Source organism: Pseudonocardia sp. OZ21, assembly GCF_059359135.1.
The window spans coordinates 57,672-115,342 of sequence record NZ_JCADBN010000014.1 but is presented as its reverse complement, the minus strand read 5'-3'; the positions used below and the strand labels follow the sequence as shown (position 1 = coordinate 115,342).

Annotated in this window: 49 protein-coding genes (2 of these 49 cut by a window edge); 26 read left to right on the top strand and 23 right to left on the bottom strand. The window is 71.8% G+C overall.

Going from position 1 to position 57,671, the window contains the following annotated elements:
- The 3 genes from AC5L35_RS27960 to AC5L35_RS27950 all read right to left on the bottom strand — a co-directional run.
- Positions 1 to 1,450 carry the 5' portion of an amidase gene (locus AC5L35_RS27960; protein ID WP_495062689.1) on the bottom strand. It extends 65 nt beyond the left edge of the window, so the window shows 1,450 of its 1,515 coding nt (coding positions 1-1,450); it begins with the start codon at positions 1,448 to 1,450; the stop codon falls past the left edge of the window.
- 127 nt (positions 1,451 to 1,577) lie between these two features.
- Positions 1,578 to 2,288, bottom strand: a complete 711-nt coding sequence (locus AC5L35_RS27955; protein ID WP_495062688.1) for a GntR family transcriptional regulator — start codon at positions 2,286 to 2,288, stop codon at positions 1,578 to 1,580.
- A 282-nt stretch (positions 2,289 to 2,570) separates the two neighbouring features.
- Entirely contained in the window at positions 2,571 to 3,071 is a 501-nt protein-coding gene (locus tag AC5L35_RS27950; RefSeq protein WP_495062687.1) for a sigma-70 family RNA polymerase sigma factor, read from the bottom strand.
- Positions 3,072 to 3,441: 370 nt separating this feature from the next.
- Between AC5L35_RS27950 and AC5L35_RS27945 the strand changes: the two genes are divergently transcribed.
- Positions 3,442 to 4,083, top strand: a complete 642-nt coding sequence (locus tag AC5L35_RS27945) for a TetR/AcrR family transcriptional regulator (protein ID WP_495062686.1) — start codon at positions 3,442 to 3,444, stop codon at positions 4,081 to 4,083.
- A gap of 12 nt (positions 4,084 to 4,095) precedes the next feature.
- Here AC5L35_RS27945 and AC5L35_RS27940 read toward each other — a convergent pair whose 3' ends face one another.
- From AC5L35_RS27940 to AC5L35_RS27925, 4 genes are all read right to left on the bottom strand, one after another.
- Positions 4,096 to 5,154, bottom strand: coding sequence for a glycoside hydrolase family 172 protein (locus AC5L35_RS27940; RefSeq protein WP_495062685.1), 1,059 nt, complete (start codon positions 5,152 to 5,154; stop codon positions 4,096 to 4,098).
- Between the two features lie 37 nt (positions 5,155 to 5,191).
- Positions 5,192 to 9,706 (bottom strand): NAD-glutamate dehydrogenase, encoded by a 4,515-nt coding sequence (locus AC5L35_RS27935; RefSeq protein ID WP_495062684.1) that lies wholly within the window; start codon positions 9,704 to 9,706, stop codon positions 5,192 to 5,194.
- A 107-nt stretch (positions 9,707 to 9,813) separates the two neighbouring features.
- Positions 9,814 to 10,278, bottom strand: coding sequence for a thioredoxin (trxA, locus tag AC5L35_RS27930; RefSeq protein ID WP_495062683.1), 465 nt, complete (start codon positions 10,276 to 10,278; stop codon positions 9,814 to 9,816).
- 329 nt (positions 10,279 to 10,607) lie between these two features.
- Positions 10,608 to 11,366, bottom strand: coding sequence for a class I SAM-dependent methyltransferase (locus AC5L35_RS27925; protein WP_495062682.1), 759 nt, complete (start codon positions 11,364 to 11,366; stop codon positions 10,608 to 10,610).
- Positions 11,367 to 11,911: 545 nt separating this feature from the next.
- Between AC5L35_RS27925 and AC5L35_RS27920 the strand changes: the two genes are divergently transcribed.
- The 4 genes from AC5L35_RS27920 to AC5L35_RS27905 all read left to right on the top strand — a co-directional run bounded on the left by AC5L35_RS27920 (position 11,912) and on the right by AC5L35_RS27905 (position 16,757).
- A complete protein-coding gene (locus tag AC5L35_RS27920) occupies positions 11,912 to 12,928 on the top strand; it encodes a P-loop NTPase family protein (protein ID WP_495062681.1) in 1,017 nt (338 codons plus the stop codon).
- Positions 12,925 to 14,019: a hypothetical protein gene (locus AC5L35_RS27915; RefSeq protein WP_495062680.1), complete on the top strand. Its 1,095-nt coding sequence runs from the start codon at positions 12,925 to 12,927 to the stop codon at positions 14,017 to 14,019. Before AC5L35_RS27920 ends, AC5L35_RS27915 begins: the two co-directional genes overlap by 4 nt.
- A complete protein-coding gene (locus tag AC5L35_RS27910; RefSeq protein WP_495062679.1) occupies positions 14,016 to 15,824 on the top strand; it encodes an ABC transporter ATP-binding protein in 1,809 nt (602 codons plus the stop codon). The genes AC5L35_RS27915 and AC5L35_RS27910 overlap by 4 nt, the downstream gene beginning before the upstream one ends.
- Before the next feature lie 63 nt (positions 15,825 to 15,887).
- On the top strand, positions 15,888 to 16,757 hold the full coding sequence (locus AC5L35_RS27905) for a class I SAM-dependent methyltransferase (RefSeq protein WP_495062678.1): 870 nt from the start codon (positions 15,888 to 15,890) through the stop codon (positions 16,755 to 16,757).
- A 21-nt stretch (positions 16,758 to 16,778) separates the two neighbouring features.
- On the opposite strand, the gene AC5L35_RS27900 is transcribed toward AC5L35_RS27905, so the two are convergent.
- Entirely contained in the window at positions 16,779 to 17,645 is an 867-nt protein-coding gene (locus tag AC5L35_RS27900; RefSeq protein ID WP_495062677.1) for an SDR family NAD(P)-dependent oxidoreductase, read from the bottom strand.
- A gap of 113 nt (positions 17,646 to 17,758) precedes the next feature.
- Between AC5L35_RS27900 and AC5L35_RS27895 the strand changes: the two genes are divergently transcribed.
- The 11 genes from AC5L35_RS27895 (at position 17,759) to AC5L35_RS27845 (ending at position 27,043) form a co-directional block, all read left to right on the top strand.
- Complete coding sequence (locus AC5L35_RS27895; protein WP_495062774.1) at positions 17,759 to 18,643, top strand: LysR family transcriptional regulator; 885 nt, start codon at positions 17,759 to 17,761, stop codon at positions 18,641 to 18,643.
- Between the two features lie 79 nt (positions 18,644 to 18,722).
- Positions 18,723 to 19,160, top strand: a complete 438-nt coding sequence (locus AC5L35_RS27890; protein WP_495062676.1) for a MarR family winged helix-turn-helix transcriptional regulator — start codon at positions 18,723 to 18,725, stop codon at positions 19,158 to 19,160.
- A 67-nt stretch (positions 19,161 to 19,227) separates the two neighbouring features.
- Positions 19,228 to 19,710 (top strand): MarR family winged helix-turn-helix transcriptional regulator, encoded by a 483-nt coding sequence (locus AC5L35_RS27885; RefSeq protein WP_495062675.1) that lies wholly within the window; start codon positions 19,228 to 19,230, stop codon positions 19,708 to 19,710.
- 62 nt (positions 19,711 to 19,772) lie between these two features.
- Positions 19,773 to 21,389 (top strand): MDR family MFS transporter, encoded by a 1,617-nt coding sequence (locus AC5L35_RS27880; RefSeq protein ID WP_495062674.1) that lies wholly within the window; start codon positions 19,773 to 19,775, stop codon positions 21,387 to 21,389.
- Positions 21,390 to 21,652: 263 nt separating this feature from the next.
- The gene (locus AC5L35_RS27875) at positions 21,653 to 22,723 is read left to right on the top strand and encodes a TerC family protein (protein WP_495062673.1); all 1,071 of its coding nucleotides are present in this window, start codon (positions 21,653 to 21,655) and stop codon (positions 22,721 to 22,723) included.
- A gap of 154 nt (positions 22,724 to 22,877) precedes the next feature.
- Positions 22,878 to 23,270 (top strand): hypothetical protein, encoded by a 393-nt coding sequence (locus AC5L35_RS27870; protein WP_495062672.1) that lies wholly within the window; start codon positions 22,878 to 22,880, stop codon positions 23,268 to 23,270.
- A 139-nt stretch (positions 23,271 to 23,409) separates the two neighbouring features.
- Positions 23,410 to 24,087 carry a DsbA family protein gene (locus AC5L35_RS27865; RefSeq protein WP_495062671.1) on the top strand — a complete coding sequence of 226 codons (678 nt, stop codon included), beginning with the start codon at positions 23,410 to 23,412 and terminating at the stop codon, positions 24,085 to 24,087.
- A 2-nt stretch (positions 24,088 to 24,089) separates the two neighbouring features.
- The gene (locus AC5L35_RS27860; protein ID WP_495062670.1) at positions 24,090 to 24,764 is read left to right on the top strand and encodes a vitamin K epoxide reductase family protein; all 675 of its coding nucleotides are present in this window, start codon (positions 24,090 to 24,092) and stop codon (positions 24,762 to 24,764) included.
- 42 nt (positions 24,765 to 24,806) lie between these two features.
- Positions 24,807 to 25,151, top strand: a complete 345-nt coding sequence (locus AC5L35_RS27855) for an ArsR/SmtB family transcription factor (protein WP_495062773.1) — start codon at positions 24,807 to 24,809, stop codon at positions 25,149 to 25,151.
- Positions 25,148 to 25,867: a cation diffusion facilitator family transporter gene (locus AC5L35_RS27850; RefSeq protein ID WP_495062669.1), complete on the top strand. Its 720-nt coding sequence runs from the start codon at positions 25,148 to 25,150 to the stop codon at positions 25,865 to 25,867. Before AC5L35_RS27855 ends, AC5L35_RS27850 begins: the two co-directional genes overlap by 4 nt.
- Before the next feature lie 180 nt (positions 25,868 to 26,047).
- A complete protein-coding gene (locus AC5L35_RS27845; protein ID WP_495062668.1) occupies positions 26,048 to 27,043 on the top strand; it encodes a DUF1996 domain-containing protein in 996 nt (331 codons plus the stop codon).
- A gap of 15 nt (positions 27,044 to 27,058) precedes the next feature.
- On the opposite strand, the gene AC5L35_RS27840 is transcribed toward AC5L35_RS27845, so the two are convergent.
- The 5 genes from AC5L35_RS27840 to AC5L35_RS27820 form a co-directional block, all read right to left on the bottom strand.
- Positions 27,059 to 28,414 carry an MFS transporter gene (locus AC5L35_RS27840; protein ID WP_495062667.1) on the bottom strand — a complete coding sequence of 452 codons (1,356 nt, stop codon included), beginning with the start codon at positions 28,412 to 28,414 and terminating at the stop codon, positions 27,059 to 27,061.
- 82 nt (positions 28,415 to 28,496) lie between these two features.
- On the bottom strand, positions 28,497 to 31,892 hold the full coding sequence (gene cydD, locus AC5L35_RS27835) for a thiol reductant ABC exporter subunit CydD (RefSeq protein ID WP_495062666.1): 3,396 nt from the start codon (positions 31,890 to 31,892) through the stop codon (positions 28,497 to 28,499).
- Between the two features lie 30 nt (positions 31,893 to 31,922).
- Entirely contained in the window at positions 31,923 to 33,281 is a 1,359-nt protein-coding gene (locus AC5L35_RS27830) for an NAD(P)/FAD-dependent oxidoreductase (RefSeq protein WP_495062665.1), read from the bottom strand.
- 28 nt (positions 33,282 to 33,309) lie between these two features.
- A complete protein-coding gene (zwf, locus tag AC5L35_RS27825) occupies positions 33,310 to 34,686 on the bottom strand; it encodes a glucose-6-phosphate dehydrogenase (protein WP_495062664.1) in 1,377 nt (458 codons plus the stop codon).
- Between the two features lie 29 nt (positions 34,687 to 34,715).
- Complete coding sequence (locus AC5L35_RS27820; RefSeq protein ID WP_495062663.1) at positions 34,716 to 36,296, bottom strand: GMC oxidoreductase; 1,581 nt, start codon at positions 36,294 to 36,296, stop codon at positions 34,716 to 34,718.
- 247 nt (positions 36,297 to 36,543) lie between these two features.
- On the opposite strand from AC5L35_RS27820, the gene AC5L35_RS27815 reads away from it, so the two are divergent.
- From AC5L35_RS27815 to cydB, 3 genes are read left to right on the top strand one after another with little or no spacing between them, the layout of a single operon-like run.
- Positions 36,544 to 38,385 (top strand): glycoside hydrolase family 15 protein, encoded by a 1,842-nt coding sequence (locus AC5L35_RS27815; RefSeq protein ID WP_495062662.1) that lies wholly within the window; start codon positions 36,544 to 36,546, stop codon positions 38,383 to 38,385.
- A gap of 1 nt (position 38,386) precedes the next feature.
- Complete coding sequence (locus AC5L35_RS27810) at positions 38,387 to 39,772, top strand: cytochrome ubiquinol oxidase subunit I (protein ID WP_495062661.1); 1,386 nt, start codon at positions 38,387 to 38,389, stop codon at positions 39,770 to 39,772.
- A gap of 12 nt (positions 39,773 to 39,784) precedes the next feature.
- Positions 39,785 to 40,996 (top strand): cytochrome d ubiquinol oxidase subunit II, encoded by a 1,212-nt coding sequence (gene cydB / locus AC5L35_RS27805; protein WP_495062660.1) that lies wholly within the window; start codon positions 39,785 to 39,787, stop codon positions 40,994 to 40,996.
- Between the two features lie 266 nt (positions 40,997 to 41,262).
- On the opposite strand, the gene AC5L35_RS27800 is transcribed toward cydB, so the two are convergent.
- Positions 41,263 to 43,065: an ABC transporter ATP-binding protein gene (locus tag AC5L35_RS27800; protein ID WP_495062659.1), complete on the bottom strand. Its 1,803-nt coding sequence runs from the start codon at positions 43,063 to 43,065 to the stop codon at positions 41,263 to 41,265.
- A gap of 79 nt (positions 43,066 to 43,144) precedes the next feature.
- Between AC5L35_RS27800 and AC5L35_RS27795 the strand changes: the two genes are divergently transcribed.
- Both AC5L35_RS27795 and AC5L35_RS27790 read left to right on the top strand, forming a co-directional pair.
- Positions 43,145 to 43,570, top strand: a complete 426-nt coding sequence (locus AC5L35_RS27795; RefSeq protein WP_495062658.1) for a MarR family winged helix-turn-helix transcriptional regulator — start codon at positions 43,145 to 43,147, stop codon at positions 43,568 to 43,570.
- A gap of 121 nt (positions 43,571 to 43,691) precedes the next feature.
- A complete protein-coding gene (locus tag AC5L35_RS27790) occupies positions 43,692 to 44,927 on the top strand; it encodes an MFS transporter (protein ID WP_495062657.1) in 1,236 nt (411 codons plus the stop codon).
- An 84-nt stretch (positions 44,928 to 45,011) separates the two neighbouring features.
- Here AC5L35_RS27790 and AC5L35_RS27785 read toward each other — a convergent pair whose 3' ends face one another.
- Positions 45,012 to 45,908, bottom strand: a complete 897-nt coding sequence (locus AC5L35_RS27785; protein WP_495062656.1) for a universal stress protein — start codon at positions 45,906 to 45,908, stop codon at positions 45,012 to 45,014.
- A gap of 181 nt (positions 45,909 to 46,089) precedes the next feature.
- Between AC5L35_RS27785 and AC5L35_RS27780 the strand changes: the two genes are divergently transcribed.
- On the top strand, positions 46,090 to 47,868 hold the full coding sequence (locus tag AC5L35_RS27780; protein ID WP_495062655.1) for a sensor histidine kinase: 1,779 nt from the start codon (positions 46,090 to 46,092) through the stop codon (positions 47,866 to 47,868).
- Here AC5L35_RS27780 and AC5L35_RS27775 read toward each other — a convergent pair.
- Positions 47,865 to 48,467: a cytochrome b gene (locus AC5L35_RS27775; RefSeq protein ID WP_495062654.1), complete on the bottom strand. Its 603-nt coding sequence runs from the start codon at positions 48,465 to 48,467 to the stop codon at positions 47,865 to 47,867. The two genes, AC5L35_RS27780 and AC5L35_RS27775, sit on opposite strands and share 4 nt — an antisense overlap.
- The gene (locus AC5L35_RS27770) at positions 48,457 to 49,623 is read right to left on the bottom strand and encodes a catalase family peroxidase (protein ID WP_495062653.1); all 1,167 of its coding nucleotides are present in this window, start codon (positions 49,621 to 49,623) and stop codon (positions 48,457 to 48,459) included. The genes AC5L35_RS27775 and AC5L35_RS27770 overlap by 11 nt, the downstream gene beginning before the upstream one ends.
- Before the next feature lie 247 nt (positions 49,624 to 49,870).
- Between AC5L35_RS27770 and AC5L35_RS27765 the strand changes: the two genes are divergently transcribed.
- Complete coding sequence (locus tag AC5L35_RS27765) at positions 49,871 to 50,635, top strand: alpha/beta fold hydrolase (protein ID WP_495062652.1); 765 nt, start codon at positions 49,871 to 49,873, stop codon at positions 50,633 to 50,635.
- A 46-nt stretch (positions 50,636 to 50,681) separates the two neighbouring features.
- On the opposite strand, the gene AC5L35_RS27760 is transcribed toward AC5L35_RS27765, so the two are convergent.
- From AC5L35_RS27760 to AC5L35_RS27740, 5 genes are all read right to left on the bottom strand, one after another.
- Positions 50,682 to 51,467 carry a sigma-70 family RNA polymerase sigma factor gene (locus AC5L35_RS27760; RefSeq protein WP_495062651.1) on the bottom strand — a complete coding sequence of 262 codons (786 nt, stop codon included), beginning with the start codon at positions 51,465 to 51,467 and terminating at the stop codon, positions 50,682 to 50,684.
- Between the two features lie 239 nt (positions 51,468 to 51,706).
- On the bottom strand, positions 51,707 to 52,657 hold the full coding sequence (locus tag AC5L35_RS27755; protein ID WP_495062650.1) for an alpha/beta hydrolase: 951 nt from the start codon (positions 52,655 to 52,657) through the stop codon (positions 51,707 to 51,709).
- A 211-nt stretch (positions 52,658 to 52,868) separates the two neighbouring features.
- Positions 52,869 to 53,600 (bottom strand): DUF6319 family protein, encoded by a 732-nt coding sequence (locus AC5L35_RS27750; protein WP_495062649.1) that lies wholly within the window; start codon positions 53,598 to 53,600, stop codon positions 52,869 to 52,871.
- Positions 53,601 to 53,735: 135 nt separating this feature from the next.
- On the bottom strand, positions 53,736 to 54,239 hold the full coding sequence (locus AC5L35_RS27745) for an ATP-binding protein (RefSeq protein ID WP_495062772.1): 504 nt from the start codon (positions 54,237 to 54,239) through the stop codon (positions 53,736 to 53,738).
- A 48-nt stretch (positions 54,240 to 54,287) separates the two neighbouring features.
- Positions 54,288 to 54,734 (bottom strand): STAS domain-containing protein, encoded by a 447-nt coding sequence (locus AC5L35_RS27740; protein ID WP_495062648.1) that lies wholly within the window; start codon positions 54,732 to 54,734, stop codon positions 54,288 to 54,290.
- Positions 54,735 to 54,815: 81 nt separating this feature from the next.
- Here AC5L35_RS27740 and AC5L35_RS27735 point away from each other — a divergent pair, with 81 nt between their 5' ends.
- Positions 54,816 to 55,532, top strand: a complete 717-nt coding sequence (locus AC5L35_RS27735) for an HAD family hydrolase (RefSeq protein WP_495062647.1) — start codon at positions 54,816 to 54,818, stop codon at positions 55,530 to 55,532.
- Between the two features lie 15 nt (positions 55,533 to 55,547).
- Here the strand turns inward: AC5L35_RS27735 and AC5L35_RS27730 are convergent, their stop codons facing one another.
- Positions 55,548 to 56,441 carry an AraC family transcriptional regulator gene (locus tag AC5L35_RS27730; RefSeq protein WP_495062771.1) on the bottom strand — a complete coding sequence of 298 codons (894 nt, stop codon included), beginning with the start codon at positions 56,439 to 56,441 and terminating at the stop codon, positions 55,548 to 55,550.
- A gap of 87 nt (positions 56,442 to 56,528) precedes the next feature.
- Between AC5L35_RS27730 and AC5L35_RS27725 the strand changes: the two genes are divergently transcribed.
- Together AC5L35_RS27725 and AC5L35_RS27720 are read left to right on the top strand one after the other, a co-directional pair.
- On the top strand, positions 56,529 to 57,149 hold the full coding sequence (locus tag AC5L35_RS27725) for an acyl-CoA dehydrogenase family protein (protein ID WP_495062646.1): 621 nt from the start codon (positions 56,529 to 56,531) through the stop codon (positions 57,147 to 57,149).
- Positions 57,150 to 57,245: 96 nt separating this feature from the next.
- A protein-coding gene (locus tag AC5L35_RS27720) for a flavin-containing monooxygenase (RefSeq protein ID WP_495062645.1) crosses the window boundary here: on the top strand, positions 57,246 to 57,671 show its start. It continues 1,395 nt past the right edge of the window; the window shows 426 of its 1,821 coding nt (coding positions 1-426); its start codon is at positions 57,246 to 57,248; the stop codon falls past the right edge of the window.

Genomic DNA, 57,671 nt, shown 5'->3' with positions numbered 1-57,671 from the left:
GCGGCTGCGCGTGCTCCTCCCAGGCCCTGGCGAACCTCAGCAGCTGTGCCTCCGCGAACGGGCGCCCGAGCACATCCATCCCCACCGGCAGGCCGGCAGCGGTCAGCCCGACAGGCACGGTCATCGCCGGCAAGCTGCTCTGCGACGCGATCACGGTGTTGGTCGGGAACGTCAGCGCCGTCCAGCGCAGATCGGCCAGCTCCTGGCGGGTCGGAGGCGGAACCTGCACCGTCGGGTAGACCAGCACGTCCACGCCCGCCCCGGCCATCAGGTGGAGCAGCACGCGCCGGAACTCCTCCTGGCGCAGCCGCATCCGGTGGTAGTCCGGCCCGTCGGCCGCCACCCCCGGTCCGCGCGCGATGTCCCCGATCAGGTCGGTCAGCTGGTGGAACACCCCGCTCGCGTAGATCTCGTCGAAGCTCCGCACCGGAGCCGTGGGACGCGCGGCGAGGAAGGCGGTGATGTCCTCCTTCGACTGCAGGGAGTACAGCGACGTACCCCTGACCCAGTCCTGCAGTCCGGGCAGCTCCAGCCCGTCGACGACCTCCGCGCCCGCGGCCCGCAGCTCGTGGACGGCGGCCCGCACGAGGTCGTTGACCGGCCGCGACTCCGGGTGGGCCCCGAACGCGTCGGCCAGAACGCCGACACGGACACCGGCGAGGGTGGCTCCCGCCAGCGCGGCGGCGTAGCCCCCCGGCTCGATCGCGCGGGGCGCCACCGCGGTGAACGGATCGGCGGGGTCGTAGCCGGCCATCACGTCGAGGAGGACGGCGACGTCGCCGACCGTGCGGCACAGGGGCCCCGGCGTGTCCTGGAAGTGCACGAGCGGCGAGAACCCGGTGCGGCTCACCAGGCCGGTGGTGGGGCGCAGCCCGAAGAGGTTGGCAAAGGCGCCGGGGACGCGGACCGAACCGCCCGTGTCCTCCGCGACCCCGAGCAGGCCCAGGTTCGCGGCCAGCCCTGCGGCGGTACCGGAGCTCGACCCACCGATCTCGTGGGCGAGGCCGTAGGGGTTCTTCGTGTGGTCGGTCCGCGAGGAGAACGAGAACCAGCCGGCGGCGAAGTCGCACATCGCCGTCTTCGCGAGCACCACCGCCCCCGCCGCTCGCAGCCGCGACACCACGGTGGCGTCCTGCTCCGGGACGTAGTCGGCGAACAGCGCCGAGCCGAACGACGTGCGGATCCCGGCCGTCTCGGCCTGGTCCTTCACGAGCACGGGCACCCCGTGCAGCGGGCCGCGGAACTTCCCCGTGGCTGCGAACTCGGCGTCGAGGGCCTCGGCGTCGGCGAGCGCGTTCAGGTTGACCGTGACGACGGCGCCGATGCGCGGGCCTGCGGCGTCGAGGTCGGCGATGCGCTGCAGGTACCAGCGCACGAGGTCGGCGCTGGTCGTGGTGCCGGCTCGCACTCGGTCGTGGAAGTCGGCGGTGGTGATCTCCTCGTAGGTCACCTCAGGTCTCCTCTCGTTCGGCGGGCGCGCCGGAGCGCCTCGGAGGCGGAACCTCCGGGGACACCCGCGACGCGCGGGTCGGTGGGGTTATGGGGGTTGTGGTGCTGTCCGGGGGGAGCCGCTCTCGTCAGGTGGCGCCGGACGTGGCGGTGTCGCCGGACCCGACCGGTGCCGGACGCTCGGCGCCGAGCGCCTCCGCCAGCGCCTCGGCGACGGTCCGGCTGGTGTGTTCGAGATGCCAGGCCGTCTCGTCGAGCAGGCCGGGCAGGTTGCGGCGCTCGATGAGGTCGAGCATCCGCAGGTGCTGGCGGTGGGCCTCGGCGAAGTCGTCGACCGTGGAGGCGTACACGGCCATCGAGGACTCGACGCGGTCCCAGACGTTGTGGATGAGCTCCAGCAGGTGAGGGCTGCCGGCGCACTCGTAGAACCGCTCGTGGAACCGGCGGTTGAGCCGCCGCCAGACCGTCGGGTGGATGTCGGGGTCGGTCATCTCGGCGAGGACGCCGCGCAGGCAGGCCACGTCGTCCTCGGTGAGGCGGGGCAACGCCCACTCGGCGGCCAGGTGCTCGAGCCGCAGCCGGATCTGGAACACCTGGACGACCTCGTCCGGGGTGAGCTGCACCACCGTGACGCTGCGGCGCTCGAACTCGACGAGACCCTGCGCCTGCAGCTTCCGCATGGCTTCCCGCACCGGCATCGTGCTGACGCCCAACGTGGCGGCCAGCGACCGCAGCGACACCTTCACCCCGGGCGCGAGATCTCCCGTCCGAATGGCGACGCGCAGGCGGTCGTACACCTCTTCATTGATCGTCGAGACACTGATCGTCTCGCGGTCCACGGCCACCTCCTCATGTGATCTGTGATCACAGACGTTACGGAGGTCTTATGTCCGGGCTGTGCCACGCCGTTTCGGCTGGGAAACCGGACGGCGCGGAGCGTGCATTTCCTCGCAAGACGTGACGTACCTCGCCGGCCAGGCACAACCCGGCACAAAAAGGGCAGCTCGCGTCGATACGGTTCAGGAGATCTCGGCGGCGACGAAATCGTGGAAGCTGCGAGGTGATCGGCCCGTGTGGCCCTTCAGCGCGGAGCAGTGACCGGTTCCGGAAGGAAGGACAGCTCAGCAGGCCACCGGCAGGGGGTCAGCGGAGCGGTCGGGCTCCCGGAGCAGCGCGTGCAGGGAGCGCAGCGCGTAGTAGGTACGCGACTTCACCGTGCCCGGCGAGATGCCGAGCTTCTCCGCCGTCTCCCGAACCGTGTTGCCGTGGATGTAGACGTCCTCGAGAACCGCCCGGTGCTCGGGCGACAGCGAGTCCAACGCCTGGAACACCAGCATCGAGTCCACCACCCGGTCGGCGTGGTCACGCTGGACGGGATGGGTCATCACCGTCTCGACCACCTCGATCGGCCGCACCTTACGGGCGCGGGCCCGGTCGATCACCAGGTTCCGGATCACCGTGAACAACCAGGCGCGCACGTCGCTCTGGCCCCCCACCGCCTTGTCGCGATGGCGCCAGGCCCGCACCAGCGTTTCCTGGACGATGTCCTCGGCGGCCGAGGGGTCGCCGGTGAGCCGGGTCGAGTAGGCGAGCATCGCCCTCCCGTGCTCATCGGTCAGCATCCGGATCCATCCCTCGCCCGGCACATCCACGCGCCGCCGAGTCCCCCAGCCGTCCACCAGACACAACCTTCCTCACAGTCATTCGCCATCGCGCCACGAGCCGCTCGGGACGGTGGCCTCCGCTGTGAACACAGCGCAGCCACGGTCCTGAGCGCACCCCCCGGGTGGCCACTCCGCCCCCCACGACACCGATGTCCCGGTCCGGAGCGCCGACGCGGGGCTCCACCGCCGCGGTCTTCCTCGATCGCGTATTGGAGCCGCCTATGTCGATCGAACGATCGACACGTACGCTAGGCGCGTTCACAGCGAGTCGTCAACCAGGTCGGACAGCGCGGAACTCACGAAGCGCACCAACCGGAAGGAGTCGGACATGGCGCGGAAGCGCAGCCTCGACGAAGGTCCCGTCCTACGCGGCAAGATCATGAGCTGCGCCAGCGTTCTCTTCTACCAGCGCGGCTACGCCGCCACCTCGATCCGCGACATCGCTGATGCCGTCGGCATCTCCTCCTCGACGATGTACCACCACTTCACCAACAAGCAGGACGTCCTCTACGCGATCGTCAAGAACTTCATGACCGACTTCGTGGCCGCCACCTGCGCCGTGCTGCGCGACCGGTCCCGCACCCCGACCGAGCGGATCCGCGAGACGGTCCGGCTGCACCTCACGATCAGCCAGGACCGCAGGCCCGAACTGCTCATCGGCAACCCCATCCGCTACGCCCTCACCCCGGGACAGCAGGGTGACGCCATCGGCCTGCAGATCGAGTACCACGACGCGGTGCAGGACGTGATCGAGGAGGGCTGCACCACCGGCGAGTTCGCGGTCGACGACGTGCGGCTCACCACGATGGCGCTGCTCGAGATGCTCAACGGCGTGCGTGAGTGGTTCCGGCCGAGCGGGCCGCTCAGCCTGGATCAGGTCGTCGACCGCTACACGGCGATCGCGCTGAAGGTGCTCTCCGCCTCGTCGTCGGTGAACGCGACCGTCGCCGCCGGCCGGGCCCACGCGTGACGCAGGCGTGGCTCAGAGCGTCTCGAGACGGTCGAGTGTCGGCGTCACGGGCGGCGTGCTGCTCGGCGCGTCGAGATAGAACAGCGCCGTCGACGCGATGTCGTCGTGCCGGGGCAGGTAGCGGTGGCCACTGCGCCAGCCGAGTGCCTGGATGTCGACCCGGATACCCGAGGCGAACCGGATCGGGTCCGGCACGTGCCAGCGGTACATCCCGAAGCGCTGCTGGCTCTCGTACAGCCCGTCGGGACGGATGATCTGGTGCAGTCCCAGGTACGGCGTCGTGTAGGTCGTGTACCCCTGCCCCGGAACGTCGAAGTTCCACGCCCCGCCGAAGTAGTCCTCGGTGCCCGTGCCGCAGATCGTGGGGAAGTTACGGTCGTCGTCGAGGTAGTACTTGATCTCCCCCTCGCCCCACCACCCTCGCGAGTTCACGCCCCACGCCAGGTACGTGCCCACGTACTGCCCGGCGCCGCACACACCCTCCAGCAGCGGATGGACGGCGCCGGCCGGCAGCGGGTGGGACCGCCGCCACTGCGCGTGCAGGTACCCGCTGCCGGCCTCGTCGGCGCCGACGTCGTAGGTGACCTGGTAGTAGAGGACGGCGGGTGTCTCGCCCAGGTTCTCCACGGTGATCAGCGCCGCCGACCGGAAGGGCATGGGCCAGTAGCTGTTGAGGCCCCCGTGCGGGTTCACGGCGATCATCGTGGAGCTGAGCTGCGCGAACCGACCCCAGCCCTGGCCGAAGAAGTCGCCGACCGGCACCTCGACGGCGGGGGTGTCCGCGCCGTCCCAGTAGGCGCGCAGCAACAGCGACCGCCAGTGGTCGGGATGGGTCGTCATCCACACGTGGGTGATCCGCCCGCATCCGTCGATCGCGGCCAGGTCGATCGTCTCGTGGGCGGCCACCACGACACTCGGGGAGATCTTCCAGCCCTGGCCGAGCTCGCGTCCCGGCTCCGCCCCGGTGCCGTCCGTGGCCCGGCCACCCCGCCCGGGTGCGCCCGTGGGGTTCTCCGGGCTGATGGACCGGGTGGTGATCGCACGCAGCCGGGCGATGTCGTGGTCGGACACGGAAGTCGGCCTCACAGTCCGTCGGGACTCCCCGCACTCATCGGCGGGCGGAGAGTGTGTAGTACAACCGCGCCACGTCGTCGAGGGGAAGCGGCGCGCCGTCTCCCGCCGACCGCGTGACCTCGACGACGTCGAGCAACCCGACACTGTGCGGCAACGCCGCGGTGCGCAGCGCCAGCGGGCCGGGCACGCCCCGCGCGGTGAGCGCCTCGGCGCGGGAGCCGGCCGCCGCGGCCTCGTGCTCGCTCAGCAGCGCCGGGAGGCGGGGCTGCAGCGCGCGGACCGGCGGACCGAAGCGCCCGGTCTCGGCGTCCACCGGAAGCGGACGGTCCCGCCGGGTGAGCAGCCAGTGCGCCGCCCGGGTGACCAGCCGGTGCGACTCGCGCACGACATCGTCGGCCACGGCCGCCGGAACGGTGCCCTGCAGACCGTCGAGCTGCGCCCACAGCCGGGGCAGATCGAACACGGCGACGGTGACCAGGTAGGCGGCCACGACGTCGGCCGTGGTCGCCGACGCCTCCTCCCGCAGGGACGACACGCAGGTCATCCCCCCGCGGTCGACCACCTCGTTCGCGAGCGAGGTGGCCACGATCTCCCGCCGCAGCGGGTGGGCGCGCACCGCATCGGGATGGTGCCGGGTCAGGGCGGGCGGGAAGTAGGCGACGAGCCGGTCCGCCACCGCAGGCAGGTCGGGGAGATCGCTCTGCAGGATGTCTGCCTTGAGGTCGAGCTTCACGTGGGCGAGCAGGGTGGCCAGCTGCGGCGAGCTGAGCCCGCGGCCCTCACCCACCAGCTCGGCGAACTCCTCGGGTTCCGGGAGGCCGTCGAGCGCGGGACGCAGACCGCGGCGCGCGAGGTCGGCGACGATCCGCGCGTGCTCGGCTGCCGTGTCCGCAGCCTGGGTGAGACCGATCCCGAGCACCGCGTTCTGCGCCCGGTTGTGGGCCAGCACGAGCTCGGCGACCTCGTCGGTCATGGCGGCGAGCAGCGTGTTGCGCTGCGCCCGCTCCAGCTCCCCGGCCGCCACCAGCCGGTCGAGCAGGATCTTGATGTTGACCTCGTGGTCCGAGCAGTCCACCCCCGCCGAGTTGTCGATCGCGTCGGTGTTGATCTTCCCGCCCGCCCGGGCGAACTCGATCCGGCCGTGCTGGGTCAGCCCGAGGTTCCCGCCCTCCCCCACCACTTTCACCCGCAGCTCGCGGCCGTTCACCCGCACCGCATCGTTCGTCTTGTCGCCGACATCGGCGTGCGACTCCCCGGTGGCCTTCACGTACGTGCCGATACCGCCGTTCCACAACAGGTCGGCGGGCGCCCGCAGCACCGCACGGATCAGCTCCGGTGGGCTGAGCCGCTCGACGCCATCGGCGATCCCCAGCGCGGCCCGCATCTCCGGGCCCACCGGCACCGCTTTGGCCGTCCGCGGCCACACCCCGCCTCCCGCGCTGATGGCGGCCCGGTCGTAGTCGTCCCACGACGAACGGGGCAACCCGAACAACCGCTCCCGCTCCGCGTGGCTGCGGGCCGGATCCGGATCCGGGTCGACGAACACGTGCCGGTGGTCGAAGGCGGCGAGCAGCCGGATGTGGCGCGACAGCAGCATCCCGTTGCCGAACACATCACCGGACATGTCCCCCACGCCCACCACGCTGAACGGCTCCCGCTGGGTGTCCACCGCCAACTCGCGGAAGTGCCGTCTCACGCTCTCCCAGGCACCCCGGGCCGTGATGCCCATCGCCTTGTGGTCGTAGCCGACCGAACCGCCCGAGGCGAACGCGTCGCCGAGCCAGAAGCCGTAGGAGGCGGCCACCTCGTTCGCCAGGTCCGAGAAGCGCGCCGTGCCCTTGTCCGCAGCCACCACGAGGTAGCTGTCGTCGCCGTCGTGACGCACCACGCCCTGCGGTGGCACCGTGGCCTCCCGGCCGCCGGTCATCGCGCGGTCGTCGGTCACGTCGAGCAACCCGGAGACGAAGGTCCGGTAGCACGCCGCCACCTCGTCGGGGCCGGCGTCCGACCTGCGCACCACGAAGCCACCCTTCGCCCCCACCGGGACGATCACCGCGTTCTTCACGGCCTGGGCCTTCACCAGGCCGAGGATCTCGGTCCGGTAGTCCTGCGGCCGGTCCGACCACCGCAGCCCGCCCCGCGCGACCGGGCCGAACCGCAGATGCACTCCCTCCACGCGCGGTGAGTACACGAAGATCTCGAACATCGGCCGGGGTACCGGCATGTCCGGCACGGCACCCGGGTCCAGCTTGAACGACAGGAACGGGCGCTGCCGGTAGTAGTTCGTGCGCAGCGTCGCCGTGATCACCGTGAGGTAGGCGCGCAGGATCCGGTCCGCGTCCAGCCCTGGCACCTCGTCGATGAGGGCGGACGCCTCCGCGAGTGCGGTGCCGTACGCCCGGTTCCGTTCGGCCGGCCCCGGCGCCGGGTCGAACCGGGCACGGAACAGGCGTACCAGCGCTGCGGTCGCCGCCGGGTGCGCGATCAGGGTGTCGACGACGTACTGCAGCCCGAACGGGCCGCCGAGCTGGGCGGTGTACCGGGCGTAGGCGCGCAGCAGCGCCGCCTCCCGCCAGGGCAGTCCGGCGCGGAGCACCAGAGCGTTGAACCCGTCGATCTCGGCGTCACCCCGCCACGCGGCGAGGAACGCGGCGCAGAACAACCGTTGCGTCTCCTCGGGATGCCGCCGGGCCACCGCCTCCCGGGTCGCGCCGTCGAGCCGCAGCCCGAAGTCGTAGATCCAGCACCGGCTGCCGTCGGGCCGGGTGAACTCGTGGGGCCGCTCGTCGAGCACCTCCACGCCGAGGCTCTGCAGCACCGGGAGCACGGCGGACAACGTGACACCCGCGCCGAGCAGGAAGAGGCGGAACCGCATCTCCCCCGCGCCCGGAGCCGCGTCGATCGTCAGCTGCAGCTCCGGATCCGCAACCAGGTCGCGCACGACCCTGAGGTCGGCGAGCGCCCGGACCGGGTCGACGTCGTCCTTGTAGCCCTCCGGGACCCCCGCCACGTAGTCCGCGATCTCGGCGTCGTCCGCCCCGGCGACGTCGAGCACCCACTCGTCCCACGTCATGATCGCGGCGGCGAGCTGACCCTGCAGCCGGGCCTGGTCCGGCGGTGCGGCCGCCGGGGCGCAGTGCACGGGGTCGCAGTGCACGGTGAAGTGGACGAGCGCCAGGTTCGACCGGCCGACCCGGGCCGTGTGCTCCACCCGCCACCCGTGCAGCTCGTGCACCAGCACGTTCTGCATGGCCAGCTGCGTCCGCGTCGAGTAGCGGTCGCGCGGCAGGTAGACCAGGCAGGAGAAGAACCGCCGGTAGGGTTCGCGGGCCAGGAACAGCCGCAGCCTGCGGGGCTGGGTGAGCGCAGGCACTCCGACGGCGATGTCGCGCAGGCTCTGCTCACCGGCCCAGAACAGCTCCTCGCGCGGGTACTCCGAGATCACCTCGAGCATCCGCTGCCCCGCGTAGGACTCCAGTGGCGCCCCCGCCGCACGGATCGCGGCCCGGACCCGGCGCTCGATTCCCGGGACGTCCAGCACGTTCTCGTGCAGAGCGGCCACCGTCAGCGCTCCGAGGAACCGGTGCTCCACCACCCGGCCCGTGCCGTCGACCAGCCGGAGCGCCAGCAACGACGGATGGACCGGGCGGTACACCCGGCTCGGCGCGCTCGCCCGCGTGAGCACCAGCGCCTGCCGGGCAGCGGGGCCGCCCGGATCGAGTGCCTCAGGGAAGACGCGGGCGGCGACATCGCTCCCGCGCAGCACCCCGAGCCCGGATGCGGGCACGGCCCGCGGCTCCGCCAAGCCGTCCCCGGCTGAGCCGCTCTCGTAACCGCCGCTCTCGTAACGGAGGTAGCCGAGGAACGCGAACCGGCCGTCGGCCAGCCACCGCAGCAGCCGGGCTGCGTCCTGCACCTCGGCACGGGGTGACGCCGGGGAGAGGTCGGGCAGACCGGCGGCCACCGACCGCGCCGTCTCGACGAGCCGGGACCGGTCCAGCGCCACGGCACGCACGTCCCGCAGCACCAGGCGCAGCTCCGCCGCCAGCTCGTCGGCCTCGTCGACGGGGAACGGCTCCAGCTCGACGCGGATCCATGCCTCGGCCGTGGTGCCCGGCGGCAGCTGGTCCGGCACCGCCGCGGGCAGCACCTCGGTGAGCTCGCCGAGCGCGGTACGCCGCACCACCACGGTCGGATGGATCACCCGGCGGACCTTCGCCTCCACCCTGTCCAGGCCCGCGAGCAGGGACTCCACGACGAACGGCATCTCGTCGGTGACGACCTCGACGATCGCTCCCCCGTCCTGGGGTCCGGGCGCGCCGACCACGATCAGCGAGTCGTCGGGTGGCCGCCGCACCGCCAGGTGGCGATGTGCACGCACGACGGCGAGGAGCGCGGGATCGATGTCCGCACCGGTCGCGGCGTCCGGACCCGGACCGTCGGGCACGAGGTGGCGCGCGTAGAGCCGGTAGAGGTCGGCCAGCGCGGAGTCGGGCGCATCGCCTGCGGCCCAGCCCGACTCCGTGGTGTCGTCGCGGGTCTGCCCCATGGCCTTCCCCCGAACGGGTCCGACGGCAGAGCCTGGCACTTTAGTACCGGAAGGGCGACTCCGGGCGCTGGACGAGACCGGGGAACGTCTCGCCGGGGCCGGTGTGGTCAGTCGCGGTCTTCCGGAGCGCCCGCCGGCCCGATCGCGTTGTCGAGCCACGTGCGCAGGGCGGGAAGCGGTGCCGCTCCGGCCTGGTGCGCGATCACCTGACCGGCACGCACCACCATCAGGGTGGGCACCGCCTGCACCTCGAACCGCTGCGACAACCGCGGAGCGGCATCCACGTCGACCTTGACCAGCTTGACCTGGCCTGCTCGTTCCGTCGCGAGCTGTTCCAGGGCCGGGCTGACCATGCGGCACGGCCCGCACCAGGTGGCCCACAGGTCCACCAGCACCGGCAGCGTCGCGTGTTCGACGACCTCCGCGAAGTCGTCGTCACCCGCCGAGGTGATCCAGGGCAGCGAACGGTGGCAGTTGCCGCAGCGGACGGACCCCCGGGCGGCCGACGGCACCCGGTTGGTCTTCCCGCAGTGCGGGCATCTGATCGTGCCGCCCGGCGCCGCGGCGCTCACGCCGCCGCTCCCGGCCGCTCGGCCTGCTGCTCCATCAGCACGTGCCGACCATCCCATGCCCGGGCCCGCTCTGAACAGCGGTTGCCCCCACCCGACGGAGACCACCCCCGGTACTCCGCCGCGAGAACATCCGGAAGCCGAGTCGCGAGATGAGACGTGTCAGCTCGTTCGGGGAGCAGAGAGAAACCGTCGGCGTACCGTCCAGCCGACCTCTGCGACGAATCCGCTCGCATCGGTCGACAGATATTGCCGGAGCACGTCGACGGTCGTATGTCGGAGCCGGGTGAACAGCACGTCGACAGATCGTCGACAGAAATCGCCCCGCCGCTCTACGCGGCCGCAGCGATCACGAGGCGATAGCCGAGATCGAGCTCGGCGAGGTCGAGCAGGTCGGCATGACGCGCGTGCCACGCCCCACTGTCGAGATCCTCCCGCAGCCGTTGCAGGGCAGGTTCGACAACGCCTGCGGGAAGCAGAGCCAGCCCCGACATCGCCTGCCGAACAGCCGCATCCAGGTAGGCGTGCGGGCGCCGCCAGTAGGCACCGAGGACTCCGTCGGTGCAGTCGGCAGGAATCGGCACCGGGATGACATCGACGCGATCGCGCCGGCGCCGAAGCTCCGCCTCGACGGTTGCAACGCAGGCCAGTCCCGCCTCATTCCGCGCGATCTCGGGCAGGTAGTCGGTGATCAACCAGAACGACGACGCCAGCCACCCGGGATCCCATGTCAGCACGACCTGGCGACGTGAGACCCGGACCAGTTCGGCGATGCCGGCAGCCGGGTCGGGCCAGTGGTGGACGGTGAGCACGGCCATCGCCGCGTCGGCACACCGGTCGGCCAGCGGCAGGGACTCGGCCGAGGCCCTGACGACGGGGGCGGCACCGACCTGGCGCTGCGCCACCATCGTCGGGGACGGTTCGACGGCGAGCACGGTCCGGTCGGTGGGCTCGTACGAGCCCGCCCCGGCTCCGACGTTGACGACCGTGGCGGCGTCGCCGAGCGCCTGGGTCACCGCGTGGGCGATCCGCGGATCAGGACGTCGGTGCGCGGCGTACCCGCGGCCGAGATGCCGGTAGGGGTCGGCCACGTTTATTCCTCGTTGTGACGGGACGTTCACCCATTCATTCATTGTTACTGTGTGCCGCCCCTCGTCCAGCCGACCGAACTCGCGCGCCAAGGCCCAGCACTCGCCGTGCTGAAGTGCCCGACATTGCCTCGACAATATCAGAACTTTGCCTGCGCCTGAACAAACGTCAGGTAGATTCGAGTGAGCCGTCTTGAGATGCACGCTCATCGTTCCATGGCCACGGGCAGCGCGGTCTTCGAGCCAGCTCCACGGAATGAGCCGTGGCAGCATGTCGGCCCTGAGATCACGACCGCCCACAGGAGAAGCAGTGTTGATTTCCACCGATCGCAACCCTGCCGAGGGGAATTACGTCGGCCGCCCTCCCGGCCCGGCCGCCGGACGGCGCACAACGCCGCCGCGGCCGATGGTGACCACTCGTCGACCATGTATCTGCATTCACCAGTGAGGTCACCGGGGCCGTCCCGCACCAGGTTCCCGGCCCCCACGGACAGGAAGGAAAGCAAGGTGCCCGAGATCTCGCCGAGCACCTCTGCGAGGGGGAAGTAATGCAACAGTTCTCGGACGCCAAATGGAGCTTCGTCACCCGCGGCGTCACCGACCGTGAAGCGACCAGGTTGGGGAGCCTGAGTCGCGAACCACGGCTGGGCGATCTCGTGGCGGCCCGCGTGGTGAGCCTCAACGCGCACGACAGCCTGGAGAACGCCCACGGCCGGCGGGTCCACCTCTACCCGGGGGATGTCGTGGTGGGGGCGTACGGCAACCGGTACGCCACCGACTACTACGAGGGCTACCTGCCGACCAGCACCAACGCGCATCTGCTCACCGCCGGTGGGGTCATCGGACAGGTGGCTTCCGCGCACGCGCACCGGAACGAGCCCACTGAGCTCGAGGTCCTCGGCTTCCTGACGGGCCGGACCGGCGCGCCGGTGTCGTTGGACGACTTCGCGGTCCCGCTGCCGGCGCCCGCCACGCCGGAGCTGGGCACGTTCGTCGTCGTGGGTTCCTCGATGAACGCGGGCAAGACCACCACGGCTTCCGCGCTGGTGCAGGGCTGGGCGCGAGCGGGCCTGCGGGTGGGGGCCGGCAAGGTCACCGGTTCCGGCAGCGGCAAGGACCGCTGGATGTACGAGGACGCCGGAGCTGCGGAGATGGTGGACTTCCTCGACTTCGGGATGCCGTCCACCTTCGGCTACCCGCAGGAGCGGCTGACGGCCACGATGGTCGGCATCCGTGACGAGCTGGTACGCCGGGGCTCGTCCGTCGTCGTGCTGGAGATCGCGGACGGGCTGCTGCAGTCCGAGACGCGTGCGCTGACGGCGTGCCTGCCCGGTTTCGCCGACGGAGCCGTCCTGGCCGTGGCCGACGCGCTCAGCGCCGTCGCCGGTGTCGAGATCATGCATGCGTCCGGCGTCCCGGTCCGCGCGATCAGTGGCCTGGTGACCGCCAGCCCGCTGGCGTCGCGGGAGGCCGTTGCGGCGACCGGGATCCCCGTGCTGTCCCCGTCCGAGCTCATCACCGGCGGGGCACTCGACCTGCTGAACAGTGTGGCGGTCCCGGCGTGATGCGCGCTGCTGTCTTCCTTCCGGACGGAGGCAGCGGACCGGGACGGCACACGGTCGTCGATCTGGACGTGCTGGAGATCCGACCAGCTGAGCTGGTCCTGCCCGAGGCCACGATCCGCGACGAGCGCGGCGGTGACCTGTTCGGCGGCGGGTCCCTCGTGTTCGACCCGGCCCAGGGGGGCGGTCCCCTGGTCGGCCCGGCATTGGACGGGCAGGCGAGAGCGTTCGGCGTGGTCAACGCGGCGTACCACACGCAGCGGGCGCTCCGGTTCGTCGCTGCCGTGCTCGGCCACCCCCTCCCGCACCTGGTGGTGCGGATCGGCATGCACGACCAGCCCCGGCGGTGGGGTGGCGGCCACTACCGGCTCCCCGGCCAGGGGGCGCAGTCCGATCCCGAGGCGGTGTGCCCCACGGGGGAGGTCCATCTCGGTGGTGGCGCCGGTTTCGTCAGCACGCCCGACACCCGGCGGTACTTCCACGCACCCGCGCACAACCCGGCCATCGTCAGTCACGAGGTCGGCCACCACCTCTGCCGGCACACCGCGGACTTCCGGCTCAACGGGCTCCGCCCACCTCAGCAGCAGACGAACAAGAAGACGGCGCTGGACGAGGGCACCGCCGACGTCCTCACCGCCGTCCTGCTCGGCACCCCCGACATCTACGGCTGGCACCGCCAGGCCGTTCCGGACGGCGAACAGCGCCGCCGCAAGCTCGACCGGCGCTGGACGATGGCGCACTTCCAGGGCGGCCGGGACCGCGACCCGCACACCGACGGCACCGTGTGGGCGTCGGCGTGCTGGACCGCCCGCCAGCGGGTGACGGAGGCGGGGTTCGATCCGGGCCGCTTCGACTCCCTGCTGCTGCGGGGCCTCGAACTGGCCGGGCGCGACGGTGGGCAGGGCCTCGTGGAGGAGGCGTTGCGGGACCGGCGTCACTTCTCCCGGCTGGTTGCCGCCATGGTGCAGGTCGACCAGCGCCTCGGTCCCCTGGTGCTGGGGGCCATGGCAGAGCACTGGATCCACCTCGGCATCAGCAACTCCGACCTGAGCCGGGCAGCCCGAGCCGGACAGGCCCGGCTGGTGGACGCATGATCCAGGAAGCAGCCGATGCCGGCCTGCTTCGACAGCTCTGGCAGTTCCGCTCGTACGGCCGCCCGCACCTGCGCACGCTCTCCTTCGGGGTCGGGCTGCGGATGTGCGAGCTGGTCGCCGACCTGGCCCAGCCCTGGCCGCTGGCGCTGGTCGTCAACGGCCTGTTCCCCGGCGCCGGGTCGCACGGACCACCGGCGCTGATCGCCTCGTGGGTGGGCGGGTCGACCCGGAGCCTGCTGCTCGCCGCGGCCGTGGCGGTGCTGGTCATCACGCTGGCCTCGGGGGCCTTCGACTACCTCGGCGACCGCGTGATGAACGGCGCGGGCGAGAAGATGACCGCCGCCATCCGCAGGGACGCCTTCGCGAACCTGCAACGGCTGCCGATGACCTTCCACGACCAGCACGCCGTCGGGGAGCTGACCAGCCGCGTCTCCACCGACACCGACCGGATCGAGACCAGCCTCACCGCGGTGTTCTCCACGCTGTTCCCCGGCCTGCTCTCCATCGTCGGGTTCGCGGTGGTGCTGCTGTCGGTGGACTGGCGCCTGGGGCTGATCGCGGTGGGGTGCGCCCCGCTGGTCTTCCTCAGCTCGGCGCGGTACTCGCGTCTCATCCGCCTGTCCGCCCGCCGGCAACGGGCCGCCGAAGGCCGCCTCGCCGGCTTCGTCGCCGAGTCGCTGCAGGGCATCCGGACCATCCACGCCTTCGGCAGCCACGACCTGCACGACGCCCGCTTCGCCCAGGACAACGACAGCACCCTGAGCGCGGGCCTGCGCGCCGTCGAGCTGCGGGCCCGGTTCACACCGCTCCTGGAGGGCATCACCGCCGTGGGTACGGGCGTGCTGCTGTGGGTCGGCGGCATCGGCGTACTCGACGGGTGGTGGAGCGTCGGACTGCTCGTCGTCGTCACGAGCTACCTGCGCGACATGATCAAACCGGTGCGCGGGCTGTCGAAGCTCTCGATCACCTTCACGCAGGGCGCGGCCTCGGCGGAACGCGTCGCCGACATCCTGGCCCGGACGCCGCCACCGAACGGCCGGGCGCGCCGGCTGCCCGCGCGGGCGGCCGGCCGGATCGACCTCCAGGACGTGGTCCTCGACTACGGCCGCGGCCCGGTCCTGCACCATCTCGACCTCACCATCCGGCCCGGTGAGCGGGTGGCCCTGCTCGGTCCGAACGGGGCGGGCAAGTCCACGGTGCTCGCCCTCATCGCCGGGCTCTACCAGCCGACCCACGGCTATCTCTACCTCGACGGCCACCGCATGACCCACCTGCCCGAGTCGTGGCGCCACCGGCAGGTGGCCGTGGTGCTCCAGGACACCTTCCTGTTCTCCGGCACCCTCGCGGAGAACATCCGCTACGCCCGCCCCGACGCCACGCCGGAGGAGGTCGCCAAGGCGGCGCAGACCGCGCTGGTCTCGGACTTCGCCGACGATCTGCCCGACGGGCTCGACACCCGGCTCGGGGACGGTGGGGTCGGGCTCTCGGGTGGCCAGCGCCAACGCGTCGGGATCGCTCGGGCCCTGCTCCTCGACGCCCCCGTCGTGCTGCTCGACGAGCCCACCGCGGGCTTCGACTCCCAGGCCGAACGGGTCGTGGTGCAGGCACTGACCCGCCTCGTCACCGGCCGCACGGTCGTGATGACCACCCACCGGCCCGCCCTCATCCGGCTGGCCACGCGGACCGTCGACCTGCACGACGGCGTCCTCCAGGACCTCGGCGGGGGCGCTGCCCCTGACGACCACGGCGAGGCCGAAGCGGTCCGGTCCTCCGGTGGTCCGGCCGGGAGGAGCGCCGCGTCGTGAGCCCGCCCGGGGGCCCGGGCGATATCGGTGGGCTCCCCGACGGCGATGCCCGAGACTGCGGGCGTGGGACATGAATCCGTGGGCAGCACCGCCGTACCGACCGATCCGTCCAACGCCGAGCAGCTCTCGGCCTGGGACGGCGACAGAGGATCGCACTGGGTCACTCATGCCGAGCGCTACGACGAGGGTGTCGCCTGCTACCACGGCCGGTTCCTCGACGCGGCGGAGATCGGCACGTCGCATTCGGTGCTCGACGTCGGGTGCGGCACCGGGCAGACGACGCGCGACGCGGCGCGGCGCGCATCCGCCGGGTCGGCGCTCGGAGTGGACCTGTCGTCCCGGATGGTGGAGCTCGCGCGCGGGCTGGCCGAGCGGGAGCAGGTGGCCAACGCGCGGTTCCGGCAGGCCGACGTGCAGGTCCAGCCCTTTCCCGAGCAGTCGTTCGACATCGCGGTCAGTCGCCACGGGTCCATGTTCTTCGGCGACGCCCCCGCCGCTTTCGCCAACATCGCGCGGTCCCTGCGGCCTGGCGGGCGCCTCGTCCTCCTGACCTGGCAACCAGCCCGGGACAACGAATGGATCAGCACGTTCGGCGCGATCTTCGCTGCCGGCCGTGACCTGCCCGCCCCACCACCGGACGCACCCGGCCCGTTCTCGCTGAGCGATCCCGAGCGGGTGCGCCAGGTCCTGACGGCGGGCGGCTTCACGGACGTGCACCTGCAGAGCCTCACCGGGCCGATGTACTTCGGCCCCGACCCCGAGGACGCGTGCCGGTTCGTCGCCGGGCAGCAGGCCGGGATGCTCCGCGACCTCGACGCCGGCACCCGGGCCCGCACCCTCGACGCCCTGCTGGCCGACATGGCCGAGCACCGGACCGACCGGGGCGTGCTGTACGAGTCGGCGACGTGGTTGATCCAGGCCCGGCGCGGCTGAGCCGTGCCGCTCACCGGAGCGTCAGATCGGGCGCTCCGCCACGGTGGGACCGGATCCCAGCTTCACGCCGGTGAGCTCGGCGCACGCGGCGAGGAAGCCCTCCTGCACCGTCTCGTCCCGGGCCGCGGGGTGGGTCGCCCTCCTGCGCAGGTGGTAGAAGTACCGGCCGCTCACCCTGGCTTCCGGATCCTTGCTCGCGGCGAGCCACGCCTGGGTGACCGGAGCCTGCACCAGGTCGTCCGGGGCACCGGGGCCACCGATCCTGGTCGGCACCCAGCCCGGTTCGACGGCGTTGGACAGCACGCCCGGCCAGCGGCGGGCCACCGCGAAGGCGAGCACCGCGTCGAACAACTTCGAGTCGGAGTAGGCCTGGGCGCCGTCCCACCGGCGCCGGGTCCACTGCAGGTCGTCCAGGGCGGGGTCGCCACCGGTCGCCATCCCGGAGCTCAGGTACACCAGTCGCCGGGGCGGCGTGACCAGTGCGGTGAGCAGATAGGGGGCCAGGACGTTGACGGCGAAGACGTGGGCCAGCCCGTCGACCGTCTCGATGCGTCGCGGTTCGCGGTAGCCCACCGCGGCGTTGTGGATCACGGCGTCGAGGGGACCCGATGCGTTCGCGTCGGCCGCGAGCGCGGTGGTCTGCTCGATGCTCGACAGGTCGCCGACGAGCACGCCTGCCGCTCCCGGGGCCGCAGCAGCTGTGTCCTCCGCTCGGGCGGCGTTGCGGGCGTGCAGGACGACATCGTCGCCTGCCGCGATGAGCAGGCGCGCCGCCTGGAGGCCCAGCCCGTCGGACGAGCCGGTGATCAGGATGCGGGACACAGCGTTCTCCTCGAACTTGGTCGTGCGGTGCGCCGGGTGGCCGCCCGGGTCGGGATCCCGGAGCACGCGGCGGACGTAACTGTCTGACCTCAGGTTGTGACGGGACACGTCATCACGTCCAAGACCTCTTTCCGCGTCAGCAATACCCTGGAGGTATCCCGGGGAGAGGGGTGAACACCATGGACGTGGACCTGCGCAAGCTCCGCTACTTCGTCGCGGTCGCCGAGCACCTGCACTTCGGGCGCGCCGCGGCGGTTCTCCACATCGCCCAGCCCGTGCTGTCGCGCCAGATCCGGGCGTTGGAGGTGGAGCTCAAGACCCAGCTGTTCGACCGCACCAAGCGCTCCACCGAGCTGACGCGGGCGGGCGAGCAGCTACTCGCCGACGCCCGCCCGCTGCTCGCGAGCGCCGCGGCGCTGCAGCACAGGGTGCGCCAGGCCGGGCGGGGGCCCGAGACCTTCACGGTGGGCTTCATGCCCGGACTCATCGTCACGCCGGCCGTCCGGGTCCTCGCGGCGCGGCACCCCGGTCTCACCGTCGATGTGCTCCGGACGAGCTGGACCGACCAGACCGATGTCGTCCTCGACGGGCGGGTCGACGTGAGCTACGTGCGCCTGCCGGTCGACCAGCAGGGGTTGGGGATCCGCTCGTTGCTCGCCGAGCCGCGCGTCGCCGTGCTGCCGCTCGACCACCCGCTGGCCGCCAAGGACGGGATCAGCATCTCCGACCTCGCCGCCGAGCACCTGCTGCAGCACCCGGACGCGGTGCCCGAGTGGCGCGACATCGCCGTGGAGCTGCGCAGCGGCCGGCCGGTGGCGGCTCCCCCGGTGGCGTACACGGTGGAGGAGAAGCTCGAGCACGTCGCGGCCGGGCGAGGGCTGTCGGTCCTCCCGCTGTCCACCGCCACCTTCTACACGCGCCCCGACATCACCTCCGTCCCGATCGACGACATCGGGCCCAACCAGGTCTGCCTGGCCTGGGACAAGTCCCGCGAGAGCCCGCTCATCCATGAGTACGTCGAGATCGCCGTGGCCCTGGTGGAGGGGAAGGCCTGCGGCGACTGACGAGCCGCTCCGCCGGGGCCGGTCTCCGGGCGCCTGGGACCATCTCCGGACCGGCGGTGCACGGAGGGAGGAGATGACGGTGGCGCACGAGGACATCCTTCCGGCGCTGGAGGAGGAGCTGGCCGCGCTCCTCCGGCGCGCCAGGGCCTCGGCGCGCGACGGAGCCCGCGCACTGGACCCCCACCTGGACCCCACGGCGTATCCCCTCGTGGTCCTGCTCGACCGCACCTCCTCGATGCGCATGTCCGAGCTGGGTGCCGCCCTGCTCCTCGACAAATCGACGATCAGCCGTCAGGTCGACGCCGCTGTCCGCGCCGGCGTGGTGGAGCGGACCGTCGACCCGAGCGACGCCAGGGCCCGCCTCGTCGCTCTCACCCCGTCGGGACGCGCGAGGTTGGCAGAGCTCCAGGCCGACCGGCGGGCCCGGTGGGAGGACGCGCTGGCCGGGTGGGCTCGCGACGACATCACGCAGCTGACCACGCTCCTCGCGAAGCTTGGCCAGGCGGGCGTCGCCTGACCCAGGAAGGTTGATACTCGCAACTAACGGGCGTATGGTTGCATGTATCAACCACATGGAGGTGGCCGTGATCGCGTCGACGACCGCCGCGGATCTGGTCGACGCCCTGCGGACGGCCGTCCGCACCGGACGGTCCACCCGGCAGGCCGGACATTTCGGGGAGCTGCCGGGCTCGTCGGCCACCACGCTCGCCGTCCTCGAGCGCGACGGCGAGCAGCGGCTGGGTCAACTGGCCGAACGCCTCGCCGTGGACCCGTCGGTGATGAGCCGACAGGTCGCGGCGCTGACCAGGGCCGGTTTCGCCGGCCGCAGGCCCGACCCCGTCGACGGCCGCGCCCAGCTCCTGTGCATCACGGCCGCCGGTCGCGACGCACTCGACCGCTACCGGACCGAGTGGGTGGCGTGGGTCGCGCAGGCACTCGGGGGCTGGGACGACGACGACGCCCAGGACCTCGTCGCAGCGCTCCACCGCCTGACCCACGACCTGCGGCAGGCCTCGACGTCGCCGCTGCCGCAGCTCGGGCGCCCGACCGCGCCCACCGCCCCCTGACGGACACGGCACCGACCGCGGCACCGCTCCCACACCCCCGAAACGCACGAGGAGAACGACCTGTGGCGACCTCCACCGACGGAGTGCCCGGCGCCTCGCCCACGCCGGCAGTGCCCGGCCCCGCCGAACCGGTGACCCCGGAGGAGAGCGGCCGGATGACACATCGGCAGATCATCGAGGCGCTCTCCGGGATGCTGCTGGCGATGTTCACCGCGTTCCTGTCCTCGACGATCGTGTCGAACGCCCTGCCGACGATCATCACGAGCCTGCACGGCACGCAGAGCCAGTACACGTGGGTCATCACCGCGACCCTGCTGTCCTCCACCGCCAGCACGCCGATCTGGGGCAAGCTCGCCGACCTGTTCAGCAAGAAGCTGCTCGTCCAGCTCTCCATCCTGATCTTCACGGCCGGCTCGGTGCTCGCCGGCCTGTCGCAGTCGGTCGACACCCTGATCGCCTGGCGGGCCGTGCAGGGCCTCGGGCTCGGCGGGCTGCAGTCGCTGGTGATCATCACGATCGCCGCGATGATCAGCCCGCGGGAACGCGGCCGATACACCGGCCCGATCGCGGCCGTGATGTCCGTCGCCACGGTGGCCGGACCACTGATCGGCGGCGTCATCGTCGACACCAGCTGGCTCGGCTGGCGCTGGTGCTTCTTCGTCGGCGCCCCGCTCGCGCTGATCTCACTCGTCGTGGTCCAGCGCACCCTCAACATCCCCGTGGTCAAGCGCCCGGTCCACATCGACTACCTGGGCGCGGCGCTCATCGCAGGCGGGGTCTGCGACCTGCTCATCTGGGTGACGCTGGCCGGCACCGAGTTCGCGTGGGGATCGCGCACGTCGCTCCTGCTCGTCGGGCTCGGCGTCGTCCTGCTGGGCGCCGCGGTGCTCGTGGAGACCAGGGCGAAGGAGCCGATCATCCCGCTGCGGCTCTTCCGTGACCGCACCACCACGCTGGCCGTCGTCGCGAGCATCGCCGTCGGTGTGGCGCTCTTCGGCGGCGCCGTCTTCCTCGGCCAGTACTTCCAGATCGCCCGCGGCCACTCCCCCACCGCGGCCGGCCTGCTCACCCTCCCGATGATCATCGGCTCGATGATCTCGTCGACGGTGTCCGGCATGCTCATCACCCGCCTCGGACGGTGGAAGGGCTTCCTCGTCGGCGGATCGATCCTGATGGTCGCCGGCTTCGCGCTGCTCGCCACCATCGACCACACGACCAACCTCGTCCTGCTCGGCAGTTACCTCTTCCTGCTCGGCACGGGGATGGGCATGACGATGCAGAACCTCGTGCTCGCCGTGCAGAACACGGTGGCCGGCTCCGATCTCGGAGCGGCCACCTCCACCGTCTCCTTCTTCCGCTCGATGGGCGGGACGGTGGGCGTGTCCGTGCTCGGAGCCGTGCTCGCCGCGCGCGTGACCGACCTGACGGTGCGCGGCATCGGTGCCGCCGGGGTGCCGGTTCCGGCCGGTGGCGACGTGAGCAGCGTCGGCATCGGGAACCTCAACGAGCTGCCCGAGGTGCTCGCCGACATCGTCCGGGCCGCGTACGGCGACGCCACCGCCCAGATCTTCCTGGTCGCGGCGGTGCTGTCCGTGATCACCCTGGCGGCGGTCCTCGCCATCAAGGAGATCCCGCTCCGCACGCAGAGCGGCCTCGAACTCCAGCGCGAGGCCGCGTGACCGGCGGGTGAACACCGGCACGCAGACGGACACTCCGGACGATCTTCGCGTGTCCCACGTCACTCGCAATCGGTCCTGGGCCCGTAACATGGTTCGATAGCACCGCACCGCAGGGGAGTATCCCGTCGGCGGTGGCGTCGTCAGCACGGAACCGATCGCCTGTCGGTCCCCGGCGCCATCGATCAGCCTGTATACGCTCCTGGGGCTGGTGGGAGAGACCTCGGGCCGCTTCGTGTTGCCCGAGACACCCGGAGGTTCCACCTGTGAACGTGCCCACCTGGCTGTGGTTCGCCACCATCGGCGGCCTGTTGGCGATCATCGTCGCCGACCTCTTCCTCGTCGATCACAAACCGCACACCGTCACGATCCGGGAGGCCACCCGCTGGGTGCTCTTCTACGTGGCCCTCGCGGTGGTCTTCGGCATCGGGATCTGGTTCTTCGCGGGAGGTGGCTACGCCGGCGAGTTCTTCGCCGGGTACATCACCGAGTACTCGCTGTCGGTGGACAACCTGTTCGTGTTCGTCGTGATCATGGCCGCGTTCAGCGTGCCGTCGGAGCACCAGCACCGCGTGCTGCTCGTGGGCATCGTGATCGCGCTGGTGATGCGCGGCATCTTCATCGCCATCGGGGCCGCCGCGATCGCGGCGTTCAGCTGGGTGTTCTACCTGTTCGCGGTCATCCTCGTCGTCACGGCCGTCAACCTGGCGCGTCAGGGCACCGAGCACGATGGCGGCGAACCGGCGCCGGTGCGGCTGCTGCGCAAGTACCTGCCGGTCAGCGACGACTTCCACGGCACCAAGCTGTTCACCAGGGTCAACGGCAAGCGCCTGGTCACGCCGATGCTGATGGTGATGCTGGCGATCGGCTTCACCGACCTGCTGTTCGCGCTCGACTCGATCCCCGCCATCTTCGGCCTCACGCAGGAGCCCTTCCTCGTCTTCACCGCCAACGCGTTCGCGCTGATGGGCCTGCGGCAGCTGTTCTTCCTGCTCGGCGGACTCCTCAGCCGGCTGGTCTACCTGTCCTACGGGCTGTCGGTGATCCTCGCCTTCATCGGCGTGAAGCTGGTGCTCGAGGCACTGCACGAGAACAACCTGCCGTTCATCAACGGCGGCGAGCCGGTGCCCGTCCCCACGGTCGGCATCGAGCTCTCGCTCAGCGTGATCATCGGCGTACTGATCATCACCACCGTCGCGAGCCTGATCAAGGCCCGGCGCGACCCCTCGGTCGTCCACGCGCCGGGCGCTCCGGCCACGGACACGACGCCGCACCAGCCGGTCCCGGAGGCCAAGGAGCAGGCAGCGGAGCTGGACCGCAACAACGCCGGCAGCTGACCGCTCCTCCGAACTGCAGCAAAGCCACGTTCATGCCACGTCGTTGCATGAACGTGGCTTTGCTGCAACCGGCCCGGGGCGCCTCTGCCGCCGGTCCCCCGATCGGGTGCGGCGGAGCCTTGCTACCGTCGCCGCCACTGTGAGCAGCGCCGCCGTGAGACCCAGCCGCCGAGGGCCCGCGCTCTCGGCGCGGTGGACCGTCCGCCTCGTGCTCGCACTCCTGCTGCTCGTCCAGGGCGGCATCGGCGCGGCGCTCTCGTCGTCCGACCCCGGCCCGGCCCCGGCCGCGCCGACCGCCGCCTGCCAGCACGGTGCTCCCACGCACGACGTGCTCTGCGGGCCCACGCACGGTGTCGTCGGGGCGGCGCAGCGCCTGGCGCCCCGCGACCGTGGCGTGCTCGCCGTGGGTGCCGCGGTGGCCGTGCTGCTCGTCGGCCTCCTCGTCGCCCCGCCGTCCCGGCGCGGCCCGGACGGTCCCCCGTGGGCTCGCCGGCGCGCGCCGGTCGGTCGCCACCTCTTGCAGTCGCTGGGCATCGTCCGCGTCTGATCAGCCGTCCGAGCAGCAGAGCGTCGCCGCCGCGACCCCGCTGCCGCCCCCGGAGCCGTCCACCGGCTCCTCCGACGTGTCCGGACGTACGCCGGCGCATGTCCTCGACTCCCTTCGAACCCCGAGGAAGACCCAGCTCATGAACAGAAACGTGGTACTGACGGTCGGGCTCGTCGTCGCCGCGACGATCGGCTTCGTGGTCGCGCTGACGCTGTCCGGACCGACCGCCCCCGCCGATGACGTGGCACAGGAAACCGCACCCGGAGCCGTGGCGCCGGCGGAGCTCCTGGTCCGTCCCGACAGCCATCTGCTGTCCACCGCTCCCGACGGCAAGGTCACGTTCGTGGAGTTCCTCGACTTCGAGTGCGAGGCCTGCCGCGCCGTGTTCCCCGCGGTCGAGCAACTGCGGGCGGAGTACGAGGGCCGGGTGAGCTTCGTGCTGCGCTACTTCCCGATCCCCAGCCACGCCAACGCCGAGAACGCCGCCGTCGCCGTGGAGGCCGCTGCCCGCCAGGGCCGGCTGGAAGCGATGTACCAGCGGATGTACCAGACCCAGCCCGAGTGGGGCGAGCAGCGGGAGTCGAAGGCCGGCGTCTTCCGGGGCTTCGCCGCTGACCTCGGCCTGGACCTGGCCGCGTACGACCGGACCGTGGCCGATCCGGCCACCCTGGAGCGGGTCCGCTCCGACCAGAACGACGGGATCACCCTCGGGGTGGAGGGCACCCCGACGTTCTTCGTCAACGGCACCCGCCTCGACCCCCGCACCACCGACGACCTGCGCGCCGCCCTCGACCGCGCCCTCACCGAGGCGACGTGACGATGGCGGCACCGACAGCGATCTCCACCGGCGGGAGCCCTCCCGGGCCGAGCACCCCGTCCACAGCTGCCGAACCGCACGTCCGGTTCCTCGGCCGGGCGATCGGATGGGTCCTCGCCGTCGGTGGGACGGTCGGCGCACTCGCGGCACTGGCCCTGACGCTCGACCGGATCGCGCTGCTGAAGGACCCGGCGTACGTGCCGAGCTGCTCGATCAGCCCGCTGCTGTCCTGCGGCCCCGTGATGGCGTCCCCGCAGGCGGAGGTGCTCGGGTTCCCCAACCCCCTCATCGGGCTGGTCGCGTTTCCCGTCGTCGTCACCACGGGCGTTGTCGTCCTCACCGGTGCGTCGCTTCCGCGCTGGTACTGGCTGGCCCTGCAGGGCGGAGCCACCGCCGGGGTGGTGTTCGTGCACTGGCTGATCGCGGCGAGCCTCTACAGCATCGGGGCGCTCTGCCCCTACTGCATGGTGGTCTGGGTCGTCACGATCGCCGCCTTCTGGTACCTGACGCTGCACAACCTCACGACGGGGCGGTTCCCGCTCCCGGCCCGGTGGCGAGGACCCGTCGTCCTGGTGGCCCGCTACCACTCGACGGTTCTCGCCGCCTGGTTCCTCGTCATCGCCGCGATGATCGCGAACGCCTTCTGGCCCTACTGGGTCGGACTCGTGTCCGCCTGACTTCCGATCATCGCCACACGGCGCTAGCATCGCCGTGTGGCGATGGATTGTTGCGGGGACGACCTGACACCGGCCGTGGCGCTGTTCCGGTCGCTGGGTGATCCGGCGCGGTTGGCCATCGTGCGGCGGCTCGCCGAGGGCGAAGCCCGGGTCGTCGACCTGACGCGAGTGCTCGGCCTGGCCCAGTCGACCGTCTCGAAGCACCTCGCGTGCCTGCGGGACTGCCGGCTGGTGGACTTCCGCACCGAGGGCCGGCAGTCGTTCTACTCCCTGACCCGCCCGGAGCTGATCGACCTGCTGCGCAGCGCGGAGCGGCTGCTCACCGAGACCGGCGACGCGGTGGCGCTCTGCCCGGTGTACGGCGAGCCGGTCGAGGCTGCGCCGTGAGCCGGCCGGCCGTCGCTCCGGACCGCCGGGCCGTCCTGCGCCGCCGGATCCGGCTGCTCGTCGCCGCGACGATCACCTACAACGTCGTCGAGGCGGTCGTAGCGGTCACCGCGGGGACGATCGCCTCGTCGGTCGCGCTCGTCGGCTTCGGCCTGGACTCGGTCATCGAGGTCGGCTCCGCTGCCGCGGTGGCGTGGCAGTTCGCGGCCCCGGACCCCGAACGCCGGGAGCAGGTGACACTGCGGGTCATCGCCGGCTCGTTCTTCGCGCTCGCCGCCTACGTGACCGTGGAGGCGCTGCGCGCACTCATCGGTGGCGATCGGGCGGAGCACTCGACCGTCGGGATCGTGCTGGTCGCGGTGAGCGTGGTGATCATGCCGGTGCTGTCGTGGGCACAGCGGCGCGCCGGCCGTGAGTTCGGCTCGGCCAGCGCGGTGGCCGACTCGAAACAGACGCTGCTGTGCACCTACCTGTCGGTCGGTGTCCTCGTCGGGCTCGTGCTCAACGCGGCGCTCGGCTGGTGGTGGGCCGACCCGGTCGTCGCGCTGGGGCTGGCCGTCGTCGCCGTCCGGGAGGGTCGCGAGGCGTTGCGTGGCGAGACCTGCTGCCCGCCCGTCCTGCTGAGTGACGAGAACAACCCAGGCGACGAAAACGCCGCCGACGGCGCGCTGCGCGGGAGCGGTCGCGGCTGCGCGCCCGGGTGCACCTGCTGCTAGAGCGGTTGTTCCCGGCCACCGGCCTGCCCGCTGACCCGCGGGGCCCGGACCGGTTGATCATTACGGATCCGTCCGGAAGGCGAGGCTGCGGCGACGGCGCCCGGAACAGAGGCCTAACCTCGGGTCCAGTGATCACATGGTCCGTGCGATCGGGACCCCGCTGACAGGGGAAGGAACGCGGTGATCGGTTCGGGGGGCAGGCCGGTCCGTTCCGCGTGGGCCGAGTACGCGGTCATCGCGGTCGTCGTGATCCTCTGGGCGGCCTTGGTCTCGTGCGACGTCGGGGGCGGGGGCGGCGACCACGGCGACCACGAGGGGCCGGCCGCCGCGGACTTCGTGAACATCGCCGACATGGCACCCGTGCCGCCACCCCCGGCAGCCACGAGCACGGGCTCGACCGGCACGTTCAGCCAGGACTGCGGCCGTAACCAGCAGGGCATCCGCAACGCCGACAACCTGATCACCAGCCCTGGCGAGTCCGGAGGCGCTCACCACGCCCACGACTACGTCGGCAACGTCTCCACGAACGCCTTCTCCACCGACGACAGCCTCGCGGCGGCGGCCACGACGTGCGCCGACGGCGACCGCTCGACGTATTTCTGGCCCGTTCTGCTGGTGTCCGACGGGGCGGCGGCCACCGCCACCAACGGCGACAACCTTCGCGTGCGGATCCCGGACTCGGTGCTCGTGGAGTTCCGCGGCAGTCCGGTGAGCAACGTCGTGCCGATGCCGCGCTTCCTGCGGGTGCTCGAGGGCAACCCGCACGGGCTGACCGCAGGCGGGGCCGATACGGGGCACGTGCAGTGGACCTGTTCCGGGGACCGGTCGCACGTCACCCGGCAGTACCCGCTGTGCCCGGCGGGCCAGCAGGTGGTGCGCGTCTTCGACTTCCCCAGCTGTTGGAACGGCAAGACCCTCGACAGTCCCAACCACCACTCACACCTGCTGTACCCCGGGCCGTCCGGGCTCTGTCCGAGCGCGACGTTCCCGGTGCCACAGCTGCACATCGAGGTGGCCTACACGGTCGCGCCGGGCCTCCGGTACGCCGTCGACTCGTTCCCCGAGGAGCTGCGCAGCCCCATCAGCGACCACGCCGGGTACGTGGACGTCATGACCGACGCGCTCATGGCCAAGGTGGTGGACTGCCTCAACTCAGGGCAGCGCTGCACCTCGTGACCGCCGGAGGAGCCGTCAGGCGTCTGCTTCGAGCCCGAGGTCACGGCCGCGGGTCTCCGGCATCCGGATCGCGGTGACGAGGGTGACCAGCATGATCGCCGTCATGTAGACCACGACCCCGATCCACCCCGCGAACAGCTGCACGAGCACCCCCGACAGGAGCGGCGCGATACCGCCGCCGAGCACCGCGGAGAACTCGCGTCCGAGCGCGACGCCCGCGTAGCGGTAGCGCGATCCCGAGAGCTCGGCGAACGCGGCGGCCTGCGAGCCCACGGTGCCGTAGGCGGCGAAGATGAAGCCGATCACGATCACGAGCACGACGAGCGCGGGGTTGCCGGTGTCCAGCAGCAGGAACGCCGGCGCCGGGAACACCACGAGGAACGCGGCCACCGCGATGATCACCGGCCTGCGCCCGAACCGGTCGGATGCCACGCCGGTGACGAACGCCGACACGCAGCCGAAGAGCGCGCCCACGAGCAGTGCCTGCGGCACGAGCCGCGAGTCGACCCCGACGGTCTGGATCAGGTAGCTGCCGATGAAGACCTGGAACACGTACGACTGCGTGTTGCCGCCGATGTTCAGCGCGAAGGTGCGGAAGAACGGGCGGCGCCCGACCGTGAACACGCTTCTGATCGGTGAGTCGAGGACCTCGCGCTCCTGCTCCTGCTCCTGCTCCCGTTTCGCCTGCTCGAAGACGGGCGCGTCGCGCAGCTTCCGGCGCAGGATGTACGCGGCGATGGTCACGAACACGCTCGAGAAGAACACGAGCCGCCAGCCCCACGCGAGTAGCTGCTCGTCGGGCAGCAGCTGCACGAGGATCCAGACCACGGCACCGAGCGCCGTGCCCGCCGACGCGCCCACGAACACGAGCGAGGCGTACCGGCCGCGACGCTCACGGGGGGCGGTCTCGGCGAGGAGCACCACGCCGCCCGCCTGCTCGGCACCCGCGCCGAACCCCTGGAACAGCCGCAGCACCACCAGCAGCGCCGGCGCGAGCACGCCGACCTGCTCGTAGCTCGGCAGCGCACCGATGAGGAACGTCGAGATGCCCATCAGGAACAGGGTTGCGACAAGCACGAACTTGCGACCGAGCCGGTCGCCGTAGCGGGAGAAGAACAGTCCGCCCAGCGGCCGCGCGAGGAAACCGACCGCGTAGGTGGCGAACCCGGCGATGACACCCACCGCCGGATCCGCGTCGGGGAAGAAGATGCGGTTGAAGACGAGGGCGGTCGCGGTGCCGTAGATGACGAAGTCGTACTGCTCGAGCGCGGTGCCGATGAGCCCGCCCCACGCCGCGGTGCGGAGGTTGTGCCGGTCGACCGGGTTGCCGGAGCCGTCGTCGATCGTGTCCGCTGCCGCGTCCTGCGCCATCGTCGGCTCCTTGTCGTCAACCGGCGGTGATCGTAGCCCCGAGATCGACGTCAGCGTGGTCGCAGCACCGCCACCACCACTCTCACGTCGATCTCGCCGCTGACGTCCGGGCCGGCAGGCTCACCAGAGGCAGCCCGGGTAGCTCCTCCGGGCGGTGGGTGACCACGAGCGTCGTCCGCCCGGTCGTCACCCGCAGCAGGTCGGCGCACACGAGCGCCGCGGTGTCGGCGTCGAGGTGCGCCGTCGGCTCGTCCAGCAGCAGCACGGGCCGGTCGGCGAGGAGCGCCCGCGCGAGCCCGATGCGCTGCCGCTCGCCGCCGGAAACGGCACCACCGTGGCGGCCGACCGCGGTCTCCATCCCCTCGGGCAGGCAGGCCAGCCAGTCGCCGAGCCCCGCGCGGCGAAGCGCGTGGACGATCTCGTCCTCGGCGGCGTCCGGCCGGGCGAGCAGGAGGTTCTGCCGCAGGGTGGCGTCGAACAGGTGGGTGGCGGGGCCGCACCACGCGATCCGGGCGCGCAGGTCGTCACCGAGTACCTCGCGGGTGTCGATCCCGTCGACGTGCACAGCGCCGGCCCACGGTTCGAGGGTGCGCAGGAGCGCGGCCAGCACCGTGGTCTTGCCGCTGCCCGTCGGGCCGGTGAGGACGAGCCGCTCGCCCGCGGGGAGCCGCAGGTCCACCTCGGCCACCGCGTCCCGCTCCGAACCCGGCCACCGGACGGCGAGCGCGTGCGTGTCCAGGCGCTGCCCCGGCGGTACCGGACGTGGGTGGTCGGGTTCGGACACCGCGGCGGGCGCCCGTTCCAGCTCGGCGAGCCGACGTGCCGCCGGCAGCGCGGTCGCGAGCCGTTGCGCGGCGTCCGGCAGCGCCGCGACCAGTTCGGCGGTGGCCAGCGGGGTCAGCGCCAGCACTGCCAGCACCGTGCCGGGGAGCACGCCTGCCCGCACCGCCGCCACGCCGAACGCCGTGCACAGCACGCTGGCTCCCCCGACGGCCAGCACCGTGAGCGCGACGCCGAGGCCGGTGGCCGTGGCCGCGCGCCGGTGCAGCGCGAGCAGTCGCCCGTCGAGCCGGGCCAGCGTGCGGCGGCGATCGCCCGCGGCGCCGAACGCGAGCAGGTCCGGGCTCCCGTCCAGCAGTTCGACGACCGCGCTGACGACCGCACCCCTGGCCGCCGCGGTGCGCCGGGCCGCCCGCCGGGCGAGCGACACGGTGAGGGCCGGGGCGACGACGCCCGCGAGGACCAGACCCGCCGCGAGGACGACCGCCGCCTCCGGGAGCAGCACGGCGAACAGGGTGACGGTGCCGGCTCCCACCAGAGCGGCGGATGCCGCCGGCACCAGTGCCCGCACCAGCACGTCCTGCTGGGCATCGACGTCGCCGACCATCCGGGCCAGCAGCTCGCCCGACCGCAGCCGCCCGCTCACGGCAGGCCCCAGCCGGACGAGCGCGTCCCACAGCCGGACCCGCAGCACCGCGAGCACCCGCAGGGCGACGTCGTGCGACGCCAGCCGCTCGGCGTACCGGAGCAGGCCCTTCGCCATCCCGAACGTGCGCACCGCGACGATCGCCACGAGGAGCGTGAGCACCGGGGGCTGCAGTGCCGCGGCCGAGATCAGGTACGCTGAGGTGGCCGCGAGCGCGACCGCCGACCCGAGTGCCCCGCTGCCCGCGAGCACCGCGACGGCGAGCCGGCCCCGGTGCGGGCGGACCACGGCGAGCAGCCCCCGCAGTCCGGCGGCCGGTGAGTGCGGCACTCCCGCGGCCGCAGGCTCCGGATCCGGCGGACGGGCCGGAGCCGGTCCGGGCGCGGGTGCCGCTTCGGTGTCCGCAACGGCGTCCCCCGGGTCCGGGGCAGCCGGCGGCCCGGGCGCGACCACCCGGTCGCACAGGCCGAGCACCGCGCGCCGATGGCTCACCACCACCGTCGTGCGGCCGGCGAGCGCCGCGGGCAGTGCGCGCAGCAGCGCGGCCTCCGACTCGGCGTCGATGCCCTCCGTCGGCTCGTCGAGCAGGAGCAACGGGCGGTCGGCCAGCAGCGCCCTGGCGAGGGCGACGCGTCGCTGCTGGCCGGTGGAGAGCCCCAGCCCGCGCTCGTGAACCGCGGTGTCCAGTGGCAGGCCCAGCGCAACGGACGCGGCGACGGCGGCCAGCCGGGCGTCGGTGGCGTCGGGGGCTCCCAGCCGCAGGTTCTCCCCCACCGTGCCCTCGACCAGCACCGGACGCTGCGGCACCCAGGCGACGCGGCGCAGCCAGTCGTCCCGGTCCACGTCGGCGAGGTCGGTCCCGGCGACGGTCACGGCGCCCCGGTCCGGACGCCGCCAGCCCAGCAGCAGGTCGAGCAGCGTGGACTTGCCCGCACCGCTGGGGCCGGTGAGGCCGAGCACCTCGCCGGGGGCGATCGCGATCGACACCGCGTCGAGAACCGGTCCGGAGCGTCCGTCCACCCCCACCGCGTCGAGCCGGATCTCCCCGTCACCGGGATCGGGGGCGGGCTCCGCTCGTCCCGACACCGGCTCCGGGCCGGGCGTGTCCAGCACCGCGAGGATGCTCTCCGCCGCGACCGCGCCCTCGGCGCTGTCGTGGAACCGGGCGGCCACGGCGCGCAACGGCTGGTACACCTCGGGCGCCAGGATGATCACCAGCAGCCCGGTCGCCAGGTCGAGCTGGCCTCCGACGAGGCGAAGCCCCACCGACACCGCGACCAGGGCCACCGAGAGCGTGGCCAGCAGTTCCAGCACGAGCGACGACAGCAACGCCACGCGCAGGCCGCGCATCGTCTCCACGCGGTACCGCTCGGCCATCGCCCCGATCTGCTGCCCCTGCCGCCGCGCGCGGCCGTACGCGGTCAGCACGTCGAGCCCGGCGACGACGTCGACGAAGTGGTGGCCCAGCACCGCCAGCGCGCGCCACTGCCGGCCCGTCCGTTCGCGCGTGTGCAGCCCGATGAGCACCATGAACACCGGGATCAGCGGGATGGTGACGCCCACGACCAGCGCCGAGACCCAGTCGGCCGTGAGGATCCGGACGGCCACGACGAGCGGCACCACGGCACCGACGAGCAGCTGGGGGAGGTAGCGGCCGACGTAGCCGTCGAGGCCGTCGACGCCGCGGCTCGCCAGGGTCGCCAGCTCTCCCGTGGCGGGGAGTCCGGGGTGGCGCGGGCCCAGTCGCAGCACGTGGTCGAGCACGGCGGTCCGCAGCTGCGTGACCGCTGCTGCCGCCGCCCGCTGGGCGGCGACCTCCGCTCCCCAGCTCAGCGCGGCCCGGCCCAGCACCACGGCGGACAGGGCCACGAGCGGCCCCATGAGCTCGGCGAGCCCGGCGCCACCGAGGAACGCACCGGCGACCGTCGTCGCGAGCAGCTCGGCCTGCGCGATCACCAGGAGCGCCGTGACCACCCCGATCGCGGCACCCACCACGACGAACCGGCGGACGGCCGGGGCGTACCGCAGCAGCCGCCTGGTCGGGGTGGTCACGGTGGCGGGGTGGTCACGGCGGCACAGTCGTCACGGCCCGACGGCCGGCCGGTCCTTGCCCGGCGGCGCCTCGTAGACGTTGCGCAGCTCGTCGATCTGCTGCGTCGTGTACGTGCACTGGTGGCGGTTGTCCCGGATGAAGACGTTCGCCCAGGTGATCACCGCGCTGAAGCGGTTGCGGTAGCCGGTGAGGAAGGCGAGATGAATGAACAGCCACGCCAGCCAGCCGGGGAGCCCCGCGAAGTGCACCGGGCCTGCCGAGACGATCGCGTTGCCGCGGGACAGGTAGGCGGCCGAGCCGAGGTCGTGGTAGCGGAACCGGCCGACATCCGGGGCGCCCGGGTTCTCGATCCGGTGCCGGATCCGGCGCCCGGCGTGGGATCCGGCCTGCATGGCGACCTCGGCCACGCCGGGCAGCCCGTCGAGGGACATCATGTCCCCGATCACGGAGATGTCGGGGTGGCCGGGGATCGTGAGGTCGGGGTTCACCTGGATGCGCCCGGCGCGGTCGCGCTGGGCGCCGGTGGCTGCCGCGATGGCTGCTGCCAACGGCGGTGCCTCCACCCCGGCGGCCCAGAGCACGGTGCCCGCCTCGTGCCGGGTGGTCGCCCCGGCCTTGTCCCGGACGTCCAGGCCGAGGCCGTCCACGGAGGTGACGTGGGTGCCGAGGTGCAGCTCCACGCCCATCTCCTGTAGCGCCGCCGCGGCCTTGGCCGACAACGCCGTGCCGAAGGACGCGAGCGGGGCGCTGCCACCGTCGAACAGCAGGACGCGGGCGTCCTCCGGGCGGATGCGCCGGAACTCCGACCGCAGGGTGCGGGTGGCGAGCTCGCGGATCTGCCCGGCCAACTCCACCCCGGTGGGCCCGGCGCCGACCACGGCGAAGGTGAGCCAGCGCCGCTGCTCCTCGGGATCCGACGCGGTCTCGGCGAGCTCGAACGCACCGAACACCCGCCGCCGGATCTCCAGCGCGTCGGCGATGGTCTTCATCCCGGGCGCCCACTGCGCGAACTCGTCGTGCCCGAAGTACGACTGCCGCACGCCTGCCGCGACGATCAGGTCGTCGTAGGGCAGCGTCATGGGCTCGCCACCGGGGCGCAGCGCGAACACGCGGCGGGCCGCCGGGTCCACGTCGACGACCTCGGCCAGCACGCACTCGACGTCGCGTCCCTTGAAGACCTCCCGCAGGGGCGCGGCGATCTGGCCCTCGGAGAGGATCCCGGTGGCGACCTGGTAGAGCAGCGGCTGGAACAGGTGGTGCTGGGCGGAGTCGACGATCGTCACGGCGATGTCCTCGCGGCGCAGCGCCCGAGCGGCGTAGAGCCCGCCGAAGCCGCCCCCGACGATCACGACGCGGTGGACGGTGCCCCGATCCAGATCATCTGCCACGGTGTCCTCGCTTTCCTGCCCGGCCGGATCACCCCGCCGGGTCGTGCCAGTCGTCGCCGTTCGGCAGCAGGCCGTCGGCCTCCTTCGGCCCCCACGTGCCGCGTTGGTAAGTGTGCACGGGGACGACATCGCCCAGCACCGGGTCGACGACGCGCCAGGCTGCCTCCACTGTGTCCTGGCGGGCGAACAGTACGCGGTTGCCGTCGAGGGCAGCTCCGATGAGTCGGTCGTAGGGGCGCATGTCCGACGCGCTGTCCTCGGCGAACACGAGATCCTGCAGCTGAGGCTCACGCCCGGCGCCGGGCTTCTTCCCCGCGAGGGCGAGCCCGATCTCCGTGTTGGGCCAGATCCGGAACCTCAGCGTGTTCTTCAGGCGCGAGCGTCCGACACCGAACACGTCGAAGGGGACCGCCCGGAACCGGATGCTGACCTCCGTCGCGGTCACGGGCATCGTCTTGCCCGCGCGGATGAGGATCGGCACCCCGGCCCAGCGCCACGAGTCGAGCGCGAGCCGGACCGCGACGTAGGTCTCCACCGTCGACCTCGGGTCGACGCCCGTCACGTCGTGGTAGCCCTCGTACTGGCCACGGACGGCGTCCGCGGGCGTCAACGGGCGCAGGGCCGAGATCACCCGCGACTTGGAGTCGAGCCACGAGTCGGGGCCCGATCCGTCCGGCGGGTCGGCGATGACGCTGGCGAGCACCTGCAGCATGTGGTTCTGCACGACGTCGCGGATGGCGCCCGTGTGGTCGTAGAACCGCCCGCGGTCGGCCACGTCGAACGCCTCGGCCATCGTGATCTGGATGCTCTCGACGTGGTCGCGGTTCAGCAGCGGTTCGATCATCGAGTTGGCGAACCGCGCGACCAGCACGTCGTTGAGCGGGTCGAGCCCCAGCCAGTGGTCGACCCGGTAGACCGCGTCCTCCGGGAAGTGGTCGTGCAGCGTCTTGTCGAGGGCGATGGCGCTCGCCAGGTCGGAGCCGAACGGCTTCTCCACCATCACCCGGGCGCCATCGGCGCGCCCGGCCCCCGCGATGCCCTCGGCGATGCGCCCGAACAGGACCGGCGGGACCTCGAGGTAGAACAGGGCGTGGCCGCAGTCGCCCATCTCGTGGGACATCGCGTCGTAGGTGGCGCTGTCGTCGAGGTCCCCGTCGACGTAGCGGAGCAGGCCGAGCATCGTCCTGGCCGACGGCGACTCCGGATCCATGCGGTTGTCGCGCAGGGACTGCGCCGCGTACTCGCGGAACCGGTCGAGGTTCCACCCGCTGCGGGCCACCCCGATGACGGGGACGGTGAGCACCCCCCTGTCCACCAGCCCCACCAGCGCGGGGAACGTCTCCAGCTTGGCGAGGTCACCGGTCGCTCCGAAGATGACCAGCGCGCCCACGCGGTCGGTAGCCATCGTTGCTCCTGTCGGGTCGATGCTGCGGGTCAGCCGAGACGTTCGAGTACGTGGTCACCGACGCGCAGCGCGTTCGCCATCGCCGTGAGGGACGGGTTCACCGCACCGATGCTCGGGAAGAAGCTCGTGTCGACCACGTAGAGGTTGTCGACCTCGTGCGCCCGGCAGTGGACGTCGAGGGCGGACGAGGCAGGGTCCGCGCCGAACCGGACGGTGCCCGCCTGGTGCGCCGTGGCCCCGATCGGCATGCCCTTGTGCAGGTAGATGCTGTGGTCGAGCAGGTGGTTCTCATGCATCCCCAGGTCGCCGAGCCGTCCCTGCAGCTCGTGGCGCAGCCGTTTCAGCCCTTCCACGTTGTTCTTCTCGTCGAGGGCGAGATGGATGCGCCCGTCGCCGTCGAGGGTGACCCGGTTCTCGGGCAGGGGGAGGTCCTCGCCGCAGAGCCAGAAGTCGACGGCGTGACGGGCGAGCTCGTCGAAGGGCATCTCGGGGGCGACCCGGCCCGCCCAGCGCGGGGCGTTGGCCCGGACCTGCTCGGCGTCGGACTTGCCGAGCATCTGGATGCCACCCATCGGGTGGTCGAAGTCGTCCGAGCCGAAGTACCAGTCGTGCAGGGCGAGGGTCTTCTGGAACCGGGTCGGGTTCGGCTCCTTCGACACCGCCATCAGCGCGACGTTGTTGTGGCGCATGTAGTGCCTGCCGACCACGCCGGAGCCGTTGGCCAGCCCGGCGGGATGCCGGTCGTTCGCCGAGCGCAGCAGCAGGGCGGCGGAGTTCACGGCGCCGCACGCCACCACCACGACGTCGGCGCTGAAGCGGACGTTCTCCCCCTCGCCGACCTCGGTCACCACGGCCGTGACCGAGCGGCCGCTCGGGTCCGTCTCCAGCCGGGTCACGTAGGCGCCGGTGAGGAGCTCGACATTCTCGTGGCGCAACGCGGGGTCGACGCAGATGACCTCGGCGTCGGACTTGCCCCTGACCAGGCACGGGAAGCCGTCCACGCGGTCGCAGCGGATGCACGTGCTGCCGTGGGCGGCACCGCCCTGCGGATCCTGCGTCAGCCGCACCCCGATCGGGAGGTGGAACGGGTGCAGTCCCTGTTTCTCGAGGTCGTCGGACAGCTGCTGGATCCGGGGCTCGTGCGCGACGGGAGGGAACAGGTAGTCGGCACTCGCCTGCCCGGCCGTCGGGTCCTCACCGTGGCGCCCGTGCACCTCGTAGAGGTGCTCGGCCTCGGTGTAGTAGGGCTCGAGGTCGGCATAGTCGATCGGCCAGGCCGGGGAGATCCCGGAGTAGTGGCGCAGCTCGCCGAAGTCCTGTGGGCGCAGCCGGAACAGCGCGGCGCCGTAGAACTTCGTGTTGCCCCCGACGTAGTAGTTCACCTCCGGCGGGAACTCGTGGCCGTTGCGGTCGAGCCACATCTCGGGAGCCCGGTAGCGGGCTCTCACGAAGACCTCGGCGGAGTCCCAGTTCGCCCGCTCCCGCGGCAGATAGCCACCGCGTTCGAGCATCAGGACCCGCTTGCCCGAGGGGGCGAGCCGGTGGGCGAACGTGCCGCCGCCCGCACCCGTGCCGATGACGATGACGTCGTAGTGGCGGTCCTCGGACACCGGGCCTCCTCGGGTGGCGCTGCCGTGTCGCGCTCACGGTGCGGCGGCTCACCGGGGCAGCGCATCACCTTCCCCGTGTGACCGGGCCGCCACCTACGGTGCCTCCGAGCCCTGGTTCGCGGGCGTGTGGACAGCGAAAACCGGGTCGGCGGACCTCGCGACGAGGGGCGCTCCTCCATATCGGGTGATGCCCCGGACCCCCGTTGCAACGACGGTGGGCTGCCGGGCCCACCCGCAGGAGGCAGCCATGACCGAGGCAGCGATCGCCGACCACGGCCTGATCGGCGATCTCCAGACCGCCGCGCTGGTCAGCACGGACGGCTCCGTCGACTGGTTCTGCTGTCCCCGGTTCGACTCGCCGAGCGTGTTCGGTGCCCTCCTCGACGACGAGAAGGGCGGGCATTTCCGGATCCGGCCACAGGCCGACTACGACTCGCGGCAGCTGTACTTCCCCGACACCGCCATTCTCATCACCCGGTTCACCACCGCTGCCGGGATGGGCGAGGTGGTCGACTTCATGCCGCCGGCGGGCAAGGTGCCCACCGCGAACCACCAGCTGGTCCGGATGATCCGCTGCGTCCGGGGCGAGATGACGTTCGACATCGACATCGCACCACGCTTCGACTACGGCCGCCGGGCCCACCGCACGGACGTGACGCCCAACGGGGTGGTCTTCGCCACCGACACCTTGACCCTCACCCTGCACGTCGTACGGGAGCCGGGCGACGAGCGGCTGGCGCAGGTCCGCGTCGACGAGAACGACATGCACGTCGAGCTCGCGCTGAAGGCCGGCGAGGTCCGGGGGGTGGTGCTGGAGTCGGGCGCCGACGGACCGCCACGGGAGATCCGGGTGGCCCAGTTCCAGCAGATGCACGACGAGACCGTCCAGTACTGGCGCACCTGGCTCTCCCGCTGCACCTACACCGGGCGCTGGCGCGAGACCCTGCAGCGCTCGGCGATCACCCTCAAGCTCATGACGTACGCCCCGAGCGGCGGGCTGGTGGCCGCGCCCACGACCGGGCTCCCCGAGCAGATCGGCGGCGAGCGCAACTGGGACTACCGCTACACCTGGGTGCGCGACGCGTCGTTCTCCGTCTACGCGCTGCTCCGGCTCGGGTTCAAGGAGGAGTCCGCGCAGTTCAGCCAGTGGCTGCGGGAGCGCGCCGACGAGCGGGTGGGCGGCGAGGGCGGGCCGCTCAACATCATGTACCGCGTCGACGGGTCCTCCGATCTGAAGGAGGAGTCCCTGGACCACTGGTCGGGCTACCGGGGCTCGCGTCCGGTCCGGATCGGCAACGGTGCGTCCGACCAGCTCCAGCTCGACATCTACGGGGAGGCGCTCGACAGCATCTACTTCGCCGACCGGCGCGGGCTCGAGGTCGGGCACCGCGGCTGGATGGCGGTGCGCGAGCTGCTGAACTGGCTCGCCGACCACTGGAACCAGCCGGAGGAGGGCATCTGGGAGACCCGTGGGGGGCGTCAGGACTTCACCTACGGGCGGCTGATGAGCTGGGTGGCGTTCGACCGGGGGATCCGGATGGCGTCCGTGCACGGACGCCCGGCCCCGCTCATCCGCTGGACCGAGACGCGCGACGCGATCTACGAGCAGATCATGGAGAAGGGCTGGAACCGGGAGTCCGGGGCGTTCGTCCAGCACTACGGCAGCACGACGCTCGACTCGTCGTTGCTGCGGATGTCCAGCGTCGGGTTCGTCTCCCCGTACGACCCGATGTGGGCCTCCACGCTGCGGGCGATGGAGGACGAACTGGTCACCGACAGCCTCGTCTACCGCTATGACCCCGAGGCGTCACCCGACGGGCTGGAGGGCTCGGAGGGCACGTTCTCGCTCTGCTCGTTCATGTTCGTCGACGCGCTCGCGAGGGCCGGCAGGCTGGACGACGCCCGGCTCGCGTTCGAGAAGATGCTCACCTACTCCAACCACGTGGGGCTCTTCTCCGAGGAGATCGCCCTGTCCGGCGAGCAGATCGGCAACTTCCCGCAGGCCTTCACCCACCTCGCCCTGATCGACGCCGCGATCACCCTCGACGAGGCGCTCGACCGGGGCCGTCCGGCGCTGACGGGCGACTGACGTGGACGCGGTCGACCTGGCCCGCCTCCAGTTCGCGAGCACGACGATCTACCACTTCCTGTTCGTGCCGCTCACGATCGGGCTGGCGCTGCTCGTGGCGATCCTGCAGACCCAGTGGTACCGGACCGACCGGCCGGAGTACCTCCGGCTGACCCGGTTCTTCGGCGTGCTGCTCGTGATCAACGTGGCCGTCGGCGTGGTCACCGGCCTGGTGCAGGAGTTCCAGTTCGGGATGAACTGGTCGGGCTACTCGCGGTTCGTGGGCGACGTGTTCGGCGCCCCGCTCGCCATGGAGGGGCTGGCGGCGTTCTTCCTCGAGTCGGTGTTCCTCGGACTGTGGATCTTCGGCTGGAACCGGCTGTCCCGGCGGGTGCATCTCGCGACGATCTGGATGGTCGCGCTGGGCGGCGTGCTCTCGGCCGCGTTCATCATGGCGGCGAACTCGTGGATGCAGAACCCGGTCGGCTACGCGATCAACCCCGACACCGGACGGGCCCAGCTCACCGACATCGGGGCCGTGCTGACGAACCCGGTGTTCCTGCGCAGCTACCTGCACGTGCTGCTCGCGTCGCTGGTCACCGCGGCGGTCGTCATGCTGGCCATCTCGGCGTGGCACCTGCGCCGCCGTCCCGACGACCGGGGTTTCCGCAGCTCCGCACGGCTCGCCCTCGTGGTGCTGGCGCCGGCCACGGTGCTCAACCTCCTGGTCGGGAGCGAGCTCGGGGTCACCGAGGGCGAGTTCCAGCCGATGAAGATCGCCGCGGCCGAGGCGCAGTGGGAGACCTGCCAACCGTGCTCGTTCTCGATGTTCCAGATCGGCGGCGGCAACGACGACCAGACCCCGGACAAGATCATCGCGATCCCCCACCTGCTGTCGCTGCTCGCCACGAACTCGTGGGACGGCCGGGTGGTGGGGATGAACGATCTGCAGGCTCAGTACGAGCAGCAGTACGGACCGGGGGACTACGTGCCCAACGTCTTCATCCAGTACTGGGCGATGCGGGTGATGGCCTACCTCGCCACGCTCATCGTCCTGGTGGCGCTGTGGGGACTGTGGCGGTGGAACCGCCTGGCGTCCTCGCCGTGGTTCCTGCGGGTGGCGCTGTGGAGCCTGCCGCTGCCCTTCGTGGTCAACACCGCGGGCTGGGTCCTCACCGAGAACGGCCGCCAGCCCTGGATCGTGCAGGGGTTGATGCTCACTCGGGACGGCGTCTCGCCCTCGGTGGGCGCCGCCACGATCGTCGTCAGCCTGGTGGTCTTCATCGTGCTCTACGGGGCGCTCGCCGTCGTCGACTGGCTGTTGATGGCGCGCTACGCCCGTCGCGAGCTGGAGCCCGAGAAACCCCCGGCCGAGGCCGAGCAGCCTGCCCACGCGCCGAGCTACTGAGCGGGAGCCCCGATGACGCTCGCGATCTTCTGGTTCATCGCCCTGACCGTCGTCTGGACGGGGTTCCTCCTGCTGGAGGGCTTCGACTTCGGGGTCGGGATGCTGCACCGGGTGGTGGGCCGCGACGAGGCGGGCCGCTCGCTCGCCATCCGGACCATCGGCCCGGTGTGGGACGGCAACGAGGTCTGGCTGATCGTCGCCGTCGCGGGGACCTTCGCCGCGTTCCCCTCCTGGTACGCGACGGCGTTGTCGGCCTTCTACCCGCTGATCCTCATCGTGCTGGTGGCGCTGATCCTGCGCGGGGTGTCCTTCGAGTTCCGGTCGCACGCGGAAACCGGGCGGAGCAGGAACCTCTGGTCCGGAGCCCTGGTCGTCGGGAGCCTGGTCGCCCCGCTCGGCCTCGGGATCATGCTCGGCGGCTTCCTCGGCGGCATCCCGATCGACGCCCGGGAGGAGTTCGTCGGAGGGTTCGGCGACCTGTTCCAGCCCTACGCCGTGCTGACCGGCGTCACGATCACGCTGGTCAGCCTGCTGCACGGCGCGGTGTTCCTCGCGATGCGGACCACCGACGACATGCGCCTGCGGGCCCTTCGCATCGCGAAGGTCCTCGGACCCGTCGTTGCGCTCGTCGTCATCGCCTGGGTCGCCCTGACCCGCTTCGACTCCGGGGGCGCGCTGCTGTCGGTGATCGAGCTCGCCACCGCGATCGTCGTGATCGCCGCCGCCCTGCTGGTGCATGCGGAACGGGAGGTGGCGGCGTTCGCCGCCACGCTCGGCACGGCGGCAGGCGTGATGGTGTCGCTCTTCTCCGAGCTCTACCCCCGCGTGATGGTCTCCAGCCTGGGTGCGGCGAACGACCTGACGGTCGCCACCACGGCGTCGTCGCCCTACGCGCTGGGGGTGATGACCGTCGTGCTCGGCGTGCTGCTGCCGGTCATCCTCATCTACCAGGGCTGGACGTTCTACGTGTTCCGGAACCGGGTGAGCCAGGCTGACCTCACCGACGACGACGGCGGAGCCGGCCCGCCGCCGCAGCCCCCCACGGCCGATGTGGATGCACCGACCGTCCGGCCGGACAGCCGGGAGCTGCGCCCGGTCCGGCCCGAGTTCCGGTTCGTGACGTGGCTGGTGGCCTGGGCCGCGGCGTTGGTGGTCGCCCTCGTGCGCGGCCGGGGAGGTCCGCGCACCCGTTCGCGACCGGGCGGCGGTGAACGCCCCCGCTGAGCCGCCACAGGCGACCCTCCGAGCGTCCTCGCAGACCCACCGTGCTCCGCACAGACCCCACAGCATCTGCGACGAACCCACGCCCTCTGCGAGGAGCACCTCGGGCGGGACGGCTCAGCCGGGGGCCGGGGCCGATCGGGCGACTCGCGCACGGGAAACGGGCGACTCGCGCAGCCGGAACGGGCGACTCGCGGAGCTTGCATGGGCGGCCACGGCGCCGCGGCCCGGCCCGCGTCCGGGGGTCACGCGGAATGGATGTGGTCGGGTCAGGCGGCCAGGCTGGCGTAGCGGCCGTGGCGGGCGACCAGGCTGTCGTGGGTGCCCGACTCCACGATGCGGCCGTGGTCGATCACGACGATCTGGTCGGCGTCGCGCACCGTGGAGAGTCGGTGGGCGATGGTGATCGTCGTCCGGCCTCGGCTGAGCTCGTCGAGGGCACGCTGCACGGCCCGCTCGGTCTCGGTGTCGAGCGCGCTGGTCGCCTCGTCGAGCACCAGCACCCGCGGGTTGCGCAGCACGGTGCGCGCGATGGCGATGCGCTGCTTCTCCCCGCCGGAGAACCGGTGTCCGCGCGAGCCGACCACGGTGTCGTAGCCCTCGGGCAGGCCGGCGATCAGGTCGTGGATCTGCGCGGCCCGCGCCGCCGCCTCGATCTCGGCGTCCGTGGCGTCGGGCCGGGCGTAGCGCAGGTTCTCCCGGACGGTGGTGTGCAGCAGGTAGGTCTCCTGGCTGACCACGCCGACGATCCGCGCGAGGTCGGCAAGGCGCATGTCGCGCAGGTCGACGCCGTCGATGGTGATGCGGCCGGTGTCGGGGTCGTGCAGCCGCGCGACCAGGGAGGCCAGCGTGCTCTTGCCCGATCCGGTCTCCCCCACCAGTGCGAGCGTGGAGCCTGCGGGGACGTCCAGCGAGACCCCGGCGACGGCGGCGACGGCGCTGCCGGGATAGGTGAAGGTGACGTCCTCGGCGCGGACGTGTCCCTCCACCCGAGCGGTGTCGATGTCCACGGGCGAGTCCGGGTCGTCGACCTCCACCAGCAGGTCGAGGTACTCGAAGATCCGGGCGAACAGAGCCAGCGAGCTGACCAGCGACACGCTGACGTTCAGCAGGCTGAGGATCGGCCGGAAGAGCCCGGCCTGCAGGGTGGTGAAAGCGACCAGCGTGCCGATCGTCATCGCCCCGGCGGTGAACGGCAGGCCTGCACTGAGGTAGATGACGGCGGGGATCGCGGCGAAGACGACGGTGGTGGCGGCCATCCGCCAGCGGCCGGCGAGCTGGGAGCGCAGTTCGAGATCCACCAGCCGCTCCGACGAACTGGTGAACCGCTCCACCAGTGCGGGCCCGGTGCCCATCGTCTTCGTGAGCTGCACCGCGCTGATCGACAGACCCTCGTCGATGATGACGTTCAGGTCGGCGAGCTCGCGCTGCTGGGCCGCGGTGATGGTGCGCCGCAGCCGGGCCACCCGCCGGGTCAGCCAGATCGACGGCGGCAGCACCAGCAGCGAGACCAGCGTGAGCTGCCAGCTCAGCGCGAGCATGGCGACCAGGGTCCCGATGACGGTGGTGAGGTTCGAGGCGAGCGACGTGGCCGTCGAGGTGACGACGCTCTGCATGCCGCCGATGTCGTTGGTGATCCGCGACTGCACCTCACCCGTGCGGGTGCGGGTGAAGAAGGCGATCGACTGGCGTTGCAGGTGGCTGAAGACGTCGGTGCGCAGCCCGTGCATGACCTTCTGGCCGACGTTCGTGGAGATCCAGGTCTGCACGACGCCCAGCGCCGCGGTGATGGCGGCGACGGCGACCATGCCGAGGACCAGCCAGACCAGGAGGGTCAGGTTCTGGTGCGGCAGGGCGTCGTCGATGACGGCGCGCAGCAGGAACGGGGAGGCCAACGCGACGATGGACGACACGACGATGGTGAACGTGACCGTGGCGATGGACCAGCGGTGCGGGACGAACAGCGCCGCGATCCGGCGCAGGGACACCTCCTTCGCCTGCGCCTTCTCCGCACTGCTGACGGTGCGGCGGCCTGATCGTAGGAGTTTGTTGGTCGAGATTTCGGACGCCAAGTTCGGTACTCCCCTTGTTGAACTTGCTGAGGTTACCTCAACATGAGGGGACAACAGTACCGCTTGCTACGGTATTCCCGTGAGCGAGGCGCCCGAGGAGACCGAGGAGACGCTCGCCGAGACGTTCCGCGGGGTCGCACGGCAGCTACGCCACCAGACCCAACGCACGCTGGCGCCGTGGAACGTCACGCCGTCCCAGGCCCGCGCGCTCGGCGTCCTCACCCGGCACGGGTCGATGCGGCTCGGCGCCCTCTCCGAACACCTGCGCATCGCCGCGCGCTCCGCCACCGAGGTGGTGGACGCGCTGGCGGAGGACGGGCTCGTCGAGCGGCACGCCGATCCCTGCGACCGGCGCGCCACCCTCGTCGCGGTGACCGCGCGCGGCGCTGAGGTGGCCGCCGGGATCCGCGCGGCGCGCGCCGCTGAGGCCGAGGAGTTCTTCGCCAAGCTCGACGACGCCGACCGCGCGTCCCTCGCCCGGATCCTGCGCGCCCTGCGGACCTGAGGAATCGGGCCGCCGGGCGTTGTTCCCGATGGTTACGAGCACCACGATTCGTTGGCCGCGATCGATCCTCGGCGGAGTGTGGAGCCCGGCGCATCCGTCACGATGATCCGAAGAAGGAACGATGTCGGTCTCCACCCCCCAGCAGACCCGGACGGCCCCGCCCGCGTCCCGACGGCACGATGTCGGCTTCTGGCTGATCGCGTTCAGCTTCCTGACCGCGATGGCGTTCTCCACCGTTCCGACCCCGCTGTACGCGATCTACCAGCAGCAGGACGGCTTCTCGACGCTCACGGTCACCATCGTGTTCGGCGCGTACGCCGTCGGTGTGGTGACCAGCCTGCTGCTGGCGGGCCACGTGTCCGACTGGCTCGGCCGCAAGCGCGTCCTGATCACGGCGCTGGCCGTGCTGACGGTGTCGGCACTGATCTTCCTGATCTGGCACGCGCTGCCCGCCCTGTTGGTGGCGCGGCTGCTGTGCGGGCTCGGCGTCGGCATGGTCACCGCCACGGCCACCGCGTTCCTCAACGAACTGCACGCCGCCGGCCGTCCGGGCAGCGGTCAGGGGCGCTTCGAACTGGTCTCCACCGCGGCCAACATCGGCGGCCTCGGCGTCGGCCCTCTCGTCTCCGGCTACCTCGCGCAGTTCGTGACCGCGCCGCTGCGCACCCCGTTCGCGGTCTTCACCGTGCTGCTCCTGCTGAGCATCGTGGCGGTCCGGCTCACCCCGGAGACCGTGCGCCCGCCTGCCGTGCGACCGCGCTACCGACCGCAACGGATCACCGCCGACCACGGCGACCGAGCCGGTTTCGTCGCGGCCGCCGCCGGTGCCTTCCTCTCCTTCACGATCTTCGGACTGGCCACCTCGCTGGATCCCGGTTTCGTCGCGGGCACGCTGCACCAGCCGGGGCGGCTGCTCGCCGGCGCGGTGGCGTTCGTCGTCTTCGGCGCAGCCGCGCTGGCCCAGTCGACCACCATGTCGATGTCGCTGGGCACTCGCAACGCCCTGGGCCTGGTCGGCGTGGCGATCGGCATGATCGCGCTGGTCGCGGGCATGGAGATCACCTCGTTCGCCGCGTTCCTGATCGGCAGTGCCGTCGCGGGCGCCGGCGCGGGCGTCCTGTTCAAGTCCGCGGTCGGCACCGTCGCCGCGATGGCAGCGCCGGCTGTCCGCGGGGAAGCGCTGGCCACGCTGTTCCTCGTCTCCTACGTCGGGCTGATCCTGCCGACGCTCGCGCTGGGCATCGCCAGCAGGTTCGTGGAGGCGACCACCTCGATGCTCTGGTTCGGCGCCGTGATGCTGCTGCTCGCCGCCGGAACCGGGGTCCTCGCCCGGCGGGCGCGCACCCGCTCCGCCTGAACGGGCGTCCGGTCAGGGGACGAGGACGGCCGCCATGCGGGCATGGCCCACCGACGGGGGGACACGGCAGGGCCGTCGGTGGCGTCACGCCTTCCGCTCGGCAGGAGGACGGACGACCGCGACCGAGCAGTGCGCCCGGTGCAGCACGGCGTGGCTGACCGAGCCGAGCAGCAGCCCGGCCGCCGCGCCCCGGCCACGGGACCCCACCACCACCAGCTGCGCCCGGCGCGACTCCTCCACCAGCGCGCGAGCCGGACGGTCGGGCGTGACCAGTCGCTCCACCTCGACGTCGGGATACTTCTCGCCCCAGCCGGCCAGCCGCTCGGCCAGTACCTCCCGCTCCTCGGCCTCGATCACGTCCCAGTCGAGCAACGGCACGACCCGGTCCAGGATCTGGTCCCACCAGGCATGGACCGCCACCAGTGGCACACCCCGACGGCTCGCCGCATCGAACGCGAACGCCATCGCGGCCTCGCTGATCCCGGAACCGTCGACACCCACCACCACCGGACGCTGACGGTCCTCGAACGGCTCGCCCTCCTTGCGGCGCACCAGGACCACAGGGCACTCGGCTCGCGAGCTCATCGCCACGGAGACCGAGCCCACCAGCAGGCCGCTCACTCCCCCGTACCCCCGGTCACCGAGGACGACCAGCTGCGCCCGCCGGGACTCCGCCTCCAGCACCGGGATCGGGAACCCCACGACGAGCTGCTCCTCGACCTCGATCCCCGCCGCCTCCCCGGCGACGGCGACCGCTTCCGCCAACTGGCGACGCGCCGCCGTGAGCATGATCTCCCGGTAGTCCGCGCCGAGCCCGACCTGCCCGAGGGGATGCTCCTGGTTCCAGTCGAAGGCCGTCACCACCCGCAACGGCACGCCACGACGCACTGCCTCGGCCGCCGCCCAGCGCACCGCATCGAGCGCACTGTCCGAGCCGTCGATCCCGACGACCACCGTCCGGCCGGAGTACTGAGCGTCCATGGTGTTCCTCCTCGAGTCCCTGGCCCCGAGTCTGTCCCGAGCCAGCCGTGCCCGGCACCCGGCCGACGGCCCTGGTCACGAGGACTTCGGACCCGGGTGATGCGAGTCTCGCCGCCCGCGGGCCGCATTGCCCGCTCTGGCGGCCGATGGTACGAAGGGCGCGTCCGAGCTGGGAGAACCCATGCCTGCTGACCACACCGCACCTGACAACGGTTCCGAGGGCTCCGGGCAGGGTGCGGGCGATGCGGACCCGGGCCGGAGCCATCTGACCTTCCCCGACCTGCCACGGCTGGAGCTGGACCAGCTACTGGGCCAGCTGGTCGACCGCGCCCAGGAGGTCATGGCCACCCAGGGCCGGCTCCGCGGGCTGCTCACCGCCAACCAGCTGATCATCGCCGACCTCGCACTCCCCGTCGTGCTCCGCCGGATCGTCGACGCCGCCCGCGACCTCGTCGGCGCCCGCTACGCCGCGCTCGGCGTCATCTCCCCCGACGGCGGACTCTCCGAGTTCGTCCACACCGGGATGCCCAGCGACGCCGTGGAGGAGATCGGGCACCTCCCCCAGGGCAAGGGACTGCTCGGCGCGCTCATCGAGGACCCCCACCCCATCCGGTTGCGGCGCATCGCTGACGACCTGCGCTCATCCGGGTTCCCGCCCGGCCACCCACCGATGAACAGTTTCCTCGGCGTCCCCATCCGCATCCGCGACGAGATCTTCGGCAACCTCTACCTCGCCGAGAGCACGAAAGGCACGTTCAGCGCCGAGGACGAGGAGCTGACCAGTGCGATCGCCGCCACCGCCGCGGTGGCCATCGACAACGCGCGCCTCTACGAAACGGCTCGCACCCGCGGCGAATGGCTCCAGGCCTCCGCCGCCATCACCCGCGAACTACTCGCCCCACCGGCCACCGACCGAGCCACCCACCCCCTCCGGCTGATCGCCGAACACAGCCGCGAGATCGCGGGCGCCGACCTCGTCACCGTCGCCCTGCCCGCAGGCGACGCGGGGGACGAACTGCGCGTCGAGGTCGCCGTCGGCACCGGGGCAGCTCGCCTGGTCGGCAGACGCGTACCGCTGTCGGGTTCGCTCGAGGGCACGGTGCTGCGCACCGGACGACCGCTGCGCCTGCCCCACCCCGACAACGAGACGCGGCTGGGTTCCGTGGCACCGGAGGACCTCGACGTCGGACCCGTGCTGGTCCTTCCCCTCGTCGGGTCCCGCCGGGTCCAGGGCGTCCTCAGCGCCGCACGGGTCCGCGGACGCACCGCCTTCAGCGCCCCCGACCTCGACATGGCCGGCAACTTCGCCAACCAGGGCGCCGTCGCCATCGAACTCGCCCAAGCCCGCGCCGAACAACAGCGCGCCGCCATGCTCGACGAACGCGACCGCATCGCCGCCGACCTCCACGACCACGTCATCCAACGGCTCTTCGCCGCCGGGCTGTCGCTCCAGAGCGTGGCCATGGGCCTCGGGCCCGGTCTCACCACCGACCGTGTGCTCACCACCGTGGCCGACCTCGACGCCACCATCACGCAGATCCGCACCACCATCTTCCAACTCCACGACCTGCCCCGAAGCGACCCCGCGGGGCTCCGCGCCCGCCTGCTCCAGATCGCCGCCGACGCCGCCAAGGCACTCGGGTTCGAACCGGCCGTGCGGTTCACCGGTGCGGTGGACACCCTCCCCACCGACATCGCCGAGGACGTCATCGCCGTCCTGCGCGAGGCACTCTCCAACATCGCCCGCCACGCCAACGCCCACACCGCCGACGTCGACCTCACCACGCGGCCCGACCGGCTCGTCCTCACCGTCCGCGACGACGGCGTCGGCATCGCACCCACCACCCACACCAGCGGGCTGACCAACCTGCGCCGCCGCGCGGAACGACACGGCGGCACGTTCGACGCCGGCCCCGGCAAGCCCTGCGGCACCGTCCTGACCTGGTCGATCCCGACCTAGCCTCGGGGAGCCCCGTTGCCGTATCTCGGGGCCCGCCAGAACGCCATCCGGTCCAGCACCCCGTCCCTGATCACGATGGTGTGCACCAGCACACCGGCCAGGTGCGCCGCGAACGTCAGGTAGAGCAGGTAGGCCGCGGCGATGTGGGCGCGCAGGAGGTCGGCGAACACCGTGATGTTCTGCGGCGCGATGGGGGGCAGGTACAGCGACCCGAAGAGGACGATCGGCTGGCCGGACGCGGACACGGTGGCCCAGCCGATGAGCGGCTGGACGAGCAGGAGCGCGTAGAGCAGCCGTTCCGAGTACTTCGCCGCGAGCCGGTCCAGCCGCACCATCCCCGGTGGGAGAGGCGGTGGGGTGTGGGTCAGGCGCCAGCCGATCCGCACCAGGACGACGACGAGGATCGCGATGCCCAGCGGCTCGTGAACGGTGACCAGGAAACGGAAGTCGGCGACCGAGGTCACCATGAACGCGCCGATGAACAGGATCGCGATCACCATCACCGCCATCGTCCAGTGCAGCAGCCGCGCGACCCGGGAGAACCGGGCGGGAGCAGGCGTCGCCGAGGGCGTCGCGGTCGGCGTCGGTTCACTGCTCATGATCCACCTTGGTGATCCGGGGCCCGCTCGGCTGCTGTGCGACCTGGACCTCGCTGGGCCGATGGGGCTCGCGCGTCCTGCGTTGGTAGGACTGCGCGTACACGGCGGACCGCGCGGCGAGCAGTGGGTCGTCCGACAGGGCGATGCCCTCGGGCAGCACGGTCGGGTCGAAGTTGACGTCCCGCGCGTTGCCGGGGGCCTCGGTCTGCAGTGAGTCGATGATGAGCGTGCCCACCTCGACCTGGCGCCGGTTGGCGGGCCAGGCCGTCGTGGCGTCGTTCGTCGGGTCGCCCGGCTCTCCGACCGTGATCAGGAACCGCCAGCGAACGGGGCCCTGCATCACCTTGGCGACGAGGGCGTCGAAGAGGTAGTCCTTGCCCGGCGCCGCGCCGGCGCCCCCCACCGGCCGGGACGGCTCTTCGGGCATCATCGTCCAGCGCACGGGCACGGTGTCGCCCGCCGAGTTGGTGAAGCGGAAGGCGTTCAGCCCGTGGAACGGGCTGTTGTACAGGCCGCTCGACGGTGGGGTCCTGCTGATCACCGCCATGGCGCGGGCGGTCTCGGGGTACTTCGCCAGGAAGGCCGCGACCTTCGCCGGATCGGGCTTGCCCGTGCTCGGCACCGGCTGGGTGGCCAGCAGTCGTTCGTAGAAGCCCTGCGGCACGCGGTCGGTGAACACCGGCACGTTCACCATCGCGGTGCGCCACTGCTCGCCGCCCGGCAGGTGGAACAGCACGGCGAGACCGCGGACGGTGGAGTTGGCGTCGGCGACGGTCGGCATCCCACCGGAGAGGGAGAACCGTGCGGTGACCGGCGTCGTCCCGCGCTGGAAGACGGTCGCCCGGGACAACGCGGTGCCCGCGCCGTTGCTGGTGAAGACCCCGGCGGCGCTGACCCCCTTGGCGTGGTTGCGGCGGAACCCGTCGTGCTTGCCGAACACCTGCTCGAAACGGTCCACGAACCGGGACGTCGTCAGGGTGTCGGGTGTGAACCAGCCACCCGCTCCGAGGAAGGCGCCGACGTTCACCGCGCTGATCCCGCCGACGGCGGCCAGGCCGAGCAGAACGGTGCGCCGGTTCAGCGGCGGCCGACCGCCGGGCGATGCAGCGTCCGATTGGTCACCAGGTGGCGATATGGGGTCGATTTCGTCGTCCACGGACTCTCTTCTCGCTACTTTCAGATCGCTACCGCACGCGGTCCGACGCGGAGCGTGTTCTCGGAATCCAGGATACGTAGTGTCCAGTTTTCCGAATTGATTCAGTAGCCGCCGTCACGGATTCGTCATTCAAGTTTTCAAGGATCGGAGCGCGGCCGGCTCCGGATCAACACGGCGCGACCGATCAGTTCCCCGGGGTCGGCTGGTCTGCCCTTCGCACCCACACGACCACAGCGAAGGCGGACCCATGGCCACCACGACCGGCACCGAAGGCGCCTACGTCACCGTCAACGGCCTGCGGATGTACTACGAGATCCACGGCAGCGGGCGGCCCCTGATCCTGCTGCACGGCGGGATGCTCACCATCGACGTCTCGTTCGGCCGGGTGTTGCCCGCTCTGGCCGAGCAGCACCAGGCCATCGCCGTCGAACTGCAGGGGCACGGGCACACCGAGGACATCGACCGGCCGCTGCAGCTGGACGTCCTGGCCGACGACGTGGTCGCGCTGATGGACCACCTCGACCTCGACCGTGCCGACCTGTGCGGCTTCAGCCTCGGGGGCCTGGTCGCCACCGACCTGGTGGTGCGGCATCCGGAGCGGGTGGACCGGCTGGTGCTGGCGGCCACCCACTTCCGGCCCGACGGCTACCACCCGGAGATCCACGACCCGCGACAGGACTCCCCGCGCCTGCCCACCGCGGCCGACTTCGCCGAGATGCAGGAGGCGTACGCCGCCGTCGCGCCCGACCCGGGCCACTTCGAGGCGTTCCTGGAGAAGGCCCAACCGCTGGTCACCGACTTCCGGGGCTGGTCGGACGCGCAGCTGCAGGCGATCACCGCACCCACCCTGCTCGTCACCGGCGACACCGACTTCATCCGCCCGGAGCACGCCGAAGCCGTCCAGGCCCTGCTGCCGAATGCTCGACTGGTGGTGCTGCCGGACTGCACGCACATGGCGGTCACACGGCACGCGGACGTGCTGGGCGTGCTGCGGGAGTTCCTCGACAGGTAGCGGCGCGGCGCTCAACCGCGCAGAGATGGTCGAGGCATCCGTCGGTTCACCCGCCGCCGGAGATCCCGGCGAGCGCGGCACCGCCTGAGACGGGTACCGCACGGGGCCGGCACCTGCGCGCCCACGTCATGGGGAACAGGGCGGCCCGGGTGCGGCCGGCCACCGGACGGCCCCCGGCCCGGCCCGCTCCCCCGCCGTCCGGGCAGCTCACGACGTCGGAGGCGAGCAGGTCTTCGAGGACGGGGAGGTTGCCCGTCTGCGCGGCGGTGAGGAACACCTCCAGGAGCCGTCGGTGTTCGCCCCGGCCCACGGGGTCGCGCCGCCTGCCGGCGATGTGCCTGCGGGCGCGGCTGACGACCTGCCGGGCGTTGACCTCACTCAGCTCCAGGACGGTCGCGATCCCCGAGTACTCGTAGTCGAAGGCTTCCCGGAGGACGTAGGCGGCCCGTTCCGTGGGTGAGAGTCTCGCCAGCAGCACCAGGACCGCGAGCTCCAACGCCTCACCCCGCTCGGCGCCGACCTGGGGATCTGCGCAGGTGTCCACCGGTTCGGGAGCCCCGGGGCCGAGGAAGGTCTCCCGCCGGGACCGCGCGGATCGGAGCACGTTGATCGCCATCCGGGTGGTCGCGGTGATGAGGAACCCCGGCGGATCCATCACGACCGTGCGATCGGTGGTCTGCCACCGCAACCAGACCTCCTGCACGATGTCCTCGGCCTCCAGCGAACAGCCGAGCACGCGGTAGGCGACGCCGAAGAGCCGGGGGCGCAGCCCCACGAAGACGGAAGCGGCCTGGTCGAGTGTCGACGGCGTCTCGCGAGAACCAGAATTCATGATCGCGATTCGCCCCTCCGCAGCCTCCCGATTCCGCCGTCCTCGATACTAGATGCGCACACTGCGCGAATCGCTGTTAATTGGGCCGTACAGCCGGAACCGGACCGCCGTCCGGGGGAGCATCGGAAATCAACTCGAAACGGTGGATCACCCGCTTTCCGATTCCGGGTAATCACCATTTCCCGCGGAAGCGACCGGTGGGCGGCGCCATGCGGCGGCACCGCCCACCGGGCTGCGAGTCACCCGGTCGCGAGGGCCTTCCGCAGGACGGCTATCGCCTGCTCGACGGCGCCGGTGGCCGCGCGGGTCTCACGGACGGGGTTGAGCATCATGAAGTCGTGGATGATCCCGTTGTAGCGCACGCTCGTGGTCGGCACACCGGCCTGCGTCAGGCGGCGCGCGTAGGCCTCCCCCTCGTCACGGAGCACGTCGTTCTCGTCCACGATCACGAACGCGGGCGGCAGCCCGGCGAGCTCGTCCAGATCTGCCCGCAGCGGAGATGCGGTGATCTCGCCGCGCCTGGCGTGGTCGGGCAGGTAGGCGTCCCAGAACCAGGCCATGGCCTTCGCGGTGAGGTACGGGCCGTCGGCGAAGTGCCGGTAGCTCTCGGTGTCCTGAGCGGCGTCGGTGACCGGGTAGTACAGCGACTGGTGCAGGAAGGTCACGTCGCCGCGCTGCTTGGCCAGGATCGCGAGGACCGCGGTCATGTTGCCCCCGACCGAGTCACCCGCGACGACGAGGCGGGAGGCGTCGAGCCCTTCGGTCCGGCCGTGCTCGGTGATCCACCGGGCCGTGGCATAGGCCTGCTCGATCGCCACCGGATAGCGAGCCTCGGGAGAACGGTCGTACTCCACGAACACGACCGCGGCATCCGCGCCCACGGCAAGCTCGCGGACGAGCCGGTCGTGGGTGTCGGCATTGCCGAGGATCCAGCCGCCGCCGTGGACGTAGAGGACGGTCGGCAGGTCGTCCGGCGCGCCGACCGGCTTGACGATGCGGACCCGCACGTCGCCGACCTCGGCAGGCACCGTGATCCACTTGTCGTCGACATCGAGCTTGTCGACCGGTGCCGCCTGGATGTCGTCGAGGACCTTCCGGGCGCCGTCCGCGCCGAGCTCGTACAGGAACGGCGGCTTGGACGTCGCGTCGGCGATCTGCTGGGCCGCAGGCTCGAGAATGGGCATGCTCATGATCAGCTGGGTTTCCTTCCTGGGGGGTGTCGACCTTCCGGGCCACTCCGATCGCTCGTCTGCTGTGCAGCGTGAATCGGACCCTTGGCAGTAGGACCGGGGAGGCGCCACGTCTGTGACAGGGAAGGAAGAACAGGCAGGAGAGGATGCGCCCGTCGTCAGGCCGCGCGGACGGCTGCGGTGCCGTCCACGCGACGCCGAACGCTGACGATCAGCTGCTGAGCTCCTGCAGCGCCCGCTGAGCGGCGTCGAGCTCGGCGCGCAGCCGCTCCACCCGGTCGAGCTGGCGCTGCCGGGCCGCCTCGAGCGACGACTCGATCGCCTCGGCCACCACCGACGGCAGCGCCCGGGCCGCCCTGGCGACGTCGGCAGGCTGCACCGCGGTGGGCCGCACGGTGCGCTTCTTGCCGATCATGACCTCGACGGTCCATTCCCCCTCGGTGGTGGCGCTCAAGGTGACGGTGACCTCGACCGGGCGGGCGGCCGCACGGCCGCCGGCGGGACGTGGCCGATCCGGGCTCTTCTCCGGCGCGGGCGCCGGTGCGCTGTGCCGATCGGGCACGGGCGGTGTGCTCTGCCGCTGTGCCGGGGACGGCGTGCTCTCCGGCGCGGGCGGCTGCGGCCTGGTCTGCGGAGAGGGCGGCTCGCTCTCCGGCGCGACCGGCTCCGGAGCCCGCGCCGCCGGCGGCTGGGCAGGCTTGCGGGCCGGCCGGATGCGCGTGAGCTCGCTCGGCGAACAGAACATCGTGTCGCGCGTACCTGCGGGGCGGACCTGGATGAAGTCGCCCTCGGCCATGTCGTCGATCGAGATCACCTTCGCCGAGCCGCCGGCCGGTACGCCGACCGCGGCCGAGGTGAACCACACCGTGAACGGTTTTCCGCCCGACAGCTCCGTGCGCGCGGCCGCCAGGTCCTGCTCCGAAAGCGGTTTCGGTGCGGCCATCGTGAGTAGCTCCCCCTTGCCTCGAGTGGGCTGCATTGTGCACCGGGGGTCCGACAGAACCGGTGGCCGGTCGGGCGAGATCAACAGCGGCTCGGCGGCGCCCCCGAGTTGAGGCATCGCGGCGGTGGCCCGGGCTCAGCTCAGGGGTGCGACCTGCGGTACCGAAGGGGTGCGGAGCACGAGGGTGGTGCCTGAGGCGGTCGGCCGAAGATCCACCTCGGCCATGCACGACCGGATCAGCGGCAGTCCCCGGCCGCGGTCGGACGGCCCCGGCACCGGTGGCCGCCAGGTGCCGCGGTCCCGGACGGCCAGCACGATCTCCCGTCCGCCGTCAGGGGACCGGACGATCTCGGCGTCGATCTCGACGGGGGCGTGGTCGGGACGGGCGGTGCTGCGCGCCTCGATGCCGTAACCGTGCTCGACGCTGTTGCTCACCGCCTCACTGACGGCGAACACCACGTCGTCGAGCTCGTCGCTGGGCCACCGGTGCTCGGTCAGCCACGTGGTGAGCCGGTCGCGCGCCAACGACGGCGCGACCCATTCCGCGCCGAGCCGCACCCGCAGCACCGCGCCGACAGGGGCACGGCGGAACACATGATGGCGGGGTGCCCACTCGTCGCGGTCGCACGGAGGCACCATCACGGGCACTGACCTTGGTGTCGCGCGACGCAGCCCACGACCGCTCCGTCAGCGGTCGCGCAGGGCGTCGGCAACGTCGTGGTAGAGCTCCAGGAACCCGTCCAGGCCGCTGCGCTCGATCGGCCGGACCACGGGCCTGCTCGAGTCGACCACGATCCGGAGCGGCTTGTACCCACGCTGCTCGACAGCCTCTCGAGCGCTCGTGGTCAGGGTGTGCAACCCCGGCGACCCGAGGAACCCGACCTCGCTGAGGTCCACCACAAGCACCCGCCCGTCCAACCGCTCGAACGCATCCGAGATCGCATCCTGCAGACGCGGAGCCGTCAGGCCGTCGACATCGCCCCGCACGGCCAGGATGACCGCATCAGGCCGGTTCTGCACGGCGACAGCCATCAGCTGCTCTCGCGGCGGGGCCTGCTGCGACGGGTGCCGGTGCGGTAGCTCCGGCAGCTCCCGGCACTCCTCAGAAGGGGGCTGCCCGTCCTCCTGGACCATGCCACGAACCCTACGTCCGGTGTCCGGGGTGGCAGAGCGCACCCCCGGCCGGTGGCAGGTAGCGGCTACCGTGTCGGAGACGTGAGCCAGGCCGATGAGCACCGACGACAAGACGACGCGGACCGCGCGACGCGCCCGCTCGTGACGCTCGATCTCTTCAGCGCGCTGATCGACTCCCGAACCGGGGGCAGCACGTTGCTGTCGCGGCTGGCGCGGGAGCGGAGCTGGAACGTTGCGGCCGACGCCGTGTACTCCGCGTGGGACTCCACCAACAAGGAGCTGCAGCGGCAGTGCCGGACGTGGGTCCCGTTCCGGGAGCTGTCCGAGCAGGCGCTCGCCGCCACCTACCACGACCTCGGCCTCCCGGGGGACCCCGCGCAGGACGCCGAGCGGCTGCTGGCCTCGGTCGCCGACTGGCCACTGTGGCCGGACGTCGTGGAGGGACTGCCCGTACTGGCGAGCGGCTCCCGGGTCGGCGTGTTGTCCAATGTGGACGACGACATCCTCGCCCGCACCCGGGTGGCTCCCCTGGTGGACGCCGGCGCCGTGCTCACCTCGGAGAAGCTGCGCAGCTACAAGCCGTCGCCTGCCCTCTACCACGAGGCGGCCCGGCGAGCCGGCCCCGGATACGTGCACGTCGCGACCTCGGCCCGCGACATCCGCGGAGCCCTCGACGCCGGGATCAGCACGATCAGGTTGCGCCGCCCGGGCCACCGGGTCGACCCCGACGGGCCGGTCCCCCCGTACGAAGCCGCCGACCTGGCCGAGACCGCCGCGCTGCTCCCGCAGCTGCGCTGACGGGAGAGGCAGCCGTCAGGGGTTGGCAGGTGCGGTGCCCGCCCCGCGGTACCGGCCCGGCGGGACGCTGTACCTGCGGCGGAACGCAGCCGCGAACGCGAACTCCGTCGAGTAGCCGACCTTCCTCGCGATGGCGGCGAGCGGCGCGTCGGACTGCCGGAGCAGCTGGGCGGCCGAGCTGAGCCGCCAGTCGATCAGGTAGGTCATCGGCGGGGTGCCGACCGCGGCGGTGAAGCGGCGGGTGAACGCCGTGCGCGACATCCCGGCGACGTCGCTGAGCTGTTGCACGCTCCACTGCCGCTCCGGCCGCCCGTGGATCTCGCGCAGCGCCTCGGCGATGCCCGGCTCGGTGGTCAGCGGCCAGTCGGACGGGCTGCCCTGCTCCTGGAGGTGGCGCAGGATGTGCACGATCATCAGGTCGATCAGGGCAGCCCGGCTGGCGTCGGTGCCCGGGCCCGGCGCGGCGTAGTCGGCACGCAGCATCTCCACCACCGCGTGCAGTTCCGGACGGCGTTCGTAGTCCGGCGTGAACGCGACGACGCCCGGCAGGTGCCGGAGAAATCCCGGCACCTTGCCATGCTCCAGCGGATAGGTGCCGCAGAGGAACTCGAAGTCGACCGGTACGGGCGGGGGCGGCACGTCACCCATGACGACCTCGGGCAGCTCGGCGAGCGTGCACGGGGTGCGCGAGATCCCGTGCTCGACGCCGGAGGCGGTGAAGACGACATCGCCCGGCCGCACGGCGACCGGGTCCGCCTCCTCCGTGATGAGCCAGCCCTCGCCCGACAGCATGACGTGGAAGCCCAGCACGGGAACCCGCGGGAAGCGGACCCCGTGTGCGGAACCTTCGGCGATCCGGCGCCCGTTGGCCCGCCCGACCCGAACGCTGCTGATCGCCGCGGTGATCATGTCCACGCGAACCATGCTAGGCGGACGCGTATGTACCTGGGCCGCACGAGCATGGCGGCGCACATCGCCCGGTGCTCGGGTCGAATCGTGATCAGCATCTTGGCTGCGAACGCCGACAAGACCGAGCATCAGGAACGGCCCACCACCGAGAGTCTGCAGGCCGCGCGCGAGGCAGGCGCGTTCGCGCTCGGGACGCCCGCGGCGTACGGCGGCTCCTGGGCGAGCGCCACGGACGCTGCGCACATGCTCACCGGGATTGCCAGGGCCTGCCCGTCCACCTCCTGGATCGCCGGCACCTGCCTCACCGCCAAGGTGCCGGCCGCCACCGGCGTCGACTACGACGAGGCCACCCGGCGTGAGCTCTTCGCCGACCCGCACGCGTTGGTCTGCGGAGCCGGCATGCCAACCGGCAGCGGCGAGCGTGGCCCGGACGGCATGCGCGGCACCGGCAGCCACACGGTGGTGGCCGACGACGTGCTGGTTCCCGCGGCACGCGTGGGTGCGCTGCGGCTACCGCCCGATCTCGGCACCGCGCAACTCTTCGGGATCTGCGCGCTGGCCCCGGTGGTGGGCGCGACGTTCGGGGCGCTGGATGTCATCGCGTCGATGTTCGCCTCGGACCGAAAGCCGCACATGACGTCGACCGCCCGCCACCCGCACCTCAATCCCTACCTGGCGATGGAGGGCTACGGGAGCGTCCTCGTGTGACGCCGACCGTTCGGGGTGATCATGCCCGCCAGTAGTGCCAAGCTGGCACGAGCGAGGGGCATCAGCGCCCCTCCCGGACGTACCCCCGGAGCGCGCGTGAGCGTCATCGATCCGCCGAAGCGGCCGGACGGCACCGTCATCGACACGACGGCGGTGCGCCGGAAGTACCTCGAAGAACGCGACAAGCGGCTGCGGCCCGACGGCAACGACCAGTACCAGCGCCTCACCGGGCGGTTCGCCCACTACCTCGAGGATCCCCACACCCCGAGGACCGACCGTGCGCCGAGGACCGACGACTGCACGGTCGTGTTCATCGGCGGCGGCTTCGCCGGCCTGGTCACCGGTGCACGGCTGAAGGAAGCCGGCGTCGAGGACGTCCGGATCATCGAGAAGGGCGGCGACTTCGGCGGCACCTGGTACTGGAACCGCTACCCCGGCGCGCAGTGCGACACGGCGTCGATGGTGTACATGCCGCTGCTCGAAGAGACCGGCCACATGCCGACCGAGAAGTACGCACACGGG

Excerpts from the sequence above, each read along its gene's own strand:
- AC5L35_RS27745 (WP_495062772.1), bottom strand. The coding sequence starts at position 54,239 with ATGGTGCCTCCGTGCGACCGCGACGAGTGGGCACCCCGCCATCATGTG.
- AC5L35_RS27775 (WP_495062654.1), bottom strand. The coding sequence starts at position 48,467 with ATGAGCAGTGAACCGACGCCGACCGCGACGCCCTCGGCGACGCCTGCT.
- zwf (WP_495062664.1), bottom strand. The coding sequence starts at position 34,686 with ATGGCTACCGACCGCGTGGGCGCGCTGGTCATCTTCGGAGCGACCGGT.
- AC5L35_RS27750 (WP_495062649.1), bottom strand. The coding sequence starts at position 53,600 with ATGGCCGCACCGAAACCGCTTTCGGAGCAGGACCTGGCGGCCGCGCGC.
- AC5L35_RS27780 (WP_495062655.1), top strand. The coding sequence starts at position 46,090 with ATGCCTGCTGACCACACCGCACCTGACAACGGTTCCGAGGGCTCCGGG.
- AC5L35_RS27815 (WP_495062662.1), top strand. The coding sequence starts at position 36,544 with ATGACCGAGGCAGCGATCGCCGACCACGGCCTGATCGGCGATCTCCAG.
- AC5L35_RS27910 (WP_495062679.1), top strand. The coding sequence starts at position 14,016 with ATGATCCAGGAAGCAGCCGATGCCGGCCTGCTTCGACAGCTCTGGCAG.
- AC5L35_RS27790 (WP_495062657.1), top strand. The coding sequence starts at position 43,692 with ATGTCGGTCTCCACCCCCCAGCAGACCCGGACGGCCCCGCCCGCGTCC.
- AC5L35_RS27730 (WP_495062771.1), bottom strand. The coding sequence starts at position 56,441 with ATGATCACCGCGGCGATCAGCAGCGTTCGGGTCGGGCGGGCCAACGGG.
- AC5L35_RS27765 (WP_495062652.1), top strand. The coding sequence starts at position 49,871 with ATGGCCACCACGACCGGCACCGAAGGCGCCTACGTCACCGTCAACGGC.
- AC5L35_RS27740 (WP_495062648.1), bottom strand. The coding sequence starts at position 54,734 with ATGGTCCAGGAGGACGGGCAGCCCCCTTCTGAGGAGTGCCGGGAGCTG.
- AC5L35_RS27760 (WP_495062651.1), bottom strand. The coding sequence starts at position 51,467 with ATGAATTCTGGTTCTCGCGAGACGCCGTCGACACTCGACCAGGCCGCT.
- AC5L35_RS27840 (WP_495062667.1), bottom strand. The coding sequence starts at position 28,414 with ATGGCGCAGGACGCGGCAGCGGACACGATCGACGACGGCTCCGGCAAC.
- AC5L35_RS27855 (WP_495062773.1), top strand. The coding sequence starts at position 24,807 with ATGGATTGTTGCGGGGACGACCTGACACCGGCCGTGGCGCTGTTCCGG.
- AC5L35_RS27920 (WP_495062681.1), top strand. The coding sequence starts at position 11,912 with ATGCAACAGTTCTCGGACGCCAAATGGAGCTTCGTCACCCGCGGCGTC.
- AC5L35_RS27895 (WP_495062774.1), top strand. The coding sequence starts at position 17,759 with ATGGACGTGGACCTGCGCAAGCTCCGCTACTTCGTCGCGGTCGCCGAG.
- cydB (WP_495062660.1), top strand. The coding sequence starts at position 39,785 with ATGACGCTCGCGATCTTCTGGTTCATCGCCCTGACCGTCGTCTGGACG.
- AC5L35_RS27860 (WP_495062670.1), top strand. The coding sequence starts at position 24,090 with ATGGCGGCACCGACAGCGATCTCCACCGGCGGGAGCCCTCCCGGGCCG.
- AC5L35_RS27945 (WP_495062686.1), top strand. The coding sequence starts at position 3,442 with ATGGCGCGGAAGCGCAGCCTCGACGAAGGTCCCGTCCTACGCGGCAAG.
- AC5L35_RS27865 (WP_495062671.1), top strand. The coding sequence starts at position 23,410 with ATGAACAGAAACGTGGTACTGACGGTCGGGCTCGTCGTCGCCGCGACG.
- AC5L35_RS27935 (WP_495062684.1), bottom strand. The coding sequence starts at position 9,706 with ATGGGGCAGACCCGCGACGACACCACGGAGTCGGGCTGGGCCGCAGGC.
- AC5L35_RS27785 (WP_495062656.1), bottom strand. The coding sequence starts at position 45,908 with ATGGACGCTCAGTACTCCGGCCGGACGGTGGTCGTCGGGATCGACGGC.
- AC5L35_RS27755 (WP_495062650.1), bottom strand. The coding sequence starts at position 52,657 with ATGAGCATGCCCATTCTCGAGCCTGCGGCCCAGCAGATCGCCGACGCG.
- AC5L35_RS27950 (WP_495062687.1), bottom strand. The coding sequence starts at position 3,071 with ATGCTGACCGATGAGCACGGGAGGGCGATGCTCGCCTACTCGACCCGG.